The sequence below is a fragment of the Vibrio renipiscarius genome (assembly GCF_000827885.1).
Lineage (GTDB): Bacteria > Pseudomonadota > Gammaproteobacteria > Enterobacterales > Vibrionaceae > Vibrio > Vibrio renipiscarius.
Window position 1 is genome coordinate 1 of the sequence record NZ_JTKH01000018.1, and the last position, 57,671, is coordinate 57,671.

Annotated in this window: 49 protein-coding genes and 1 pseudogene (1 of these 50 running past the window's edge); 10 read left to right on the forward strand and 40 right to left on the reverse strand. The window is 46.4% G+C overall.

The genetic code is table 11. The annotated features are described in order from the left end of the window. The 11 genes and pseudogenes from OJ16_RS20050 to sixA all read right to left on the reverse strand — a co-directional run. Positions 1–263: pseudogene (locus OJ16_RS20050) on the reverse strand (chemotaxis protein CheW); the annotation flags it as partial. A 4-nt stretch (positions 264–267) separates the two neighbouring features. Further along, positions 268–1,044, reverse strand: coding sequence for a ParA family protein (locus OJ16_RS09865; RefSeq protein WP_040989923.1), 777 nt, complete (start codon positions 1,042–1,044; stop codon positions 268–270). 10 nt (positions 1,045–1,054) lie between these two features. Then, positions 1,055–2,212: a protein-glutamate methylesterase/protein-glutamine glutaminase gene (locus OJ16_RS09870; RefSeq protein ID WP_040989925.1), complete on the reverse strand. Its 1,158-nt coding sequence runs from the start codon at positions 2,210–2,212 to the stop codon at positions 1,055–1,057. A 28-nt stretch (positions 2,213–2,240) separates the two neighbouring features. Beyond that, on the reverse strand, positions 2,241–4,418 hold the full coding sequence (locus tag OJ16_RS09875) for a chemotaxis protein CheA (RefSeq protein WP_040989927.1): 2,178 nt from the start codon (positions 4,416–4,418) through the stop codon (positions 2,241–2,243). Positions 4,419–4,427: 9 nt separating this feature from the next. After that, complete coding sequence (locus OJ16_RS09880; protein ID WP_040989929.1) at positions 4,428–5,150, reverse strand: protein phosphatase CheZ; 723 nt, start codon at positions 5,148–5,150, stop codon at positions 4,428–4,430. Positions 5,151–5,196: 46 nt separating this feature from the next. Continuing rightward, positions 5,197–5,565, reverse strand: coding sequence for a chemotaxis response regulator CheY (gene cheY / locus OJ16_RS09885; RefSeq protein ID WP_040989931.1), 369 nt, complete (start codon positions 5,563–5,565; stop codon positions 5,197–5,199). Between the two features lie 45 nt (positions 5,566–5,610). Beyond that, positions 5,611–6,345, reverse strand: coding sequence for an RNA polymerase sigma factor FliA (locus OJ16_RS09890; RefSeq protein ID WP_040989933.1), 735 nt, complete (start codon positions 6,343–6,345; stop codon positions 5,611–5,613). Continuing rightward, positions 6,338–7,225: a MinD/ParA family protein gene (locus OJ16_RS09895; RefSeq protein ID WP_040989935.1), complete on the reverse strand. Its 888-nt coding sequence runs from the start codon at positions 7,223–7,225 to the stop codon at positions 6,338–6,340. Before OJ16_RS09895 ends, OJ16_RS09890 begins: the two co-directional genes overlap by 8 nt. A 12-nt stretch (positions 7,226–7,237) precedes the next feature. After that, the gene (gene flhF, locus OJ16_RS09900; RefSeq protein ID WP_040989937.1) at positions 7,238–8,719 is read right to left on the reverse strand and encodes a flagellar biosynthesis protein FlhF; all 1,482 of its coding nucleotides are present in this window, start codon (positions 8,717–8,719) and stop codon (positions 7,238–7,240) included. Positions 8,720–8,749: 30 nt separating this feature from the next. Further along, positions 8,750–10,846: a flagellar biosynthesis protein FlhA gene (gene flhA, locus OJ16_RS09905; protein WP_040989939.1), complete on the reverse strand. Its 2,097-nt coding sequence runs from the start codon at positions 10,844–10,846 to the stop codon at positions 8,750–8,752. A gap of 124 nt (positions 10,847–10,970) precedes the next feature. Further along, positions 10,971–11,435 carry a phosphohistidine phosphatase SixA gene (sixA, locus tag OJ16_RS09910; RefSeq protein ID WP_040989941.1) on the reverse strand — a complete coding sequence of 155 codons (465 nt, stop codon included), beginning with the start codon at positions 11,433–11,435 and terminating at the stop codon, positions 10,971–10,973. A 264-nt stretch (positions 11,436–11,699) separates the two neighbouring features. On the opposite strand from sixA, the gene OJ16_RS09915 reads away from it, so the two are divergent. Further along, positions 11,700–14,474, forward strand: coding sequence for an insulinase family protein (locus OJ16_RS09915; RefSeq protein ID WP_040990023.1), 2,775 nt, complete (start codon positions 11,700–11,702; stop codon positions 14,472–14,474). Here OJ16_RS09915 and OJ16_RS09920 read toward each other — a convergent pair. Further along, complete coding sequence (locus OJ16_RS09920; protein ID WP_040989943.1) at positions 14,466–15,056, reverse strand: VOC family protein; 591 nt, start codon at positions 15,054–15,056, stop codon at positions 14,466–14,468. The genes OJ16_RS09915 and OJ16_RS09920 overlap by 9 nt on opposite strands. 241 nt (positions 15,057–15,297) lie before the next feature. Between OJ16_RS09920 and argS the strand changes: the two genes are divergently transcribed. Then, positions 15,298–17,031: an arginine--tRNA ligase gene (gene argS, locus OJ16_RS09925; RefSeq protein ID WP_040989945.1), complete on the forward strand. Its 1,734-nt coding sequence runs from the start codon at positions 15,298–15,300 to the stop codon at positions 17,029–17,031. 114 nt (positions 17,032–17,145) lie between these two features. Further along, a complete protein-coding gene (locus OJ16_RS09930; RefSeq protein ID WP_040989947.1) occupies positions 17,146–17,574 on the forward strand; it encodes an HIT domain-containing protein in 429 nt (142 codons plus the stop codon). Positions 17,575–17,647: 73 nt separating this feature from the next. On the opposite strand, the gene OJ16_RS09935 is transcribed toward OJ16_RS09930, so the two are convergent. The 5 genes from OJ16_RS09935 to znuA form a co-directional block, all read right to left on the reverse strand. Further along, complete coding sequence (locus OJ16_RS09935) at positions 17,648–17,878, reverse strand: FeoC-like transcriptional regulator (RefSeq protein WP_040989948.1); 231 nt, start codon at positions 17,876–17,878, stop codon at positions 17,648–17,650. After that, complete coding sequence (feoB, locus tag OJ16_RS09940) at positions 17,875–20,148, reverse strand: Fe(2+) transporter permease subunit FeoB (RefSeq protein ID WP_040989950.1); 2,274 nt, start codon at positions 20,146–20,148, stop codon at positions 17,875–17,877. Before feoB ends, OJ16_RS09935 begins: the two co-directional genes overlap by 4 nt. Continuing rightward, on the reverse strand, positions 20,148–20,375 hold the full coding sequence (locus tag OJ16_RS09945) for a FeoA family protein (RefSeq protein WP_040989952.1): 228 nt from the start codon (positions 20,373–20,375) through the stop codon (positions 20,148–20,150). Before OJ16_RS09945 ends, feoB begins: the two co-directional genes overlap by 1 nt. 999 nt (positions 20,376–21,374) lie before the next feature. Further along, positions 21,375–24,767, reverse strand: a complete 3,393-nt coding sequence (locus tag OJ16_RS09950; protein ID WP_040990025.1) for an AraC family transcriptional regulator — start codon at positions 24,765–24,767, stop codon at positions 21,375–21,377. Between the two features lie 145 nt (positions 24,768–24,912). After that, complete coding sequence (gene znuA / locus OJ16_RS09955) at positions 24,913–25,791, reverse strand: zinc ABC transporter substrate-binding protein ZnuA (RefSeq protein WP_040989954.1); 879 nt, start codon at positions 25,789–25,791, stop codon at positions 24,913–24,915. An 84-nt stretch (positions 25,792–25,875) separates the two neighbouring features. Between znuA and znuC the strand changes: the two genes are divergently transcribed. Next, a complete protein-coding gene (znuC, locus tag OJ16_RS09960) occupies positions 25,876–26,664 on the forward strand; it encodes a zinc ABC transporter ATP-binding protein ZnuC (RefSeq protein ID WP_040989956.1) in 789 nt (262 codons plus the stop codon). After that, the gene (gene znuB / locus OJ16_RS09965) at positions 26,657–27,439 is read left to right on the forward strand and encodes a zinc ABC transporter permease subunit ZnuB (protein WP_040989958.1); all 783 of its coding nucleotides are present in this window, start codon (positions 26,657–26,659) and stop codon (positions 27,437–27,439) included. Before znuC ends, znuB begins: the two co-directional genes overlap by 8 nt. Before the next feature lie 140 nt (positions 27,440–27,579). On the opposite strand, the gene purF is transcribed toward znuB, so the two are convergent. The 10 genes from purF to fabB form a co-directional block, all read right to left on the reverse strand. Beyond that, positions 27,580–29,094, reverse strand: a complete 1,515-nt coding sequence (purF, locus tag OJ16_RS09970; protein ID WP_040989960.1) for an amidophosphoribosyltransferase — start codon at positions 29,092–29,094, stop codon at positions 27,580–27,582. A 35-nt stretch (positions 29,095–29,129) separates the two neighbouring features. Further along, on the reverse strand, positions 29,130–29,621 hold the full coding sequence (locus tag OJ16_RS09975) for a CvpA family protein (protein WP_040989962.1): 492 nt from the start codon (positions 29,619–29,621) through the stop codon (positions 29,130–29,132). Between the two features lie 62 nt (positions 29,622–29,683). After that, the gene (locus OJ16_RS09980) at positions 29,684–30,232 is read right to left on the reverse strand and encodes an SPOR domain-containing protein (protein ID WP_040989964.1); all 549 of its coding nucleotides are present in this window, start codon (positions 30,230–30,232) and stop codon (positions 29,684–29,686) included. Then, positions 30,233–31,498, reverse strand: coding sequence for a bifunctional tetrahydrofolate synthase/dihydrofolate synthase (gene folC / locus OJ16_RS09985; protein WP_040989967.1), 1,266 nt, complete (start codon positions 31,496–31,498; stop codon positions 30,233–30,235). Positions 31,499–31,543: 45 nt separating this feature from the next. Next, the gene (gene accD / locus OJ16_RS09990; protein WP_040989969.1) at positions 31,544–32,470 is read right to left on the reverse strand and encodes an acetyl-CoA carboxylase, carboxyltransferase subunit beta; all 927 of its coding nucleotides are present in this window, start codon (positions 32,468–32,470) and stop codon (positions 31,544–31,546) included. Positions 32,471–32,691: 221 nt separating this feature from the next. Next, a complete protein-coding gene (truA, locus tag OJ16_RS09995; RefSeq protein ID WP_040989970.1) occupies positions 32,692–33,486 on the reverse strand; it encodes a tRNA pseudouridine(38-40) synthase TruA in 795 nt (264 codons plus the stop codon). Between the two features lie 139 nt (positions 33,487–33,625). Then, positions 33,626–37,891, reverse strand: a complete 4,266-nt coding sequence (locus tag OJ16_RS10000) for a FimV/HubP family polar landmark protein (RefSeq protein WP_040989972.1) — start codon at positions 37,889–37,891, stop codon at positions 33,626–33,628. A 202-nt stretch (positions 37,892–38,093) separates the two neighbouring features. Next, positions 38,094–39,107 carry an aspartate-semialdehyde dehydrogenase gene (locus tag OJ16_RS10005; RefSeq protein WP_040989975.1) on the reverse strand — a complete coding sequence of 338 codons (1,014 nt, stop codon included), beginning with the start codon at positions 39,105–39,107 and terminating at the stop codon, positions 38,094–38,096. Continuing rightward, on the reverse strand, positions 39,104–40,237 hold the full coding sequence (locus tag OJ16_RS10010) for a 4-phosphoerythronate dehydrogenase (protein WP_040990027.1): 1,134 nt from the start codon (positions 40,235–40,237) through the stop codon (positions 39,104–39,106). The genes OJ16_RS10005 and OJ16_RS10010 overlap by 4 nt, the downstream gene beginning before the upstream one ends. 359 nt (positions 40,238–40,596) lie before the next feature. Beyond that, positions 40,597–41,808 carry a beta-ketoacyl-ACP synthase I gene (fabB, locus tag OJ16_RS10015; RefSeq protein WP_040989977.1) on the reverse strand — a complete coding sequence of 404 codons (1,212 nt, stop codon included), beginning with the start codon at positions 41,806–41,808 and terminating at the stop codon, positions 40,597–40,599. A 128-nt stretch (positions 41,809–41,936) separates the two neighbouring features. Between fabB and mnmC the strand changes: the two genes are divergently transcribed. Then, a complete protein-coding gene (gene mnmC / locus OJ16_RS10020) occupies positions 41,937–43,949 on the forward strand; it encodes a bifunctional tRNA (5-methylaminomethyl-2-thiouridine)(34)-methyltransferase MnmD/FAD-dependent 5-carboxymethylaminomethyl-2-thiouridine(34) oxidoreductase MnmC (protein WP_040989979.1) in 2,013 nt (670 codons plus the stop codon). A 74-nt stretch (positions 43,950–44,023) separates the two neighbouring features. Here mnmC and OJ16_RS10025 read toward each other — a convergent pair whose 3' ends face one another. Both OJ16_RS10025 and OJ16_RS10030 read right to left on the reverse strand, forming a co-directional pair. Continuing rightward, on the reverse strand, positions 44,024–44,563 hold the full coding sequence (locus OJ16_RS10025; protein WP_040989982.1) for an NADPH-dependent FMN reductase: 540 nt from the start codon (positions 44,561–44,563) through the stop codon (positions 44,024–44,026). A 161-nt stretch (positions 44,564–44,724) separates the two neighbouring features. Beyond that, positions 44,725–44,988 (reverse strand): YfcL family protein, encoded by a 264-nt coding sequence (locus OJ16_RS10030; protein WP_040989984.1) that lies wholly within the window; start codon positions 44,986–44,988, stop codon positions 44,725–44,727. A 397-nt stretch (positions 44,989–45,385) separates the two neighbouring features. Here OJ16_RS10030 and OJ16_RS10035 point away from each other — a divergent pair, with 397 nt between their 5' ends. Beyond that, complete coding sequence (locus OJ16_RS10035) at positions 45,386–47,530, forward strand: LruC domain-containing protein (protein ID WP_040989986.1); 2,145 nt, start codon at positions 45,386–45,388, stop codon at positions 47,528–47,530. 10 nt (positions 47,531–47,540) lie between these two features. Next, positions 47,541–48,071, forward strand: coding sequence for a hypothetical protein (locus OJ16_RS10040; protein WP_040989988.1), 531 nt, complete (start codon positions 47,541–47,543; stop codon positions 48,069–48,071). 69 nt (positions 48,072–48,140) lie between these two features. Here OJ16_RS10040 and OJ16_RS10045 read toward each other — a convergent pair whose 3' ends face one another. Then, entirely contained in the window at positions 48,141–48,671 is a 531-nt protein-coding gene (locus tag OJ16_RS10045) for an elongation factor P hydroxylase (protein ID WP_040989990.1), read from the reverse strand. Positions 48,672–48,906: 235 nt separating this feature from the next. On the opposite strand from OJ16_RS10045, the gene OJ16_RS10050 reads away from it, so the two are divergent. Then, complete coding sequence (locus tag OJ16_RS10050; RefSeq protein ID WP_040989992.1) at positions 48,907–49,530, forward strand: trimeric intracellular cation channel family protein; 624 nt, start codon at positions 48,907–48,909, stop codon at positions 49,528–49,530. A gap of 106 nt (positions 49,531–49,636) precedes the next feature. Here OJ16_RS10050 and aroC read toward each other — a convergent pair whose 3' ends face one another. Together aroC and prmB are read right to left on the reverse strand one after the other, a co-directional pair. Beyond that, the gene (gene aroC, locus OJ16_RS10055) at positions 49,637–50,722 is read right to left on the reverse strand and encodes a chorismate synthase (RefSeq protein ID WP_040989993.1); all 1,086 of its coding nucleotides are present in this window, start codon (positions 50,720–50,722) and stop codon (positions 49,637–49,639) included. Between the two features lie 188 nt (positions 50,723–50,910). Then, positions 50,911–51,843, reverse strand: coding sequence for a 50S ribosomal protein L3 N(5)-glutamine methyltransferase (gene prmB / locus OJ16_RS10060; protein ID WP_040989994.1), 933 nt, complete (start codon positions 51,841–51,843; stop codon positions 50,911–50,913). A gap of 71 nt (positions 51,844–51,914) precedes the next feature. Here prmB and smrB point away from each other — a divergent pair, with 71 nt between their 5' ends. Beyond that, on the forward strand, positions 51,915–52,445 hold the full coding sequence (gene smrB, locus OJ16_RS10065) for an endonuclease SmrB (protein WP_040989995.1): 531 nt from the start codon (positions 51,915–51,917) through the stop codon (positions 52,443–52,445). A gap of 75 nt (positions 52,446–52,520) precedes the next feature. On the opposite strand, the gene flhB is transcribed toward smrB, so the two are convergent. The 8 genes in view from flhB to fliL are tightly spaced (at most 26 nt apart) and all read right to left on the reverse strand, a layout consistent with a single transcriptional unit that may run on beyond the window. After that, the gene (flhB, locus tag OJ16_RS10070; protein ID WP_040989998.1) at positions 52,521–53,651 is read right to left on the reverse strand and encodes a flagellar biosynthesis protein FlhB; all 1,131 of its coding nucleotides are present in this window, start codon (positions 53,649–53,651) and stop codon (positions 52,521–52,523) included. Positions 53,652–53,672: 21 nt separating this feature from the next. After that, positions 53,673–54,455 (reverse strand): flagellar biosynthetic protein FliR, encoded by a 783-nt coding sequence (fliR, locus tag OJ16_RS10075; RefSeq protein ID WP_040990000.1) that lies wholly within the window; start codon positions 54,453–54,455, stop codon positions 53,673–53,675. A gap of 8 nt (positions 54,456–54,463) precedes the next feature. Beyond that, positions 54,464–54,733 carry a flagellar biosynthesis protein FliQ gene (gene fliQ / locus OJ16_RS10080; RefSeq protein WP_040990002.1) on the reverse strand — a complete coding sequence of 90 codons (270 nt, stop codon included), beginning with the start codon at positions 54,731–54,733 and terminating at the stop codon, positions 54,464–54,466. A 12-nt stretch (positions 54,734–54,745) separates the two neighbouring features. Next, entirely contained in the window at positions 54,746–55,621 is an 876-nt protein-coding gene (fliP, locus tag OJ16_RS10085) for a flagellar type III secretion system pore protein FliP (RefSeq protein WP_040990004.1), read from the reverse strand. Then, entirely contained in the window at positions 55,608–56,000 is a 393-nt protein-coding gene (gene fliO / locus OJ16_RS10090; RefSeq protein WP_040990006.1) for a flagellar biosynthetic protein FliO, read from the reverse strand. Before fliO ends, fliP begins: the two co-directional genes overlap by 14 nt. Positions 56,001–56,003: 3 nt before the next feature. Further along, on the reverse strand, positions 56,004–56,414 hold the full coding sequence (gene fliN, locus OJ16_RS10095; RefSeq protein WP_040990008.1) for a flagellar motor switch protein FliN: 411 nt from the start codon (positions 56,412–56,414) through the stop codon (positions 56,004–56,006). 26 nt (positions 56,415–56,440) lie between these two features. After that, positions 56,441–57,487, reverse strand: a complete 1,047-nt coding sequence (gene fliM / locus OJ16_RS10100) for a flagellar motor switch protein FliM (RefSeq protein ID WP_040990010.1) — start codon at positions 57,485–57,487, stop codon at positions 56,441–56,443. An 8-nt stretch (positions 57,488–57,495) separates the two neighbouring features. Then, positions 57,496–57,671, reverse strand: partial view of a flagellar basal body-associated protein FliL gene (fliL, locus tag OJ16_RS10105; protein WP_040990012.1) — the final stretch only. It continues 322 nt past the right edge of the window; 176 of the gene's 498 nt are visible here — the last part of the coding sequence; its start codon lies off the right edge, out of view; the stop codon is at positions 57,496–57,498.

Genomic DNA, 57,671 nt, shown 5'->3' on the forward strand with positions numbered 1-57,671 from the left:
TCTGGCTCTGGATCTGGCTCTGGCTCTGGCTCTGGCTCTGGCTCTGGCTCTGGCTCTGGCTCTGGCTCTGGCTCTGGCTCTGGCTCTGGCTCTGGCTCTGGCTCTGGCTCTGGCTCTGGCTCTGCAGGATGAATATCGTCTAAATCAGACATCATCAAGCCTTGAAGTTCTTCATCTTCAAACAGCAATGCTGAGAAATAATCTTCAATTGCCTTATCGCTCGACAATTTTTCACTGGGTAACGATTCACTCACCAGCGGCATTTCTTCACTCCTCAATTGCTAGCCTCTCTAAATGCAACAGCAATTGTTTGTACGCGAATACGCCGCGGCTACCGGAGGCAAAATGTGAAACTGGCAAATGTTTTAAACTCGCATCTCTAAATTTGGTATCAATTGGAACCGCCGACGACCAAACTTGATTTGGGTAATCTTGTTTGAGTTGCTGTAAGGTTTGTAGCGAAGCACGAGTTCGTTTGTCGTACATCGTGGGTACTATCGTCACTTTAAATACTTTGCTGCGTGATTTCTGCATAATGGCAAGCGTACGAACCATACGCTCTAAGCCCTTCATCGCGAGAAACTCGGTCTGCACTGGGATCAAAATACGATCGCTTGCGGCAAGCGCATTCACCATCATCACACCTAAAATAGGCGGGCAATCAATCAGGACATAATCATAATGAGCTTGTACGGCGGCGAGCGCTCGCTTCAAGATCAAGCCCATCCCACTGCGATTGCCCATCACACGATCCAGTGTCGCTAATGACATGTGTGCGGGGATGATATCGATGCCTTCAATATCGCTCTTCATCACCTGCGGCATGACCGTTTGCTCGGTGAATTCTCTAAGCTGAAACAGGTCAAACAAGCTAGAAGGCACGTGATCAGAATCGTAACCCAAATAGGTGGTAAGCGAGCCATGAGGATCGGTATCCACCAGCAACACTCGTTTACCTTGCTTACTAAGCAAACCCGCTAAAGTGATGGTCGTGGTCGTTTTACCCACCCCGCCTTTTTGGTTTGCGATACTCCAGACGATCATTGCCGTACCTCTAAGCCAAACCGATTTCGACGAGCATACGCTCGGCAATACGATCTAATGGAAGATCTTCCGTTGAGATTCCTGCTTTGGCCACCGCCTGAGGCATGCCATAAACCACACAACTTTCCTCATCTTGCGCCCAGATCGTCGCACCCGCAGCTTTCAACATGCGAGCACCTTCACGGCCATCTGCGCCCATGCCCGTCAGCACAATAGAGAGCACTTTATCGGCATACACTTTTGCTGCGCTGCCGAACGTTACATCCACACAAGGTTTGTAATTCATGCGTTCTCCGCCATCAATGATGCGCAGTTTTGCGCTCGCAGGACGACCGTCGATCATCATCTGCTTACCACCAGGCGCGAGATAAGCCACCCCAGGTTGCAACACATCACCATCCGCAGCTTCTTTCACTTGGATTTTACACAACGAATTTAAGCGATTTGCAAAAGCGGCGGTAAACGTCGCAGGCATGTGTTGAATCAACACAATCGGATGCGGGTAGTTTGCCGGCAATTCTGTCAATATTTTCTGAAGAGCAACAGGCCCACCGGTTGAGGTGCCAATTGCGGTTAACTGATATTTCTTACCACTGGTTTTAAAACGAGCGGCAGCAGATAACGGTCGAGTGACCGGCACTGTACTTGGCGCAGCACTTGCCGCGGTACGCAGTGATGCCGTTTGAAGTGGGCGCGTGGTTGCTGTGACTGGCGTCGTCGATACTGGCGTACGCGCCGCCATCACCGCCACTGGACGACGCATAAAATTGCGACGCGCAGCAATTTGAACCACGCGCTGCTGGAGCAAACTGACGGCTTCATCTCGATTGCGAGCGATGTCCTCAAATTTCTTGGGTAGGAAATCAAGCGCCCCGGCTTCTAATGCATCCAGTGTCGCCCTTGCTCCATCATGGGTTAACGATGAAAACATCAGAATTGGGATGGGATTCGATGCCATAATCTCACGGACGGCGGTAATGCCGTCCATGACTGGCATTTCGATATCCATCGTGATGACGTCAGGTTTTAGCTGTCGAGCTTTCTCTACCGCTTCTTTTCCGTTAGTTGCAACGTCAAGCACTTCCAGACGAGCATCGGCGTTGATAATTTCACTGACTCTACGACGAAAAAAACTTGAATCGTCGACGACTAAAACTCGTATTGCCATGATTTTCCTTTGGGGCTTCTTTGTTCGATTAAATTCGAGATGCTGATGCGTAACGCTTAAGCAAATCAGGCACATCTAAAATCAAAGCAATATGGCCATCGCTCGTAATCGTTGCACCCGCCATGCCTGGCGTACCTTGCAAAAGGTTATCGAGCGGCTTAATCACTACTTCTTCTTGACCGATGAGCGTATCAACAACAAATCCGACTCGCTGACTGCCCAATTGCACAATCACAACATGACCATGACCTGTGCGCTGCTCAATAATGCCAGCACGAGGCGCTAACCAATTTTGTAAATAGAACAAAGGAATCGACTTATCGCGGACAATAATAGTTAACTGGCCATCAACCACGTTTGTACGACTAAGATCAAGATGGAAAATCTCATTCACACTTGCCAATGGCAAGGCAAATGGGTGCCCAGCAACCCCAACCATCAAGGTTGGCAAAATCGCCAAAGTCAGTGGCACTTTGATGGTAATCTGAGTGCCTTTACCCATTTCAGAATCAATATCAATTGAACCATTCAGCGTGTTGATCGCGGTTTTCACCACGTCCATTCCCACGCCACGGCCTGAAATGTCAGAAATCTTTTCTTTGCTTGAGAAGCCCGGCATAAAGATCAAGTTAAAGCATTCTTTGTTGCTCAAACGGGATGCCGCATCTTCGTCCATCATGCCTCGTTTTACCGCGATACCGCGTAATACGTCAGGGTCCATACCGCCGCCATCATCGATGATCGCAAGCTGGATATGATCGCCTTCTTGTGCAGCAGACAGAATCACTTTACCGGTACGAGGTTTGCCCGCTTTGACGCGGTCTTCTGGCATCTCAATGCCATGATCGACCGAGTTGCGCACTAAGTGAATCAAGGGATCCGCGAGCGCTTCAACGAGGTTTTTATCCAAATCTGTTTCTTCACCACGCGTTTCAAGCGTAATGTCTTTATTCAGGCTACGAGCAAGATCGCGTACGACACGCGGAAAGCGGCCAAAGACTTTTTTGATTGGCTGCATGCGGGTTTTCATCACCGCGCCTTGCAAATCAGCCGTCACGACATCGAGATTCGACACCGCTTTCGCCATTTCTTCGTCATTGCTGTTTAAGCCAAGGCTAAGCAATCTATTGCGCACAAGTACCAGCTCACCCACCATGTTCATGATGATATCCAGCGTGGAGGTATCCACACGAACGGTCGCTTCTGCTTGTGTTTTCTTCGCAGCAGGCGCTTCTTTCTTCGCCGCTACCGCCGTTTCAACTTGTGGAGCGGAATGCACAGGCGCTTGGACAGCAGCAAGAGATTCGACGACTGGCGCTTCTTCGGCATAATTTTGCGCAGCCGGTTTGGTGGCAAATGCCAACTCTTCCAAACTCGGGCCTTTGCCCTGACCATGCAGTTGGTCGAGCAGTTTTTCGAACTCGTCATCCGTCATGATGTCATCATGACTATGGCCAGTGGTAGGCTCAGGTGCACTAACGGCAGGAGCCGTACTGACTTCCGGAATCGAATTTTGAGTCGTTTCCTGGCTTGGGCCTTGGCCTATACCATGAAGCTCATCCAACAACCTTTCAAATTCGTCATCGGTAATATCGCCACTGGCTTCCACCACAGGCTGAGCGACTTTCGGTGAAGTCGCCCCAGGCGCAGTGCCGCTACCATGAAGCTCATCCAATAACTTTTCAAATTCGTCTTGCGTGATCTCATCAATAGAACCCGAAGAGACGCGAAGAGGTTCTACGATGGGATCGGGAATGCCCGCGCTAAGCTCTGGCGCTGACAATACAGGCTCAGCCAACATGGCTTCCTCTGCAGGTTCAGGCTTACTTAGACGATGTAATTCATCAAGGAGCGATTGGTCTGCTCGGCGAAGAGGTTCACGATCTTGAACCGCTTGAAACTGTTCATTAACCGTATCAAGCGCTCGTAGCATCGTATCCATCAAACTCGCTGACACTTGACGCTGTCCGTTACGTAGAATATCAAAGACATTCTCAGCACCATGACAAGTATCAACTAACTCGGTCAGCGCCAAAAAGCCAGCGCCGCCTTTTACGGTATGGAACCCACGAAAGATCGCATTAAGCAGATCTTTATCATCAGGATTATTTTCAAGTTCTACTAACTGTTCTGAAAGCAGTTCAAGAATTTCACCCGCTTCAACCAAAAAGTCCTGAAGAATATCTTCGTCTAATTCAAAGCTCATAAGTTACCTCTAAAACCCAAGACTGGAGAGTAAGTCGTCGACTTCGTCTTGTGATGAAACCGCATCAGCCCTCTCATGAGGATTTAATATTGGTCCTTCAGGATCAGTTGATGCTTTTCTCTTGTGAGTAGCGACATTGGGTTCCCAATGATCATCACCGAATGCCGTTAGAATCTCACCAAGGCGCACTTCCACCTCGTTGACTAACTCAATAACACGACGAATGATTTGTCCGGTGAGATCTTGAAAGTCCTGAGCCATTAGAATATCGGTCAACAGGCTATGTAATTCGCTACTATTCCCTTCAACTTGTCCGAGCAACTCGTCAATACGATGGCAGAGAGCTTTGAAATCCGTAAGCTCAATCTTGCCATTCATTAATTCATTCCATTGCGGACGTACTTTGAGCAAACCGTCATGAAGGCTGTCTGCGATCGGCATACAACGATCGACAGCATCCATGGTTTTGTTTGCCGCAACTTCTGTTTTTTCAATAACGTAATGGAGGCGTTCCCGAGCATCGGGAATATCGTCATTGGTCATTTCAATAATTCGGTCATCAAGGCAGAACTGTTTGATCGACTGCTGTAAGTCGTGCGCAAGTTCGCTGATTTCCTGGAGCATTGGGCCGTGTGACGCTTCGTATGCCTTTTTAACGAGGGCGTCCGCATCTTGCTGCTGATCGTTTTCTAACAATTCAACAAGTTGCTTTGCCTGTTCTAGTGAAATCATTACTCATTAAGCCTTTATCACTGAATCGTTATAGCCAAAGTTCTGTCTATAAACGTTCAAAGATTTTCTCTAATTTTTCTCTTAATGTTGCTGCGGTAAATGGTTTAACGATGTATCCGTTCACACCCGCTTGCGCCGCTTCAATGATTTGTTCACGTTTTGCTTCTGCTGTAATCATAAGGACTGGCAGATGTTTCAATGCAGGATCGGCACGAACATGTTTTAGCAAATCGATGCCTTGCATACCTGGCATATTCCAGTCTGTCACGACAAAATCGAAATCGCCTTTCTTGAGCATTGGCAGTGCCGTTAAGCCGTCATCCGCTTCTTGGGTGTTATTGAAACCCAGATCACGAAGAAGGTTTTTAACGATACGTCGCATTGTTGAAAAATCATCAACAATCAAGATTTTCATGTTTTTATTCAAAATTGCCTCCACTGAGTATGATGTCAGTGATGTCTAGTCATTATTTGTCCACGCACTTAACTTAGTGCGTAAACGTTGCATTGATTGGCTTAGTATTTGGCTAACGCGTGATTCGCTCACTCCAATCACTTCACCGATTTCTTTTAGGTTCAACTCTTCATCGTAATAAAGAGAGAGCACTAACGCTTCACGCTCTGGTAAAGACTTTATCGATTCTACCAGAGCTTTACGGAAAAATTCATCCGCAACACCCTGAAAAGGTGTATTTTCTTCTTCATTATCAGAAGAACTAATCGCATCTTCTGATACACCCAGATCTTCGATCCCTACCAAGCGAGAGCAATTGATATCTGCCAAGACACTGTGGTACTGAGCAAGGCTCATTCCAACAAAGTTGGCCACTTCGGCGTCTGTCGGATCTCGATTGAGTTGCCCTTCTAAAGTCGCAATAGCTTGGTTGAACTCACGGCTGTGTTTATGCACAGAGCGAGGGACCCAGTCTCCTCGTCGAATGTCGTCGAGCATCGCGCCACGAATTCGGATCCCAGCGTAAGTTTCAAAACTCGCGCCTTTACTGCCATCGTAATTTTTTTGCGCTTCAAGAAGGCCAATCATTCCCGCTTGGATAAGGTCTTCAACCTGAACACTTGGTGGCAAACGGCCAAGCAAGTGGTGAGCAATACGTTTCACTAGCACAGAGTACTTTTCTAAAAAAGCACGCTGGCTGTTGTGGTTGCCGTATTGGTCGTAGGTCAATGCCTTATTCACCAAATGGTTCCTCTAATGGTTCTGTGCGGTTAAGAAGTCGTTCGACGAAAAATTCCAAATGACCACTTGGCGTTTTAGGAATTGGCCAAGTTATCGCTTTATTCGCCAACGAACTCAATGCCAAAGCGGCAGGTGAGCGAGGGAACGCATCAACAACAATCTTTTGTTTTTTAACGGCTTGTCGAACTTTATCATCGAGTGGAATACACGCGACAAGCTCAAGGCTCACATTTAAGAATCTCTCTGTGACTAAGGTCAACTTTGCAAACAATTCTCGGCCTTCGCGGTAGCTTCTGACCATATTGGCCACAATCTTAAAGCGTTGAACTTGATGGTCTTTGCTCAATAACTTAATCAATGCATACGCATCAGTAATCGACGTCGGTTCATCACACACCACCACAACAACATCTTGAGCGGCACGTGAAAAACTGATCACCATGTCTGAAATGCCCGCTGCTGTATCAATCAGCAACACATCCATCTCATCTTCGAGGCTACCAAAAGCTCGAATCAACCCCACATGCTGCGCATGTGAAAGTTCCGTCATGGACTGAGTCCCTGATGTGGCTGGAATGATTTTAATGCCGTATGGACCCTCTACGATCGCATCAGCAAGCTCACACTCTCCTGCCAGTACATGACCGAGGTTTCGTTTTGAACGAATACCGAGCATCACATCAACATTAGCCAGTCCTAAATCGGCATCCAAAACCGTCACTTTTTTGCCTTGGCGAGCCATGCATATTGCAAGGCCAAGAGTAACATTTGATTTTCCCACGCCACCTTTACCGCCAGTAACCGAAATTACTTTAGTGAGCGATGGTTGGGTTAAACGGCGTAATCCGCTTGCTTGGTCTTGTATCATAATCTCTGTCATAATCGTCGCCGCCTAGAACCGTTCTGCTTCACTATTCCAATAGTGGGGTTCATCGTCCGTCGATTTCTCTAATAAATCATTTGCTTTTGCCACCATATACTTGGGCTGAGCTATGACGATATCTTCTGGTACGCGCTGTCCGTTCGCGATGTAGGCAACAGGCAATGCATTTTGTACAACCACACTCACAAATTCCCCTAAGCTCAATGATTCATCAAGCTTGGTTAAAATACAGCCGGAAAGTGGTATACGTTTAAAGTGATCAATGGTTTCTTGTAATACTTTACGTTGGGCCGTTGCCGGTAATACAAGATAGCTATGAATCACTTCACCACTATTTTGCATCAAAGTATCAAGTTGCTCAGAGAGTCGAACATCTCTTTGCCCCATACCGGCCGTATCGACGAGAACCAAGCGACGATGACGTAATTGGTATATTACATCGGCTAACTCGTCAGAATCTTTAGCCACCTTTACCGGACAACCCATGATTCGGCCATAAATAGCCAATTGTTCATGGGCGCCAATACGATAAGTATCGGTGGTCACCAAGGCAACGTTGTCGGAACCAAATTCCATGGCCGCTCGCGCCGCTAATTTTGCCACCGTGGTGGTTTTACCCACCCCTGTAGGGCCAAGAAGCGCCACAACGCCACCACGTTTTAAAATATCTTGCTTGGAAATCGGCACTTGATCGGCCACCAAGCCAAGCAATGCTTTCCATGCTTTCTTTGGCGGCGTCTCTTCTGGGATATAACACGCCAATTGATCCGCAAGTTCCGATGATAATCCCATGCGCTCAAGACGCTTTATCAGCATCGCACGAAGAGGCTCACGTCGTTCGACTTCTTGCCACATCAAACCAGAGACTTGATGTTCTAACAAACGACGGATTGAGGTCATCTCTTCACGCATGTCCTCAAGCTCTTCTTTCGATACCGCTTGTTCACGCGTTTGTCCGCGTTCGTAACGTGATGGATCCAATTTCGGCGCTGTGCGTTCAATGCGGCGATCATCGGCGATGAGTCGCGCCAATGGGGAATCTTGTTTTAATTGAATATCGCTGGTTTGTTCACGGATCGAAGCCTGACGCTTCAATAACGCTGTTAATGAGTCGTCACCTTGTTGAGGCGCTTCACGTTCATCAGACTCACCCTTGCCATGGCTATATTGTTTCAGCATGCTGGCAAAGCGCTTCGTCATTGAGCGACCATTATCGCCGCCGGCATTTAAGCTGACGCGATCATCATCTAACTGACGCGATGTCTCTTGTCGTGTCAACGTCGGTGACACTTGCGTATGAGCAACGCGCGGTCGAGAATTGTATTGGCTACCCACTTTCGATGCGTTTGCATCGCCATCAACAGCGGCTACAATTTCTACGCCACCAGCGACTTTTTTATTCGACATGATCACTGCATCCGATCCAAGCTCTTCTTTTACTTGGAGTAATGCCGTACGCATGTCTTTGGCAAAAAATCGTTTAATCTTCAAAATTGATGTCCATTATTGGTCGTAATAGCACTAATTACCTACCGCTTGTACGATGCGGATTTGTTTCTCATCTGGAATCTCTTGATAAGAGAGTACGCGCAATGTCGGTATGGTATTCTTGACAAATTTCGCGAGAGTCGAGCGCAACACGCCCGACGTCAACAATACGGCAGCCTCACCTTTCAGCTCTTGCTCTTGCGTTGCTTGACTTAGCGACATTTGCAAGCGCTCAGCGAGGCCAGGCTCAATACCTGCGGATTCACCGCCAGATGCTTGCATTGTTTGATGCAAAATTTGTTCCAGCTCAGGAATTAGGGTAATAACCGGCAACTCTGGCTCTATACCATTGATTTCCTGAACAATTAATCGTTTAAGGGCAATGCGAACTGCGGCAGTCAGAATGTCAGATTCTTGACTCTTTGCCGAGTATTCTGACAAAGTCTGCACAATCGTTCGAATATCTCGGATGGGCACACCTTCATTGAGCAAGTTTTGCAGTACTTTGACCACCACGCCAAGCGGCAGTTGGTCCGGTACGAAGCTCTCTACCAACTTAGGCGTGCTGCGTCCTAACATTTCAAGTAAGTTTTGTACTTCTTCATGCCCCAGCAATTGGGAAGCATTATTCGTCAATAGCTGGCTAAGGTGCGTCGCCAATACGGTGGAAGAATCCACCACGGTATAACCTAGTGCTTGCGCATGCTCACGATAATCTTCTCGAATCCAAGTCGCTTCAAGGCCAAACGCCGGGTCAATCGTCACCTCCCCTTCAATCATGCCATAGACTTGGCCGGGGTTGATGGCGAGCTCTTGATCAGGACGAATTTCGGCTTCACCGACGGCGACCCCCATCAGAGTGATGCGGTAACTGTTTGGCGTCAGCTCTAAGTTATCTCGTATATGGACAGCTGGGATCAAAAAGCCAAAGTCCTGCGACAGTTTTTTGCGCACGCCTTTTACCCGTTCAAGCAACTCGCCACCTTGATCTCTATCGACTAATGGGATTAAACGATAACCCACTTCAAGGCCAATAATATCGACAGGTTGAACATCATCCCAAGAGAGTTCTTTTGGCGTGTTTGGCTCAATTTCTTTTGTCGCGGGAAGATGCGTTTGTTCTTCTGCATTTCGTTTGTGCTTACGCTGAACCCAGTAGGCACCCGCCCCAGAACAGGCTGCAAGCAGTAAGAAAGCAAAGTGAGGCATGCCCGGAACGATACCCATGATAAACATGATGATCGCCGTCACCGTCAGGGCTTTCGGGTTATCAAACAATTGGAAGATCAGCACTTCGCCCATGTCTTCATCGGTATTTTGACGTGTCACCATGATAGCGGCGCCAATAGACAATAGTAGAGATGGGATCTGTGCAACCAAACCATCACCGATGGTCAGTAGCGTGTAAATCTTCATCGCTTCGCCAAAGCCCAATCCATATTGGGCCATACCGATAGCAAGGCCACCGATGATGTTGATGAAGAGGATCAAAATACCCGCAATGGCATCGCCTTTAACAAACTTAGAGGCACCATCCATCGAACCGTAGAAGTCCGCTTCTTTGGTTACTTCTTGGCGACGTGTTCGTGCTTGATCTTGGTCAATCAAGCCAGCATTTAAATCGGCATCGATCGCCATTTGCTTACCTGGCAAGGCATCCAAGGTGAAGCGGGCACTTACTTCCGAAATACGGCCAGCACCTTTGGTCACAACCATAAAGTTGATGATCATCAAGATGATGAACACCACAAGACCGACGGCATAGTTACCACCGATAACAACATTACCAAATGCTTCGATAACGTTACCCGCGGCTCCCGGCCCTTCGTGACCATAGAGTAAAACCACACGCGTTGAAGCAACGTTCAATGCCAAACGCAATAACGTGGCGATCAGCAAAACCGTCGGAAAAGCCGCAAAGTCTAGCGGGCGTCGGGTATAAACCGTCACCAGTAGAACCACCATCGACAAAGCGATGTTGAAGGTGAAGAATAAATCGAGCAAAAACGCAGGGATGGGCAAAATGACCATCGCCAGTGTGGCAAGCACCATAACAGGTGCGCCAATAGCAGGCATCGAGCGCTGAGGGATCGCGGGGAATTTACCCGCAAACGGCAGAGAAAACTTCATAGATTAGTGGCTAATTCAACTAAATTATTTCCTGACACAAACAGCTAGCCACTCGTGTAAGGGGGGATCGGGCAAAGGCCGTCCATCGCAAAGTCAAAAAACTGTCATTGCGATGGCGCTGAGCTTAAGGATTGATATTCCAGACCAATTCACCACGGCGGGCATCAGTATCATAATCAATACAAACCAAACCCGAGGTAGGAAACATCGGCGGCATGATCCCGGTGACAAAGTCTGCGGTTAAATAACCAACCAATGGTAGGTGAGAGACAAGCAATACCGTTTTCAGGTTTTCTAATTCAATCTTGGCCTGAATGTACTCAACAACCGTTTCTGAATCGCCATAAGGTGTAATGTCGTCACACTCTTCAACTTGCTTGGCATGAAACAAAGGGGCAATTTCAAGCCAAGTTTGTTGCGCACGTAAATAAGGGCTCACAAACACTTTATCGAACTGTGATATGCCGTTCGCCACACAGCGTTGAGCAACGGAATAAGACGTTGTTCTTCCGTGGGCCGTTAACGAACGTTCCGCATCACTGGCAGCGAAATGTTCTGCTTCCCCATGGCGCATAATCACAATTTTCATAATCTATCCTGTTGTGTGAGTTCGAGTTTGCCTCACACCCTTATTTTGTCGCGCATAATAAAATTAATTATATCAAGTAACTTGCCAAAGACTCAGACTTTCTTAACAATCTTAAAGGTCAGTACGCAATTTCTTTTGATTCATCAGCATCAATCGATATCGCGCGCAGTCTTGATGCTGAATTTCTTATATACCATGAGATAATTGGCAGTGCCTAAAAATCGGTACATACTTAATAGTGACAATTACGCATGGAGAATGCTTGTGCATGTAAGCCCAAATGATACCAATCAATACCGTTACTGCACATTGAGTAACGGATTAAGAGCGTTATTAATTCACGATGCACAAGCGCAAAAATCCGCGGCCGCACTAGCGATTAATGTCGGTCACTTTGATGACCCCGATGATCGTCAAGGTATGGCGCACTATCTTGAGCATATGCTGTTTCTTGGTACCGAAAAGTACCCAAAAGTCGGCGAATTTCAAAGTTACACCAGTCAACATGGCGGCAGTAACAACGCATGGACGGGAACTGAACATACTTGCTTTTTCTTTGATTGCGACCCCGATGTTTTTGGCCACAGCCTAGATCGCTTTAGTCAGTTTTTTAGCGCCCCGCTTTTCAATGCCGAAGCGCTTGATAAAGAGCGCGAAGCTGTCGATTCTGAATACAAAATGAAGCTCAATGACGACTCCCGTCGCTTGTATCAAGTCAATAAAGAGCTGATTAACCCCAATCACCCCTTTGCAAAATTTTCCGTTGGTAATCATGACACGCTCGGAGATCGCGATGGCGTCTCGATTCGTGATGAAATCATCGCCTTCCATCAGCAGCATTATTCTTCCGATTTAATGACATTGACGTTGGTTGGACCTCAATCGCTTGAGCAACTGAAACAGTGGGCCGATGAGCATTTTTCATCCATCGCCAATCTCAACCTAAATGGTAAGCAAGTCGAGCAACCTTATACCGATTTACGTTCAACGTGTATTTGGGTCAACGTCGAACCGGTTAAAGAAATTCGCAAGCTCATTTTATCGTTTCCAATGCCCAGTATGGAAGGCTATTACCGCACCAAACCGCTTTCCTATTTTGCCCATTTACTCGGTTATGAAGGCGAAGGAAGCTTGATGATCGCTTTAAAAGAAGCCGGATGGATCACATCACTGTCTGCTGGCGGTGGTGTTAGTGGCAGCAATTATCGCGAGTTTACCGTAAGTTGCACGCTCACACAGGATGGGCTCAAGCACACCGATGATATCATTCAAGCCATCTTCAATTACATTGCCATAATCAAAGCTCAAGGGCTGGATGATTGGCGATATAATGAGAAAAAAGCCGTGCTGGAATCCGCGTTTCGTTTCCAAGAGCCGACACGTGCAATGGATCTTGCCAGCCACCTTGCCGTCAATATGCAGCACTACGCTAGCGAAGACACCCTATACGGTGACTTCATGATGCAAGAGTACCAACCCGAGTTACTCAAACAACTGGCGCAGTACTTTAGCGTTGACAACTTACGCGTCACCTTAATCGCTAAAGGTCAGCACTACGATCAAGAAGCAAAGTGGTATTTCACCCCCTACTCTGTTGTCCCGTTAACACCACAGCAGCGCAATTTCTATTCGCAATCTAGCCAAGTTAATATGACATTGCCTGATCGTAACCCATTCATTTGTTACGATTTAACGCCAAAAGACCTGGAAACCGAAGCAAAACAGCCCGTATTGTTGCAAGATCTTCCCGGCTTTAAACTTTGGCATCTACAAGATAATGAGTTTCGGGTGCCGAAGGGGGTGATGTATATCGCCATTGATAGCCCTCACGCCGTCGCCAACCCCGTCAATATTGTAAAAACGCGTTTGTGCGTAGAAATGTTTCTTGATTCACTCGCCACCGACACCTACCAAGCCGAAATCGCGGGCATGGGTTACAACTTGTACGCCCATCAAGGTGGCGTAACCTTAACGATTTCAGGATTCAGCGAAAAGCAGCCTGAGCTACTTAAAATGATCTTAAAGCGTTTCGCTAGCCGCGAATTTAGCGAAAAACGCTTCACGACGATAAAAACTCAATTGTTAAGAAATTGGCGAAATTCAGCGCAAGATCGTCCAATTTCACAGCTGTTTAACGCCATGACTGGCATTTTACAGCCAAACAATCCTCCTTACGCGACACTGATTGAAGCCCTAGAAAGTATTGAGGTCGATTCGTTGTCGAGTTTTGTACAAGCGATTTTGGCGGAGCTGCATGTCGATATGTTTGTGTATGGGGATTGGACACAAAGCGATGCATTGCTTTTAGGCGACACACTGAAAGACGCTTTGCGAGTACAAGACCAACGCTATGAAGAAGCGCTAAGACCGCTGATCATGTCGGGGGAGAATGGCACTTTCCAACGCGAAATATGCTGCAATCAAGAAGACTCAGCGATTGTTGTTTACTACCAGTGCCAAGATACGAATCCGAAAAACATTGCTCTGTATTCACTCGCCAATCACCTAATGTCAGCGACTTTCTTCCATGAAATTCGGACCAAGCAGCAGCTCGGTTATATGGTGGGCACAGGCAATTTACCGCTGAACCGCCATCCTGGTATTGTCTTGTATGTACAATCTCCCAAGGTGGCCCCAACGGAGCTGATCACCGCCATTGATGAGTTCCTCAATGCCTTTTACCTGGTACTGCTAGAACTCAATGAATACCAATGGCACAGTAGTAAACGTGGGCTTTGGAATCAAATTGCCACGCCAGATACCACATTGCGTGGCCGAGCACAGCGTCTATGGGTCGCGATTGGCAACAAAGATGAAAACTTTGACCAGCGCCAACGCGTTCTCGCAGAGCTAAAAGATCTGTCCCGCAGTGATATGATTCGCTTTGTTGTTAATGAACTCAAACCAAGGACAGCCAATCGCTTGATCATGCACACTCAAGGGAATGCACACCAAAGCTCAGCACCGCTCAGCCTTGGCCAAGAAATTGGCTGTATTGAAGAATTTCAGTTACGACCTAAAGACATAGAATTAGGCTAATTCTGACTCCACGATAGCCTTAAGCGAATGCGGGTGCAGCTTAATGCACACGCCATTATGCTTAAAGGCTACCGTTGGGTTGTTTAGTCGCTCCCCTTCGCCTTTCGGGCTCGACAATTTCACTTTGATGCCTTGCTCAATCAGTTGATCCCAGTGTTCTGCTAAGCGTGGGAACAGACGCAAAATATCTTGTAGATACTCATCAGCCGTTTGCGCTTGGGATGGGATCACAAACTCTACATGCTCCCAAGTTTGCTCTGGGTACAATTTTCCAGGCGCAGGGTAAGGCAGCTCCAAACATTCGATGTTCCAGTGACCCGCCTCAAGGGGTTGTTCAAATAACACCACAATAATTGGACGGCCATTAATCATCGCATTAGAAATTTCTAAACCTTCGTTCAGCCATGCCTGATGAGAAGCCAGCGCCAAATCATCTTGGTTAATTCGCAATGCGATATGGTCTGCCTGAAAAGGCGCAAGATCTAGGTGTAAAAGCTGGCTTAATTGCTGAATTTTGCCCATAAAAGCGGGTAATTTAAGACGCAACTGTTGAGGCGATAAACCCGCGCTAACTAAAGACATGGCGATTTTCCTTTCTCTAAATGGTTATTTTTTCCCAATAGTAACAAGATCATCAAGAAAAGTAGAAAAATACTCAAATTACTCCCTATATGAACAAGCATAAAATTGCTATCATGTGCGCCAATTTCTGAACTCAAAAAGTTTCGCATCGTCTTCGAAGGGAAGTGATATTATTTACCTATCACCTTAAACCTCAAGGAATGCGAATCAAACCAAATTCCTAGAATTGAAGGAAACGCGTGTGAATATCCAAGCACTCATTAATGATAAAGTTTCTCAGGCTCTTGAAGCCGCTGGTGCACCTGCAGGCAGCCCTGCAGCGGTTCGACAATCAGCAAAAGCACAATTTGGTGATTACCAAGCAAACGGTGTAATGGGCGTTGCAAAACAGCTCGGCACCAACCCTCGAGAGTTTGCACAGAAAGTATTGTATGTTCTGGACTTAGATGGTATTGCGAGCAAAACAGAAATTGCTGGCCCTGGTTTTATTAACATCTTCCTAAGTGAAGAGTTTTTAGCGAAACAAGCTGAGCTAGCATTAGCCGATGAGCGCCTAGGCGTAGCAAAAGATGAGCAACAAAACATTGTTGCTGACTACTCTGCACCAAACGTAGCAAAAGAAATGCACGTAGGTCACTTACGTTCAACGATCATCGGTGATGCGGTTGTTCGTACTCTTGAGTTTCTTGGTCACAACGTGACGCGTGCAAACCACATCGGTGACTGGGGTACTCAGTTCGGTATGTTGATTGCTAACCTTGAACGCGTACAGCAAGAGTCTGGCGAAGTGTCAATGGAACTGGCTGACCTTGAAGGCTTCTACCGTGAATCGAAAAAGCTTTACGATGAAGACGAAGAGTTTGCTGTAAAAGCTCGCGGTTATGTCGTGAAACTGCAAGGCGGCGACGAATTCTGTGCCGACATGTGGAAAAAACTTGTCGACGTTACGATGATCCAAAACCAACGTAACTATGACCGTCTGAACGTATCACTTTCTCGTGATGACGTGATGGGCGAAAGCATGTACAACGACATGCTACCAAAAATTGTTGCCGATCTTAAAGCGCAAGGTCTTGCGGTTGAAAGTGACGGTGCTCAAGTTGTCTTCTTGGACGAATACAAGAACAAAGATGGCGACCCTATGGGTGTTATCGTGCAAAAGCGTGATGGCGGCTACCTATACACCACGACTGATATTGCATGTGCGAAATACCGCTACGAGCAATTGAATGCTGATCGCGTACTTTACTTTATTGACTCGCGTCAACACCAGCACCTAATGCAAGCGTGGACGATCGTTCGCAAAGCGGGCTACGTTCCTGACACCATGTCTCTTGAGCACCACGCATTCGGTATGATGCTAGGTAAAGATGGCAAACCATTTAAGACTCGTGCCGGTGGTACAGTTCGTCTTGCGGATCTTTTGGATGAAGCAGAAGAGCGTGCAGCTAAGCTAATTGAATCAAAGAATCCGACATTGGATGCTGATGAGAAAGCGAAGATTGCTAACACAGTTGCGATGGCAGCAGTTAAATACGCAGACCTTTCTAAACACCGTACAACCGATTACGTGTTTGATTGGGAAAACATGCTGGCATTTGAAGGTAACACAGCGCCATACATGCAGTATGCCTACACTCGTGTTGCTTCTATCTTTGCTAAAGCAGGCGTATCAATGGATGAACTGCAAGGTGATATCCAGCTGACGGATGAAAAGGAAAAAGCACTGGTTGCGAAACTTCTTCAATTTGAAGAAGCAGTACAGTCTGTCGCTCGTGAAGGTCAACCACACATCATGTGTGCTTACCTATTCGAACTTGCAGGCCAGTTCTCAAGCTTCTACGAAGCTTGTCCAATTTTGGTTGCTGAAGATGAAGCGGTTAAACAAAGCCGTCTTAAGCTTGCAGCGTTGACCGCAAAAACGATCAAACAAGGTCTGTCTTTGTTGGGCATCGATACGCTAGAGCGTATGTAAGCAAGCACTCAACTTCGAGCTTGAAACATAAAAAGGTTGACGTGAAAGCGTCAACCTTTTGTTTTATCTGGGATATACTCAAAAGCATCCCTCCTATTAGAATGGAAAGTTACCATGAGTTTTGAATTGCACCCTCAGTTAGCCAAAGACACCACCGTGCTGGGTCACTTCCCACTTTGTGTTGCCCTGCTGCACAAAGACAATATCGTGCCTTGGGTTATTTTGGTGCCAAAGCGCAACAATCTAAAAGAGTTACATCACCTACCGATGCATGAACAACAACAGTTTTTGCTGGAATCACAAGCGGTCAGCCAAGCATTAGAAGCCACCTGCCAGCCAGATAAACTCAATTTAGGCGCACTGGGCAACATGGTGCCACAACTGCACATTCACCATATTGCGCGCTTCAAAACGGATGCCGCATGGCCTGGCCCAATTTGGGGCAACACCCCAGGTATCTTCCGCAATGACGACGAACAACAAGCACTGCATACACGAATCGCGAATGTGCTTGGTCTTAGCAGCTTGTTTACCAAAGCGTAATCATGCACCGTCGTTTTGATCAAAAAAAACGCCGCTCAATGAGCGGCGTTTCTGATTGTAATAAGCACTGTGGCTACATGGTCACCGTTAAAGACAGGCCATTTTTCTGATTAACTGAATATCGAATGCGCGTGATCTTCTCCGCTTTATTGGTATCAATCATGCGAGAAATAATCCCTTTTTTGATCCAGACAGAAAGCATCGCATCCACACCATCCTCACTTAAAGCAAATTTCTTCGCTAATTCCGTGCGCGATGCACCGCCTTTTGCGTCAATATATTGCTTCAGTTCAGTTAATATCATGCCACTTGCACCTCTAATACTGTTTGTTGCTTTTTACCCGCGGCTTTAAGTCTGGTGTAGACAAATCCGCTGACTGCGAGGATTCCCACAATCCATGCCGCACTGCTCGTTGGATGATCGGCAAAATGCATCGTTTGGTAATACAGCGTCGCGCTGCCATACGCCAAGCCCATGGTCCAAACTGCGATAAAACGAGCAAACTTTTGACCGAACTCGCGAACATACGCACCCATCGCTGCCACACAAGGCGTGTAAATCAAGATGAAAACTAGATAAGCAAACGCGGCATGCCCACTCACAAAGTACCCTTGTAAGTTACCAAAGATAGAGGAGTCCACTTCTTGGTCCTCAGCGACGGCTGAACTATCGGTTAAGTCACCGACTTCCACACCCAGTGGGTCTGAATAATTGAGACCCGCCAAATTATCAGGAATGCTCATGACGGCTTCATGCAAACTGCCCATCAGGTCATATTCCGCATCATCGCTTTCTGATGGCGCGTACAGACTGTTCAGCGTACCAACAACCGCTTCTTTGGCGAAAATACCCGTAATGATACCCACAGTAGCTGGCCAGTTATCTTCTCTTACACCCATAGGTGAAAAGATTGGTGTGATCACTTGAGATGCCTTTGATAAAACAGAGTTTTCACTGTCTTCATTACCAAAACTGCCATCGGAACCTATTGAGTTTAAGAAACTTAGCATCGTCACGACAACCACAATGGTCTTGCCCGCCCCCAAGACAAAACGCTTTAGCTTCTGCCATGTTTTGATTAAGACGTTTTGCATGGTTGGCAATTCATAGTCTGGCATTTCCATCACTAGGCTGTCGCTCGAACCAGGGTATAGGGTTTTCTTTAGTACAAAACCGGTAAACACCGCGGCAACAATACCTAACACATAGAGCGAAAATACAACGTTCTGGCCACTTTCTGGGAAAAAGGCCGCAGCAAACAAAGCATAAACCGGTAAACGAGCACCACATGACATAAACGGCGCCATCGATGCTGCTAATTTACGCTCACGTTCTTGATCAAGCGTACGCGTTGCCATAATAGAAGGTACGTTACAGCCAAACCCCAGCACCAGTGGGACAAATGCTTTGCCTGGCAGACCGATTTTTTGCATCACTTTATCTAACACAAATGCGGCACGAGACATGTAACCTGAACTTTCTAATACCGCTAAGAACAAGTACAAGCAGGCAATAACCGGAATGAATGTGGCGACGGTTTGGATACCACCACCAACACCATCAGCGATCAAAGTAACAAGCCACACCGGTAAATGACCATCGAGTAGATAGTGACCACCATCAACCAACACCGCACCAACACCGATATCAAAGAAATCGATAAACGCGCCGCCGATATTGATTGAAAACATAAACATGAGGTACATAACCACGAAGAAAAATGGCACGCCTACCCACTTATTAAGGATTACGTTGTCCACTTTTTCCGTGAAACTATGGCTGAGCTTACCTTCACTTCTACGCACCAATTGACACTGTTGATGCAGATAGGTGTATTTCACGTCCGCTACGTGTAAATCGATGTCCAAGTCTAGGCTCGTATGCGCTTTTTCAATCGCATCGCGTTGCTCAGACTTTAGAGCGTTTAATACCAATACATCATTTTCTAAAGCGCGAATCGCTAGAGCTCGAGGCGCAACTTCTTGCGTGTCAAAAATAGGGGCAAGCTGAGCGATTTGAGCTTCAAACTCTGAACCGTAATCAAGATGAAGTTCATCAAGTGTTACACCTTGAACAACGACTTTATGCAGGAGCTGTTTAAATTGGATGACCTGTCCTTTGTGGTTCGCTGAAATGGCGAATACCGGACAGCCCAACATTTTTTCTAAGGCTTTAATATCGATGGTTTGACGTTCACGTTTCAGCGCATCCATCTTATTAAGCACAACGATCATTGGGCGACCCAACTCACGTAACTGCAGCGTCATATATAGACTGCGCTCTAGGCAGGTGGCATCGACGACGTTAACAATCAAATCAGCAGGGTGTGTTAACACCGCGCGCGATGCAATTGACTCATCAATACTATTACCATCATTGCCACTATCAAGAGCGTAAATACCAGGAAGGTCGGTCAGGAAAAAGGCGTCACCAGAATGATTGAACCGACCGGTTTTTTTCTCAACAGTCACTCCAGCCCAGTTACCCACTTGCTGCTTAGCGCCTGTCAGACCATTGAATAACGTCGTCTTACCACTGTTTGGGTTACCAACGGTTAGAATTTTATAGTCCATTACTTTACCTCGACCAAAATGGATGCGGCGATATTTGCACGAACCGCAAGTGATACTCCACGAACCTCAACTTGCAATGGGTCTCCCATTGGAGCAAAGCGAACCAGTTTGATCGGCGTGTTTGGCAGTAACCCCATCACCATTAATTTTTTACGAACGTCATTCGACAATTCAGTAAATCCGATGATAGTGGCTTCTTGCCCTTGCTGTAATTTTGATAATTCCATGGAGAGCCCAATAGGTTGAGTTGCATTTAGTAATGAGAGTTATTTCTATTTCCAATTGTAACTAAACAATCTCTGACTATTGTTGTCTGAAATCAAATTTTGCATTTATAAAACAATTCACACCCTGAACTCTCGTTACTTTTGTTAAAAAATAAACGTCAAAAACGTCAAAAAATCCCACCTTATTTTGAAGCGCTCTTAAATTGCGCGTAATTCAAATCTCACAACAGCGTTTAAAACATTAAAAATCAACAACTTAAAATAATGTCGCATTTCTTATGGCATCTTGGCGTTAATTTTATGAGTAAAAAAAGTAGTTTTATCTATAGTAGTTCCTGTCAGGCAATCACTGCTTTTGACAAAGTATTCCAGAGGTGGTGCCTAGCACCACTCCGGCAGCAAGCGAAGGTGTCATTGACACCCGTGGTATAGTCCCCCCGGCTATACCACGATATTTTTTTTCTTTCTTTTCCCTCTCGCTCCCCTTCATTCGTTATCCTAGCAATGCCTTTTTATAAATAATTCATCTAAAAAAATAAGAACATGTGATAGAACGATCAGATCACACAGATAAACGCTATTGCATCCTTCTTTTTATTACTTTTTCTCCATACCAATCCGGATAAGTTCATGACCAGAAGCTTGGTTCAGAAGCTTACGTAACAAATCCCTTCGCATTTCGCGCAGATTATCGTTAACGGAAGATTCTAATGGCAAGACGCTAACCGCGTTCTTTACGATTTTAATCGTAGGCATGACTTAGCATTGAAATGAGTGAATCGATACCGAAAGCATCAGTACGACGCCGTTCACACACACTTCGTCAGAACAATAATGACGTGAAGGATGGCATGAAAAGAGCGCGGTAGACGCGCCACCAGCGTAACGCGATGACACATAGAGTATTGAAGAAAAGGAAGTGGGTAAGAACTCGAGCCATCTCGATAGCTTCAGTTCAATAGGTTGCGCGGCAAACTGGCGTTTGCCGCTCTCGACGAGTTAAATCGTCTCATCTCTTTCAATAGGGACTTCTTTATTATGGGGATACTGGTCTTCAACAAACTGTGTTGGAGACACACCAAAGCGATGCTTAAACCTTTGACTAAAGTACGATGGATCATTGAAACCACAATCAAAAGCCACGTCCGAAACCTTGGCGCCCGCTAATAATCGTCGGCATGCATTATCCAAACGAATTTCACTCAGATAATCGGTAAAGGTACGTTGCGTTGCGGTTTTAAACCGTCGTTGCAAACTTCGCTCTGAAACAAACATCATTTTTGCTGCGGTTGAGGTACTAAACTCTGAGTCTGAATAGTGATCACGAACCAAGTTCTCAAGCTTATCAATCCAAGAATCTTGATTCTTATCTCCCGTTCGAGGCATCGCCACCCCTTCTGAATACGAAAATTCAATCAACGAATGTTCATCAAAGTCAGGGCTACTTTGCCAGCTGATCGCAATAACGTTCTTGCCATCCGCTCTTTGTAACGAAACTTCACCACCACTGGCATCAACCAGACTTTCTATTTCTGGCCAACTGCTCTCTTTTTCAACATCAATTGCTAAGCCGTAATCGGTGATATTGAGGCTTATGCGATCGTCATGATTTAAAATTTGCATCTGAATAGTTTGATGCTTAAAACAACGCTTTATCAACCCTTCAAACAGCAGATTAAACAGAATATCGAGATTAAAATACTCGAGTAGAACATAGTTCTGCCTACTTTCGTGCGCTTCTAGCTCGACCGTCAAACCAGCTTTCGTGAAATCTTTTTTCCAGCCATCAAATATTGATGTGGAAATTAAAGACAAGTTATATGCCGCTAGCGCTTCATTTTTTGACTCTCGGACGTTCAACAATAACCCTAACTCATTGGCGATGTTGTCCGCGATCTTGCTTTGTTCTCTTCCCTCGTCATCCGAAAGGTGGCTTTTCTCGTGGTGTAATCTGTCACGAAACGACTGGATGGCTTGGCTTAAGATCAGTCTTCTCACCTGTAACTGCTTACGCAGTTGATGGTTATTACTGACTAAAATACGACTTTGATGCCTAAGCTGATTCGTTTTTAGAGAAACCTGAGCTTTTAGCTCACGGTTTGACTTAGACATCACTTTAGAACGCCAATAAATAACCACCAAAAACAGTGCGGCAAATGACAGCACATATAACATCATCGCCATCGAGGTGAGATACCAAGGTGCTGTCACCGAAAATTCGATACTTTTTTCTCTTCCGCGCTCAACACCATTCACCACTGGTCGAACATATAATTGGTATTGACCTGGCGTTAATCCATCAATCAGAATTTGATAGCCATCTAATGGTGTCCAATTTGGATCGTCATTAAGGCGGTACTCGAGCGTTGAACTGCTCACACTGGGTAATAACCCCATCTTGACTTCGATAGTCGCGCCATAAGGGGCCACTATCTCATTTTGAGAAATGGAACCAAATGACACCAAACTTTGGTTGATTTTGACCTGCGAAAAAATCGTCTTCGTTTCTGGTAGCGGGTTAACCACCAAATCTTCACTGTTTACTCGAACCAAACTATGCCAAGAGCCAAGCAATAGCCCTTCTGAATTGGTGACATCTTTTAGACAGAATCCATTTTGAAATTCGTTATTAATGAGGCCAAAGGGCTGGCCATAGTGAGAAACAAACTCCCCTTTTAGGCCATAATGCGTGAGTCCAGCGGAAGAGGTTAGCCACATTCCAGACGTGTTTTTGATTAAACACTGTGGGCTAATATGTTCATCAATTAATGTCAGGTTTTTTAGATATGCCGTGCGTAAGTCAACAATATTCAAGCCATAACTGCTTGCAATCCAAACTTGTTCGTCTTCGCCTTCCGTCATGCTGAGAACGACGCCAAATTGAGCGCTATTTTCGACAAAGTTAAGCTGCCCATCACGTAAGAGGTAAACACCACGATCCGTCCCGATCAGTAGATGATTATTTTTTGATGGCATAATCTGTGTAATTCGAAGCGATGCCAGATTAGACGAAATCAAGCTATCACCGAACTCCGTTATCTGCTGAGTTTCAATGTTGTATCGCCAAAGAGAACGCGCATTGATACCCCATAGGTGGCCTTCATTCCCCTCAACCATCAACGAAACTTCCTGCCCAACAAGCAAAGGCGGTAATGACCGACTATCCATTCTCTGTCCCGTGTTCACATCAAATCGGCTAATGCCCTTCGATGTCGCAACCCACAGTACGCCATCAATTTCAGCCAGACCATTGATAATGCCACTTTTAATCAGCTCTTTTTCCGATTCTCGGCCATTTTTTATTTGGTACAACCCAGTATCTGTGACCATCCAAAAGCCACTTTTATTTTCCATGGCGACTAAATCTTTCAAACGCCCATGGTAATTATCACGATCAAAGTGATAGCCATAAAAATCTTGGATAGGAAAACGTTCAAATTTATCGCCAAATAGCGAATAGTATTGAATTCCTTTATTGGTACCAATCCACATCCCACCCGCATTATCATTTATGATGGTATTAATTTTTTGGCCGATAAGCGTGTATCTTGCGTCGTCTGCCCCCGAATATTTGGTTATTTCGCCAGTCAAAAACGAATAAATATACAATCCATTTTCGGTTCCTAACCAATAGGCATCTTTCGTTTCCGCAATCGCCATGACCCCTGGGGCTGGGATAATATATTTGGGTTGTTCTGGGTGGTTTATGTCATAAACGACTGCGCCCGTCGCGGCACCATGCAGCAACTCTCGCCGATTATCAGAAAAGTAAACGCTAGACACATCGCGATTTTTAGAGCGAGGAACGTGAATAAAACTGTCACCTTCTGAAAGGTAGACGCCGCCATTAGTCGCTAAAACCCACTTGGTTTTAATAAACAGAGCATCGTTCACTTGCATCTTGGTTGAGCGATTGTATTGATACATCTCCATTAACGAGTAGGTTTTCAAGGCACCCGTCGAGATTTGATACGTATAAAAACTGCGCTCATCCGTGACCCAAATATAGTCGCTGATGCTGCCCAGTTTATTGATTTCACTGCCTGGCGGTAGACGAAATACGACCTCTCTTTGCTGATGAGAAAGAGATCGATAAACGGCATTATCTTGATAAGTCCAAAAACGATTGGCTTGGAACTGAAAATGTTCTGTGGAATAAGGAAGAGCAGAACCGACTTTAGGCGTGACGTTTTTGCCGTCAAAAAAAAGGACCTTATCACGGACATCATGAATCCAAATGCCGCCACCAGGTGCTAAAAAAAGTTTTTTTGCGGCATAACGCCAACCTTGATCATGAGTTGGCAAAGAATAGAAGACCGACGGCGAGGTATCGAACGCAAGCGCAACATTGGCAAAGAAATAGAGCAACACGCTCCATAAAGCTTTTTTCACCAGCTCAATCCCTAGCAGCATAAAAGCGAGTTATGAGTGCCAATCCAAGGCACTCATAAATAAAATAGTACTCTATTCTATTTCATCGGAATCGCGAAATACACTCAAAGCATTGGATTTAATTAGAAATTTCCTTTGCTGTCGATTATTGCGCCAAGCATGTTGCAAAATTACCCGCCAATTGGTCAATAAACGTGAAGTAACTACCTTTTTTCACTTCAATGTTGGTTCCAATGGGATCGAGCACCCCAACACTGGCTTGGCTACCACGGACAACCGACTCAACCACTGCCGGTGTAAACTGCGGTTCGGTAAAGACGCATTTCGCCTGTTTTTGAGCCAACGATTTGCGGATATGAATCAGAGTTTTGGCACCCGGCTTACGCTCAGGGCTGACGGTAAAGTGCCCCAATTGGTTCAAACCATAATCTTCTTCGAAATAGCCATAAGCATCATGGAATACAAAATACCCAACCTGCTTTACTGGCGCTAAGCGCTGAGTCAATTGATCACGTTGTGTCGCTAATTGTGCTGCGAATTGTTGATAATTCGCATCATATTGCGCCGCATGGTCGCCATCCAATTGCTTGAGTTCTGCCGTGATTGCCTGAGCAACTTTTAAGGTTGGAGCATAACCCAGCCAAAAGTGAGGATCGTGGCTGCCATGATTGTGTCCATCGTGATCGGCGTGACCACCGTTAAATTCACGTAGTGGCAAACCCTCGATTTTTGACAACTCGAGCACATTCGCTTGTTTTGTCACCACATTTGCTAGGAAAGGCTCTAAATCATGACCAAACCAAATCACGAAATCGGCTGAAGCGACTTTTTTAACATCCGAAGGACGTAAAGCATAATCATGTGGTGAGGTATTTGAGCTAAGTAAAACGCTTGGTTCACCAACATCAGCCATCAATTCTTGTACGATCATTTGGATGGGTTTGATACTCGTAAGCACCACCGGTTCTTTTGCCATTGCCGTCATGCTTGATAACGCCAAGGCCAACATTATTAATTTCTTCATTGATTAACCACATAGTGACTTATGGAATTGCTAGGGATTAAATGTTACATTATAACATTATCCAATTGCAAATGAGTTCCATTCATGACCTCGCTCGTCGACCTCTCAAACATTTGTGTTCAGTTCAATGAACGCAAAGTCCTCGATAATGTTAGCGTAAGCTTAAAAAGTGGCGAAATTACCACTTTAATCGGACCAAATGGCGCAGGGAAGTCGACACTGGTAAAGGTTCTACTTGGCTTACAACGTTGTACTGAAGGAAAAATAACCAAACCGAAAGGGCTAAAAATTGGTTATGTTCCACAAAAACTTAAGCTCAACGACTCTTTGCCACTCGATGTGTCACGCTTTTTGCTGTTAGCGGGTAAGTACAGCCAACAAGAAATTCAAGACGCATTAAGTTTAGTCGGGGCTTTACACCTTATCAAAGCGAACATGCACTCGCTTTCAGGTGGTGAAACACAGCGCGTGTTGCTTTCACGTGCCCTATTGCGACGCCCTCAGCTTTTGGTGTTGGATGAGCCCGCTCAAGGTGTGGATGTACAAGGACAAATAGATCTCTATGACCTGATTGATACTATCCGTCACCGTTTTCACTGTGCGGTCTTTATGGTGTCACATGATCTCCATTTGGTTATGGCAAAAACGGATCATGTTATCTGCTTACAGCACCACATCTGTTGCTCAGGTGCGCCTGCCGCTATCGCGCAGCACCCGAAATATTTAGCTTTATTTGGCCAAGCACGACAAGAAAAAATCGCTTTTTATCACCACCAGCACGATCATCATCATCACGATCTTTCTGGACAAGCCGTTAAAGGCGAAGGCTCTAGTTGCGGCCACCATTCACACGGACACCATCACCATGATTGAGTTTTTGCTGCCTTCCATTTTTGCTGGCCTCGGTATTGCGTTGATTGCCGGCCCACTGGGATCGTTTGTTGTCTGGCGCAAAATGGCCTATTTTGGTGACACTCTCGCCCATGCCTCACTGATGGGATTAGCGTTCGGCTTCTTGTTAGATGTGAACCTATACCTAGCCTTGGTCGTGTGTTGTTTGGCACTCGCGGTATTGCTGGTCACGCTACAACGCCAACAGCTTGTTGCGACCGACACCTTACTCGGTATTTTAGCCCACAGTTCGTTGTCTCTCGGGTTGGTGGCCGTCAGCTTTCTCGACAATGTTCGTATCGATCTGATGAGCTACTTATTTGGTGATTTACTTGCGGTTTCACCCAGTGATCTTATTTTCATTTACGCCGGAGTCGTGGTGGTTGGATTGGCTCTGATTGCCTTCTGGCGACCTCTTCTTTCCTCAACGGTGAATGAAGAACTTGCCGCAGTGGAAGGTCACGACATTGATCTCATGCGTCTTATTTTGATGTTGTTGGTCGGTTTGGTCATCGCCGTTGGAATGAAGTTTGTTGGTGCGCTGATCATGACGTCATTGCTCATTATCCCTGCCGCAACCGCTCGCCGCTTTTCACGAACGCCCGAGCAAATGGCGATAATGGCCTCGTTGCTTGGCAGTATTGCCGTTCTATTAGGACTAAGCCTATCTTGGCACTTTGATACTCCAGCCGGTCCTTCGGTTGTGATCAGTGCGAGCGCTTTGTTCTTGCTTAGCCAAATGAAAAAGCCTGTTTAGGCTTCTTCAAAATCTCTCATCGCCACAGACACACATGGCCACAGGCAAAAAGTTGTTACGTCGCGTTTATCATAAAAAATGGCTTCCAGATGGAAGCCATTTTTGTATTTATCGCTTATGACATCGAGCAAGTGTGCCGATTAAGCACCTTCGTTATGCAATTCCAAACTGGCAAGATCTTGTTGGATCTCTGATTGCAATTTCGCGTCATCACTGCGTAACGATTCGAGATATTCCAAATATTGCTGAGTAATATCACCCGTAACGTATTCACCGCTAAAGACCGATGCTTCAAACTTCGTAATATCGGTATTACCCAAACCCACTGCGCCGATTAAATCATCCAACGTTTGGAAGATAAGCTCGTCTGCGCCAATCTGTTTACAAATTTGGTCATTATCACGGCCGTGAGCAATCAATTCGTTCGCACTTGGCATATCAATACCATAAACGTTCGGGAAACGAATCTCAGGTGCCGCAGAGACCATAAACACTTTTTTAGCACCAGAATCACGTGCCATCTCAATGATTTGCTCAGACGTCGTTCCACGAACGATAGAGTCATCCACCAGCAGAACATTTTTATCTTTAAATTCAGAGCGAATCGCGTTCAGTTTACGTCGAACCGATTTTTTACGCTGCTGCTGACCTGGCATGATAAAGGTACGGCCCACATAGCGGTTTTTCACAAAACCTTGACGGTACGGTTTATCAATCAGTTGGGCAATCTGTAAGGCAATATCACAAGAAGTTTCAGGGATAGGAATCACAACATCAATATCTAAGTGGCTGTATTCGTCGCGAATACGCTCACCCAGTTTTTTACCCATTTCAACACGAGCTGAATAGACTGAAATTTTATCGATGAACGAATCTGGGCGCGCAAAATACACAAACTCAAATAGACAAGGGTTGAGTTCCGGGTTATCGGCACATTGCTGAGTAAATAGCTCACCTTCAAATGTCGCGTAGATCGCTTCACCAGGTGATACATCACGAATGAAATCAAAACCCACCGCATCTAAAGCGACAGACTCAGACGCCACCATATACTCTGTGCGTCCTTCGACTTCACGCTTACCAAGGCATAGAGGGCGAATGCCTTTAGGATCACGGAACGCAACAAGACCATGGCCAATAATCATCGCGGTTACCGCGTACGCGCCACGAATGGTGCGATGCACATTAGTCACCGCACGGAAGACGTCTTCTGAGGTGACATTCCCTTTCACCATATCAATTTCATGCGCTAAGACGTTCAGCAGCACTTCAGAATCAGAAGTGGTATTTAAGTGACGACGATCTTTAGCGAACAATTTTTCACGAACGTCGTGTGCGTTAGTAAGATTGCCGTTGTGCGCGAGGGTGATACCAAATGGAGAGTTAACGTAGAATGGTTGAGCTTCTGAGACACTTGAACTGCCTGCGGTTGGGTAACGTACATGGCCAATACCCACGTCCCCTTGCAGTCTTTGCATATGTTTAGCTTCGAATACATCTTTGACTAAACCGTTCGCCTTACGCAGACGGAAACGATTGCTTTCTATGGTACAAATACCCGCGGCATCCTGGCCACGATGCTGCAATACAGTCAGTGCGTCATAAATAGACTGATTTACAGGCGAAGTGCCTACGATTCCAACAATACCACACATGTCTTTACCCTCGATTTGCGATAATGGCTGGCGCGCTATGACGCGCCAGATAAGAAACTCGATGATGCTTGTAAGTGTTCGAAAAACGGCTCGATGATTAGTCTAAAGTGCGGGACAAGCTCTGAACTCACCCACCATTCACTATCATTAAATGTTGTGAATGTATCGACAAAGAACAAGACGGCTGAAACAATCAACACCCCTCGCAATCCACCGAACACAATACCTAACACACGGTCGGTTCCCGACAACCCCGTTTTTTGGATCAACTGCCCTAATACATAGTTAACCAACGCACCTACAATCAGCGTGGCCACAAATAAAGCAGCGATGGCTGCGCCGTCACGAAACATCTCATCGTCAATCTTGGTAAAGTAAACCGCCAAGCGACTGTAGTACTGGCTGGCAATAAAAAATGCACCAAACCAAATCACCAGAGACAATGCTTCTTTAGCGAAGCCACGAACTAAGCTGATTAAAGCCGATAGGCCAATCACACTCAAAATAACAATATCTAACCAATTCATGCGTATTCACATCTTCAGTTGGCGCGCATTTTAACAGAAAAAACGGCGACGCAAACGTTTTCTTAAGGATTTAACGGTTTAAATTTAAGCAATCGGCCTTTTGAGCCTGTGATTTTTTCAAGTTCCTGGATTTGGCGCTCGAGCTTATTTTTGGATATATCAGGACCAATAATCACACGTGTGAAGCCATTATCTAGCTTGGTGTGCGCTTGATAGCCGCGTTTTTGCAAATCTTTGACTACATTTTTAGCATTATCCGCATTCTTTAATGCCATCAATTGAATGATCCAAGCACTCTCTTGGTACTCATTACGCTCCGGCACTTCTTTAATAACAACTGGTTGAGGTTGCGCATCAAGTTGAGGATCTTGTTGATCTTCAGCCTGCACGATCACTTCAACCGGCGTAGGGGGCAAAGCACTGCTGTCGTCTTCTGGTTCCAATATTTCGAAGGTTTCAACATCACTCTCTAATTCCGGTTTAATTGGAATACTCGCGATTTCTTCTTTGTAATGTGTTTTTTTGCCATCCAATACATCAGGCAACACAATGACGCCGATCGAAACTAAAATAATGGTACCAACAAGACGATTTTGAAATTTACTTGCCATTTACTCTCCTTTGCTTTGCCAATACTCAAGTACCTCACCGACGGTATGGAATGAACCCACTACGATAATAAGGTCTTGTTGGCTCGCGTTTTTCATTGCGGCTTCAAAGGCTGTCACAGGCGTCGAAAACGACGTTTGTTCAGCACCTAGATAGCCACATAATTCTTCTGCTTTAGCCGCTCGAGGGCCACTTAGAGACGCTGGATACCAATGCGTGGCAACTGGCGATAAAATTTCTAACGTCGATTTTATGTCTTTGTCATGCAGCATCGCCACCACGATATGAATGGTGTGCTCTGGATAACGCTGCTGGATACGATCAACCAAGTACTGCGCTGAGTGCGGATTGTGCGCAACATCAAGCAGAACCGTTGGTGATTGATGAATACACTGCATACGACCAGGCAGAGAAGCGTTGCGTAAGCCATTGACGATATTCACATCCGATATATCAAGGTGTGCGTTGGCTAACGCCATCAAAGCCGTTGCCGCGTTCGGCAGAGGCAGGCTCGGGACTGGGAGATCATCGAGTTGATAACGGCCACTGGTCCAGCACCACGTGTCATCACCCGTTAAGTTATAATCATACTGAATGCCTACTTGATGCAGTTCAGCACCAGTATCATCCGCGTGAGCTGCGACTGTCGCCGGTGCTTTCGGCTGGCCGCAAATCGCCGGCTTGTTGCTGCGGAAAATACCCGCCTTTTCAAAGCCAATGACGTTGATATCATCACCCAACCAATCGACATGGTCGATCGCGAGGCTGGTGATGACACAAACATCATGATCAACCACATTGGTCGCATCAAGTCGACCACCTAACCCAACTTCAAGCAAGACTACGTCTACGTTTTCACTTTGGAATAAGCGTAACGCAGCTAGAGTACCGAACTCGAATAGGCTTAGGCTGATGTCACCACGCTGCTGCTCAACAAAGTCGAACGCTTGCGTATGCTTTTCATCGCTAAGATCAACGCCATTAACACGAACGCGTTCGTTATAACGTATCAGGTGTGGGGAACTGTAAACACCAACGGAATAACCCGCATCGAGTAGAATCGCTTCCATCAACGCACAGGTTGAACCTTTACCATTCGTACCCGCAACAGTAATAACTGTCGGAGCTGGTTTGGTTAATTGGGCTTTATTTGCGACGGCTTGTACTCGGTCTAAACCGAGATCGATCGCTGAGGTATGTAGCTCTGCTAAATAATCAAGCCACATCGTAAGTGGTGATGTGGCTTGAGGAATTTGGGATTGAATCATCTAACTTTAACCAATAAATCCGTAGCGGTTTGTTAGTGAGATACTTTACCCTTTTTCGTCGGCTTCTGGTACAGAATACTCAGCTTCTTGCGGAGAATCATCAACAGAAACAACCAATGGTGATGCCGTATTCGTCAATTTGGCTAAAAGGCCACTCACACGTTGGCGCATTTCACGACGGTCAACGATCATATCAATCGCACCGTGATCAAGTAAGAACTCACTGCGCTGGAAACCTTCTGGTAGATCTTCACGTACCGTTTGCTCGATAACACGACGGCCAGCAAAGCCAATCAGCGCTTTCGGCTCACCGATATTGATATCACCAAGCATCGCCAAACTGGCAGATACGCCACCCATTGTTGGGTCGGTCATTACCGAGATAAAAGGAAGACCTTTCTTTGATAGACGCTCAAGTGCTGCACTGGTTTTGGCCATTTGCATTAGAGACATGAGAGCCTCTTGCATGCGCGCACCACCAGAAGCAGAGAAACACACTAGGCCGCAGTTGTTTTCCATTGCCGCTTCAACCGCACGAACAAAACGAGCGCCAACGACAGAACCCATTGACCCGCCCATGAATGAAAATTCAAACGCACAAGCAACAACAGGAATACCGATCACTTCGCCTTGCATCACCACAAGCGCGTCTTTCTCTCCGCTGGCTTTTTGCGCAGCAGAAATACGATCTTTATAGCGCTTAGAGTCTTTAAACTTCAGCTTATCTTGTGGCTCTAATTCGTTCGCAAGCTCAACACGGTTGGTCTCATCGAGGAATGTTTCCAAACGACGACGTGCCTTCATACGCATGTGATGGTCACATTTCGGACATACTTCTAGGTTACGCTCTAACTCGGCGTGATAAAGCACTTGTTCACATGACGTACATTTAGTCCACACCCCTTCCGGGATTGATGCTTTACGTGAAGTAACGATATTGCTTTTTTCTAAAATCTTTTCAAGCCAACTCATGGAAGACCTTTTCTCTATGATTCTTCCGCGCAATGCGAAAGATATAAAAACTGAATTAATGCGTGAGGATTAAAGCATATAAAATGCCAAGTGTAGACAAAAAACTGGTTGTACCTATTTTTTGGTCTTTGACTCAGCGTGGACTTTATCCCCTCAGGCAACGTCTTTTTCTGAATTATTACACTGATAATTTATATTGTTTACGAACGTATTTTTACGTTTTAGTTCAAATTATCGGGTAAAAACAGCGGGCCAATTGGCATTCTTGGCAACTCAAATTCGGCAGGATAATCCACATCCACAAGATACAAACCTTCAGCTTTTGCCGTTGCCCCTGCCAGTTTTCTGTCTTTCGCTTTCAACAGCCAATCAATCCATTCTGGTGCTTGTTCACCACGACCAACACACAACAAACTGCCCGTGATATTACGTACCATATGATGAACAAAAGCATTCGCTTTAATATCAATCACCACATATTGGCCATGACGCGTTACGTTTAAGTGCGCCAGATTACGCCAAGGGCTGCGTGATTGACAATGAATAGCACGGAAAGACGTAAAGTCGTGTTCACCCAATAAGTACTGCCCAGCTTGATGCATTTTAACTTCATCCAGTTCGCCATGGTAATGGCTTACACCAGATTGAAGGATGCCCGGGCGTAACTTGCTGTTAAATATAATATAGCGGTAACGGCGCGCAGTCGCAGAAAAACGAGCATGAAATTCATCAGGCACTTCTTTTGCCCAGCGAACAGCGATGTCTTTTGGTAAGTTAGCGTTTGCACCCATAGTCCAAGCGACCATTTTTCGACTTGCTGTTGTCTCAAAATGCACCACTTGACCCGTACCATGCACACCCGCATCAGTACGACCAGCACACAGCACTTCGATTGGATGATTGGCGACCAAACTTAGTGCACGTTCAAGTTTCTCTTGGACGCTTTGAACTTCTCTTTGGCGTTGCCAGCCAAAGTAGTGAGTACCATCATACTCAATACCTAAAGCGATTCTCATCTTGGACTCTCTTAGAATATGGGGCGGGCAGTATATCGAAACTGACCATGGCTTCAAGTAGCCACCCTTTAAAGTTCCGTTAAAATTATCGTTTAAAAAGAAAGGGGCTACCGCCCCTTTCCATTATTTCCGTTCTGTTTTAGCGACCATTAATTGTATCAATCAAGCCTTTCGCTTCACGGCGGATAGCATCATCACCATCGACAATGGCTTCCTCAAGTAACTTTACCGCGCCTGCAGCATCGTTCATTTCCATGTAAATCTTCGCTAAATCTAATTTACCTGACGCTTCTGCGTTGGCATCCACGTCCACATCGGACATTTGGCCAATCACATCTGGGAAATCGCTCAAGCCAACGTCGAGTTTTAATGCCTCTTCATCAGGATTAAACACGCCTTCTTCGAGGTCAACTTCTGCCATCAACTCATCGATTGTGCGATAGTGGTTATCACGCGGGTTAAAATCTTCAAGATTATCTTGATTTCCCCAGTCTTCATTCAGCACTTCGGCTTTCGATGGCTGGTTATCAGAACTCCAAATTTGACGCTCTTCTTCTGGAATATCATCCGAAATGGATTGTTGTAATTCAGGCGTTAAACTAAATCCATTCCAATCTTCACCGCCCATTTCCAGCATCGCTTCAATATCTAAACCGGCTGAATCGCTCGCTTGCTGATCAATCGGTTTGTTGATTGGCGTAAAGTGATCGCCGCCCTCGGCTAAAAGCTCATCAAAGGTGCTTTCATCATAATGCTGATTGGACGCAAGTGATTGAGCTAACGCTTGCTCTGCATGATTCTCGGCTGATGCAAATGACGAAGAATCGCCAAACAAACCAGACAGCACATCTTGCTCATCTAATCGCTCGTTGAGATCCGCTTCATCAATATCCAACAATTCAAAATCATCAATGTCATCAAAATTGAATCGAGGACTACTACCACTTTCCGCGGTAGCGCGATGTTCCACTTCTGGTGACGGCGCCTCCGCCAAAGCGGTATCCATGGATGAAAATGATTGAGCTTCTGGACTCAAGACTTCTGAAGTCGGTGCGATGGCATCCGCTAATGCGTCTTGCTCCCCATATTCTGGCAATTCAAAATCATCGAAACTAAAACGCTCTTCACTCTCGAATGCATTCGCCTGCTCCGATCGTTCCTCAACATCGAAAGAAGACATGGAGGCATCCGCCAACGCTTCTTCTTCACCATATTCTGGTAAGTCTAAACCATCAAAATCAAACGCACTTTCTGCCTGTTCATCCATCCCATCCTTTTCAGAAGACGATGGTGAGGAAACCGGTTCTGCAACGACTGAATCAGAGGGCGGTAACGCGTCATTCTCAACCGCTGAAGGCGCTAACTCGCGTACCTCCGCTTCGTCCGCCATCAATTCATCGGATTCGACGCTTTGCGCAGTCGCATTGACGGCAGCACTCAAAGGCTCAGGTTCAAATCCACTGACATCATCGATTAACCAATCATCATCACTTGGCGTGCCAAATTCATTATCAATAACCGGCAAGACTGATTTAACTGGCTCTGGCTCTGGCTCTGGCTCTGGCTCTGGCTCTGGCTCTGGCTCTGGCTCTGGCTCTGGCTCTGGCTCTGGCTCTGGCTCTGGCTCTGGCTCTGGCTCTGGCTCTGGCTCTGGCTCTGGCAAAGCAGCCTCAAGGTTAAGGTCGCTCTCGTCAAGTTCGCGGTTGTTTTCCGCTTCCTCGTGCGCGCCATCATCGATAGGCTCGGCATCAAATGCGTTCGGCTGAGACTCAGAAAACGAATCAAGCATGTCATCAATGACATCAATGACATCAATGACATCATCACTTAATCGTTCACTATCCGCTGGCGACTCAACCGACGGTTCAGGAACAATGTTCTCTTCATCCGTGTGTTCATCAACCGCTGACACGGCTGGATCATTGCCTTCACTATCGAGTGACGGTGGCAATTCAGCCCTTTCTAATTCATTGTCATGATTTGAAGTGCTTTGATCTGTCGCTTCTAACGTCGCTAAGCTGTCTTCCGCTGTAACCACATCACTTTGATCACTTGGTTGACCATTTTCAATTTCAAGGAGTTCTTCAAAAAGAGCCAGGCTATCGTCACCGAAATCATCTTCGATCGAATCAAGACCATTCTCGTCCGTCGCGCTATTTTCGTTCAATAACTCATCAAGTAGATCCGTGCTGTCAGCATCAACCGTTTGCTCATTTGATGGCGAGGCCAATGCCTCTTCATCCAGTAACTCATCTAACATTGAGGTGGAATCTTGATCCAAGACATCAGCATCATCGGTGATATCGTCATCAATGAGATCCGGCATCTCCCAAGCGCTGTGTTCTGCTGCTGGCTCAACGACCGTGGTATTGTCATCCGCATTATCCGCATCAGAAGCATGCTCACTTTCATCGAGCAATTCATCCAATGTTGCCGTCGAACCTTCCGGCAATTGAAGAACATCGTCCTCTTCTTCGGCATCCAGCCAGTCATCAAGGAGATCGACACTCTCAGTATCAGAACTTAAGTCAAAATCATCGATACCCGCATCAAGCATTTCATCTAACGTTCGAGAATCCGCGGTATTGGTTAAGGTCTTTTCGTCTGTTTCAGCAAAAAGCTCATCAAACAATGCGTGGCTTTCCACGTCGAATTGGCTCGCTACATCATCGACCTTTTGCTCGTTCGATGGAATCTCACGTGCTAATGCCGCTTCTTCTTGCTCTTTCTCAGCGGATACCTGGTCAAATAAGGCGTCAATATCGAAGTCGGAAAGATCTTCGCCGGAAGCGGCACTGTCTAAATCTTCCTTCTTCGACGGCATATCGGGTTCATCGTCGCTCAGATCAAATGCTTCCGGATCATCCAACAGATTATCGAAGGAGAATGCGACATCTCCCGCCGCTGAATCGCTCAACAACTCATCCAGCATGGCTTGTTCACTGCTGTCTTCATCGTCGTCCATGTTATCCAACACAGAATTAAACAGGTCATCAAGGTCGCTTTGACTTACGGTGGCATCGGAAAGATCAAAGTCACTTTCTTCTTCCGACGATGCTTCTAAATTGACATCATCTAGCGCGCGCTCCATTTCTTCCAAGCCCAGCGCTTTTTCATTGCTATCAACGCTAATGCCATTAGAGCTCACATCAAATGAAGTGAGAGACTCATCAAGATCGCCATCGTCGCCTATGGCTGCAAATGGGTCGTTGTCATCGCCATCACCTAAATTGAAATCAAGGTCATGCTCATTAAGATCCGCAAAAATATCCGCATCATCGTTCGATGAATCAAGCGCATCGAGTTCATCCGCGAACAAGGTATCATCGTCACTCGATTCACCAAATAGGTCATCATCAAGGTCGAGCTCATCTTCTACATCATCATTCAGAGCTTCGGCAGCTAACGGCGCCATTGCACCGGCTGACATCATCGCCGCCTGATCCGCATCGAACGGATGTTGTTGCTCTTCTGGTTTTTTACGGCCCAGCAGCAACATGACAATCAGGCCAATCAATAGACCTGGGATTACGGCAAGAGCTGCCACTAACCAACCATTACTCAGAATGTTGTCTAATGCGCTCGGCGCATTGCTTTGCTGTAAGGCAAGACGTTGGCGTTCGGCTTCGAGCAGTTTTTCCACTTCTGTTCGAATACGGTTCTCATCGCCCAACTCTTCTTTTAAGCCATCAACCTCTGTTTGAACTTCCGCCAACATCAAGCGTAAACGATGATTTTTTTCTTCTAAAGCGCTGAGTTCGCTTTCTGAGCTTTGTAATTCTTGCTCTAACTTCTCAACTTGTTGCGGCTTTTGGGGCGTCAGTGGTTTGGATACGGGGACCACTTTTTCAGCCGCTTCTGGGGCTGCCACCTTAGTTGGTGTCGATATGGTTGGGGTTGAGATCGGCGTGGAGGCCAATTTTACCGCTGGCTTTTCAATCTGCGCTTTTTTGCTGACCGGGGCGGCTTCACCGGCATCAAGACGGGCTTGATGCAAGTTCATAATACGTACGGCTTCATCCGTTGAGACACTGTTCACCTGTGCTAGGGACGGCACACGTATCGTGCTGCCTGGGAGCATGGTATGAATATTTTGATTGTCGAACGCTTGTGGATTGAGCTGATAGATCGCTAAAAGGGTTTGTTGCACTGAGACTTGCTTAGACGGCTTAAGACGCGAGGCCACTCCCCACAGCGTTTCTTTCTTCGTCGTTGGGCCATAGAAGCGCGAAGGTTCGCTCGCAACTGATGATGAAGGGCGCGTAATCTGTTCAGAGTATTGGGATGAGCTTTGAATCTCACCATTCGGCCCTGTGAGGCGAATACTTTCTGCACTTACGATGTTTGTCTGAGTCACGGCTACTAAAGCGATAGGCAAGAGTAGACGCTGGAGAATTCGACGCATATAAGGCTCAGCTAGGTGTTCTTGAAAAACAAATTGAATGATCTGCTAAATATATCGGATCATGGGGGCAAAACTATAGCCGTAGTGGCAAAAAATGTGTTCCTAGCTTCATAATCGCATTAATCTCACACATTTCTTTGGCGATTGATTAAAAAAGCCCCGCGTAAACGCAGGGCTTGTCTAATTTCACACTAAGGCAATATTAGTAGTAATCGCGGATCAGCAGTTCAGCGATTTGCACCGCATTCGTTGCGGCGCCTTTACGTACGTTATCAGCAACAACCCAAAGGTTAACACCGCTGTGGTGGCTAATATCGTTACGAATACGGCCAACCATTACATGGTCTTTACCGCCTGAATCGCGCACTTGTGTCGGGAATTCTTCACCTTGGAAGACTTCAACACCTTCTGCGTTTTCCAGTAATTGAATGACATCTTGAGCATCGATAGGCGCACAAGTTTCAACATGAACGGATTCTGCATGGCCATAAAAAACCGGCACTCGCACACACGTTGGGTTAACGGTAATGCCTGGATCATTAAAGATTTTTTGCGTTTCCCACACCATTTTCATTTCTTCTCTGGTGTAGCCGTTTTCCATCATTTGATCGATTTGAGGAATACAGTTAAACGCGATCTGCTGAGGGAAGTGCTCGCTTTCTGCTGGCACGCCGTTCAATAGTCGAGCGGTTTGACCCGCTAATTCATCAATGCCCGCTTTGCCCGCACCCGATACCGATTGGTAAGTCGACACATTAATGCGCTCGATACCCACCGCATCTTGAATTGGTTTTAGTGCGACAACCATTTGAATGGTTGAGCAGTTTGGGTTAGCAATGATATTACGATTGCGGAATTCAGCGATCGCTTCTGGGTTCACTTCAGGCACAACCAGAGGAACATCAAATTCGTAGCGGAACTGTGAGGTATTATCGATCACCACAACCCCTTCATCGGCTGCGATAGGTGCCCATTTTGCAGATTGCTCAGCGCCTGCTGAGAAAAAGGCAATATGTACTTGAGACCAATCAAACTCTTCGACGCTTTGTACGCGGATCGTTTTGCCATTGAAGCGGCTGGATTTGCCTTCACTGCGTTCGCTCGCGAGCAGGTACAATTCACCGATAGGGAACTTACGCTCTTGCAATACTTCTAAAATGGTTTCACCTACAGCGCCTGTCGCACCAAAAACGGCCACGTTATATTGTTGGCTCATTTAATTACCTCAACTTGAAAACCTAATTTCGCTAGCGGGGTCAAATTACACTCTGAATTGCCCACTAACTTTACTGCGCCATACTCTCGACGATCCCAATATGCTTTGCGCATTTGATCAAATGCGCCTGGCTGTTGGATTTGACGGCGGAATAACGCATCGTCTTTGCGCACATCATAGATGATTTGCGTTAAATTGTGCAGCATCGCTTCATCCCAACGCTGATTTAACATCAATTGCGGGATTGGTGCAGTTGGCAACAGCGCTTGTGCTGTCACATTCAATGGTTTACCCAAAAATTCGCAATAACGATTAAAAATCATCGTCGTACCGCGAGCTTTACCTTCTAAACCATAGCCTGCAACGTGCGGGGTGGCGAATGCTAACAGAGGAAGAAGTCCCATATCAACTTCTGGTTCAAATTCAAATACGTCAAGCGCAGCGCAAAAACCGTCTTTTTCTTCAAGACGCTGTTTAAGCGCTTGGTTATCCACCACCGGCCCACGCGCGGCGTTGATTAATATTTGATCCGAACGTAACTTATCGAGCGTCTCTTGGCCAATCAGGTGATGCGTTGCATCTTCGCCTTCTCGAGTAATAGGCGTGTGCAACGTAATAATATCAGCGCGCTCTAGCAGATCATCTAATGCCGTAAAAACGCGTGGGTCACCCTCACGCTGTTTCGGTGGATCGTTAATCAATACATTGATTCCGATGCCTTCTAAACATTGCTGTAAATAACTGCCCACTTGGCCTGCGCCAACAATACCCACGGTTTTGTCAAAAATAGAAAAACCATTTTGTTGCGCCAATACCATCATGACACTAAAGACGTATTCCGCGACACCAACCTTGTTACAGCCTGGCGCTGCCGTAAACTCAATGCCTTTTTCTTTCATCAACGCTTGGTCAACATGATCCATACCCGCGGTGGCGGTCCCGACAAATTTCAGCTTATTCGCTTTGGCGATAAGATCCGCGTTCACTTTCGTCACCGAACGAATCATTAAGGCATCCACATCAATGAGGTCGTGTGCGGTTAGGTTGCGACCAGGCTTTAAAATCACTTCGCCTAGCTGACTAAATAGCGCCTCAGCGTAAGGCATGTTTTCATCAATTAAAATTTTCATCATGTGCGTAAGCTCGTTGAGTGAAAGTAAAGGGCAATTTTCCTAATAGAATCATGTTATCACAGCTCTGTACTGTGTATGAACACCCGTGACGGAGAGAACACTCACCACTTTCACGGCTTTGATTAACGTGACGATTGACGTGACGGTGAGGAATTAATGCGTTCTTCCATGAGTTTTCTTTCAGGCACAAAAAACCGGCCTCAAATGAGGCCGGTAACATCCAGAACAAAAGGAATTTGACTCGCTCTCCGTGAGCCAAAATCTGCGTCTGTTCGATCTAAGTCATGCCTAGATCACGCTCTGGAAACTGCTGCCATACCAACAAGGTTGATTGGCTCATTCAGTTAATTTTGCAGTTAAGCTTGGTACTTTTTAATCACAAGCGTGGCGTTTGTGCCACCAAAACCAAAGCTGTTTGACATAACGGTCGTCAGCTCTGCTTCGCGCATCTCTGTTACGATATCAAGGCCTGCTGCCGCTTCATCAAGATTGTCAACGTTAATGCTTGGCGCAATAAAGTTGTTGTGTAGCATAAGCGTTGAGTAAATCGCTTCGTGTACACCTGCCGCGCCCAATGCGTGACCCGTCATTGCTTTGGTTGCAGAAATTGCTGGGCTGTTGCCACCAAAGACTTGCTGGATAGCGCCTAGCTCTTTCACATCACCAACAGGAGTCGATGTGCCGTGCGTGTTCACGTAATCAACACCATCAACCGCTGCCATCGCCATATTCATACAGCGTACTGCGCCTTCGCCTGATGGTGCAACCATGTCGTAGCCATCTGATGTCGCGCCGTAACCCACGATTTCACCGTAGATTTTTGCGCCACGAGCCAATGCGTGCTCAAGCTCTTCGATCACCATCATGCCGCCGCCGCCAGAGATAACGAAACCGTCACGGTCTGCATCGTATGTACGTGACGCTTTTTCTGGTGTTTCGTTGTATTTCGTTGATAGTGCGCCCATCGCATCGAACATCATTGTTAATGTCCAATCCAACTCTTCACCACCACCGGCAAATACGATGTCTTGCTTACCTAATTGAATCAACTCCATTGCGTGACCAATACAGTGTGCCGATGTTGCACATGCAGAACTCATTGAGTAGTTCACGCCACGAATTTTAAATGGTGTTGCTAGACACGCTGAAACCGTTGAAGACATGGTACGGGGAACCATGTAAGGACCCACGCGCTTAACGCCTTTTTCACGAAGAATATCCACCGCTGCCGCTTGGTTTAGTGACGATGCACCACCAGAGCCCGCAACGATACCAGTACGGTCGTTAGAGACTTGATCTTCGCTTAAGCCTGCGTCTTCAATTGCTTGTTGCATTGATAGGTATGCATACGCTGCCGCATCACCCATAAAGCGCATCTGTTTACGGTCAATCAGTTCAGCTGGATTGATTTTCAGATCACCCCAAACTTGTGAACGTAGACCTTTTTCTTTGAACTGCTCTGAAGCAGTGATGCCAGATTTACCCGCTTTTAGAGACGATAAAACTTCTTCGACGTTGTTACCGATACTTGAAACAATACCCATACCGGTGATTACGACTCGTTTCATTATGACATTCCTATAATTCAAGATACCGCTAGATGATAACTAAGTTAACGAGGAAAAGTGGTCAGCTTTCCCTTAAATACGTACAATCAACCTATCTTTATGGTCGATATTCACAAAAATCAGACACTATGACTTCTATTACCAATGCCCAACTCGGCTGGAATGAGGCAGGCACGCCCGTTTCAGATCAATTCGATGACGTCTATTTCTCTAACGTAAATGGTTTGGAAGAAACGCGGTATGTGTTCCTTAAACAAAATCATCTACCAGAAAGATGGCAAGAATATGACCAGCGTCGTTTTGTGATCGCTGAAACTGGCTTTGGCACCGGTCTAAACTTTCTTGCCGTTTGGCAATGGTTTGAGCAGTTTAGACAGCAATACCCCAATGCCCCACTTAAAGAGCTGCACTTTGTCAGCTTTGAAAAATACCCACTCAGTAAAGCAGACTTAATCAAAGCGCATCAGTCATGGCCAGAACTGGCGAGCTATGCAAACCAATTGCAGCAACACTACCCTATTGCAGTGCCTGAGTGCCAGCGTATTGTACTCGCTGATGGGGCGATCACTCTAGACTTATGGTTTGGTGATATCAAAGATTGCATGCCATTAGTCCCTGTTGCTGAACAAGGTTTGGTCGATGCTTGGTTTTTAGATGGTTTTGCACCCAGCAAAAACCCTGAGATGTGGAATCAAACGCTGTTTGATGGCATGGCGCGACTAGCCAAACAAGATTGTAGCTGCGCAACCTTTACCGCCGCGGGTTTTGTTCGTCGAGGCCTAATCGACGCCGGCTTCGATATGAAAAAAGTAAAGGGCTTTGGCACTAAACGAGAAATGATTGCAGGCCGCCTTACTGAGCGCCAGCCCGTCACCAATTTTAAACCTTGGTTTCATCGCTCACTAGACAACCAGCATGAGCACATTGCCATTATTGGTGGCGGCGTCGCAAGTGCAACTCTCGCCACGACCTTGTTGCGCCGTGGGCAGAGAGTCACCTTATATTGTCAAGATGAACAAGCCGCACAACGCGCTTCAGGCAACCGCCAAGGCGCCGTCTACCCATTACTAAACGGTGAACACACGGGCGTTTCTCGTATGTTTGCTCCTGGCTTTTTGTTTGCTCGCCAGTTCGTTGAACAAGCCGCTGAGCGTATTCGTTTTGACCATGATTGGTGTGGCATCACTCAGTTAATGTGGGATGAAAAATCCACCACTAAACTAAGCAAAATGCTCGAGGGAAAATTTGACCCTATGCTGATTCATCGTTTAGACGCCAAGCAAACCAGCGCCGCGATTGGTTTGCCGATTACGATGGAGAGTATTCAATACCCAATGGGAGGCTGGCTGTGTCCTGCGCAATTGACCCAAGGTTTAATTGATGAATTGGCAAAAGATCCGCGCTTTACGGTCAAATACAATCACAAAATTGACGCGATTACGCGCATTGATGAACAATGGTCACTGAACTGCCACGCTGGGGATTTCAAACACGACTGTGTCGTGATTGCCAATGGTAATGAATTTGCAAGTTTCGAGCAGAGCGCCCATGTACCGCTAGGTCAAGTAAAGGGCCAAGTCAGCCATATTCCAACCACGCCGGAGCTAAGCCAACTCAATACGGTATTGTGTTACGACGGTTACATGACGCCAGTGAACCCAAATAATGCGCAGCATTGCATCGGCGCAAGCTATGATCGCAGCCATCTTGATTATGAATTTGATGCCGTTGCACAGCAGGAAAACGGTGACAAGCTACGTCACTGCGTGCCTGACGAATCTTGGCCTCTCACCGTCGATACTTCGGCGAATGAGTCACGACAAGGTATCCGCTGTGTTAGCCGCGACCACTTACCGTTTGTCGGCAACTTGGCCGACTACCAACAAGTTAAAGTGCAATACGGCGATTTAGCTCAACAAGATGTTGAGCAAGTGCAACCGACACCGCATTACCCAAATCTCTTTTGTTTATTAGGATTAGGCTCTCGCGGATTAAGCTCTGCGCCATTAATGGCAGAATTGCTTGCCTCACAGATTTGCGGTGACCCTTTACCCCTACCTATCGATGTGCTTGAAACGCTCGAGCCAAGTCGTATGTGGGTGCGTAAGTTGCTTAAAGGAAAGGCAATTACTGAGTTGTAATGATAAAGGCGCCTGTGCTCATCGGCGCAGGCGCATTGGTATACAGAGAAACCTGATACGAATAAGTTGAAGGGTTATTCAGTGAGTTTGTCTAGCGCCAAGTTGATCTGCTCAGCCAGTTCGGCGTCTTTGAATTCACCGGTCGCGAAATCGAAGTGTTCATAGAAACTAGGAATAGAAAGCGACGCTTTTACCTCTGCACCAAAATACCCAGCCGAAGCCGTGGCGGTCGCTAAGACATTTTTGCCACCACCTGGGCCTGGTGACGTAGCAAAATAGACCGCGGATTTGCCTTGGAAGACTTGAGGATTAATGCGCGACGCCCAATCAAAGAGATTTTTGTAGGCGGCTGTATAGGATCCATTATGCTCTGCAAATGAAATGATAAGCACATCCGCTTGAGCAATTTGTTCTAGAAAAGCCTTCGCAGCTTCCGCTTGGCCAATCTCTTTTTCAACATCTTCACTAAAGAGTGGAACGGGAAACTGGTTGAGATCAATTAAGGTAATCTCAGCATCATTGACCTTTTGAGCCAACTGGTGAGCGGCATAATTGGCGAGCGTTTTATTAATGGATGTTGAGCTTGTCGAAGCTCCAAAAGCAAGAATGTTCACTGTGGCGTTCCTTCTATTGATTTTATTCCCCATGCTTAGCATAGGAACAGAACAAAAAAGCAACAACCACAATTTACTTAACCATTCCCATTCGCTAATAACCCATTAGCTCGTGAACCAATGAGTAAAATAATCAACGCGAAATCAGTTACGCAGATCAATTACGCGAGGTTACTCAACTCTAACCATAAATCATTCACTACAATTCGGTCTGCCGGGCTAAGCTCTGCACGCGCTTGATCTAAGCTGTCTACGATGCGTTTTTTAAGCTCGTCAACACTGCCGATCCCCTCTTCTTCACAAGAGGCTGCGGACAAAGAAATATGGCCACGCAAATAACCACCAGCAAAAAGTTCATCATCCGAAGCGGTTGAAATTCGCTCATCAATTAACGCCAATAACTTTTCTTCAAATTCAATAATCATGATGTCTGTTCAATCCACTCGCTTGGACCTAAAAAATAGAACCGAAGCTTCTCACATCAACAAATTGAACGCAAACTCTAGATATTGCGGGCGACTCAGCAGGCTGATTCGTTGTCATCCCCCTCCGCGTCTGTTTCAAACAATCCCTTAATCGCGCGCTTTAGAGGGCTGCATTTTATGGCGATCTTATTGACACCCTCTCAATGGCCTATTTTGACGTGAAGACGGGCGCGCCATTGCGATTATGATGATTGGCCCAGTTTGACTAGCAAAAAGACAAGACTTGTTTTTCATATTGAGAATATAACGCCCAGAGGCCCATAAATACGGGATCGGACATTTTGGCACACGCTATGCAACCTACCCTGGACGAACTTAATTCCATAGAGGGAATGTCATGTCAGGAATGCCACTAAAATTACATTTACCCATATTGTGCGCAGCAATCTCCATCAGCACTGCCAGTTATGCATCCATACCGTTTTCATCTTGCCCAACCCAGGCCTTCTTGATTCAAAATCCTTCCGGCACGCCTATCGCTTATGGCGTAAGTTTGGACGTCGGTAGCTATTCGACACTTTCTTGGAGCTTAGGTAGCGCCAAAATAAACGGCGTCGGATTCAGTGTGCATGATGACTATATTTATGGTTGGGATTATGGGGCGAAATCTTTAACTCGCATCGGTTCTGATCTCACCTCTGCGCCAATGGAAATTTCCAACCTTGGCATCGCCCCCACCTCTTTTTATGTTGGGGATGTCTCCGTTGAAGAAAACGCCTGGTATGGCTATCGAATTAATTACGGCTTATTTCGTATCGATCTCGTCTCCAATGCAATGACGCAAGTCGCGACCTCTAGCGAGATTGGCACGCTCAAGTTGCTCGACATGGCATTCCACCCTGACAACGGCTTTATCTATAGCGTCGACAATTCCGGTTATCTCTATCAAATCGATTCAAGCGATGGCAGCAGTATTCGCCTTAACCAAGTGCTTAATAGCAATGTTCTTGGCCATAGTCTTGCATTTGGTGCGCAATATTTTGATGTGGATGGCAATCTGTACTTGAGTAATAACGGTAATGGCCACGTGTTCAAAGTGACGCTTGATGGCAATAACTCCAGCGCTGAGTTTTTTGCTTATGGTCCCTCAAGTAACTCGAATGATGGGGCACGATGTGCGCTCGCATCCGTGATTCCTGGCGACGCCACCGACTTTGGGGATGCGCCTGACAGCTATGGCACCACCTACGATTCTTCAGGGGCTCGTCATGGCATCACTGGCCTAAAACTCGGCGAGTTGGTAGATGGTGAGAATGAGGCCTATGCCTACCCGCTTTCTGATGATGCCGCCGATAGCAACGATGACGAGGACGGAATCGCCTTTCCAATCCCCTTGGAAATTGGCGAAACAAGTTTTATCTATGCCACCGTGAATGGCGCAGATGGGAAAGGCGTTCTTAGCGCTTGGATAGACTGGGACCAAGATGGTCAATTTAACGATGATGAATTGGTGATCAGCAGTGAGTCGGTGGACGATGGTCAAAACCAGCTGTTTATCGAGGTGCCAAGTTGGGCGCTGGCTGGTGAAACGTGGGCCCGCTTCCGTATCAGTAACACCAATGATGTCGGGCCAACCGGTGGCGTGGGGGCGGGTGAAGTCGAAGATCACTTAGTCACCGTTACTGACCAAGGCGTCAGTGTCGAAACCTACCCATCAGGAAGCGCATACACAACCTTCGCCTATGAAGACCAATTCCCGCAAATGGGTGACTACGACATGAACGATGTGCTGATGAACGTGAAATTCACCGAATTTAGCCTTAACAACCAAGTCATTCAATTGAACATCCAAGGCCAAATCGCGGCGTTAGGCGGCACTTATCGCTCAGGATTTGCAATTCGATTACCAGGAGTTGCCCCCAGCGCAGTCAAAACGGATTCCGCTAAATTGTACATCGGGGGAGAGTTGCAAGCTGTCGATATCGTCGAATCCGGCACCACTGATACCGTACTTATTGTTCATGAAAACTTATGGTCAATCACCGAGTCTGGCGAAGAAGACGGTTGTAATATGTTTCGGACCGAAATAGGTTGTGGCACCTCGTATCGACCAAGTTGGCAGCTAATCATTCCGTTTAGCACGCCCGTCGACAGCGCACAAATGCCTGAACTGCCATACGACCCATTCATTTTTGCTACACCGGGTTATTACCATGGTGAAACCGGCCTTCAAGTCAGCGGTGGATTCCCAGGGCGTGGGCTAGAGGTTCACCTGAAAAACAAAGCGCCGACATCGAAATTCAATTACGCCTATATCGGCAAAAAAGACGATGCGACGAACACCAGTGCGGGAACCTATTTCCACACCAGTAACGGACTGCCTTGGGCCATTGAATTACCGATGGATTGGAAGCACCCAATCGAAACCATCAGTATTCTCGATACTTATCCAAAATTTGCAGATTTCTCTCAAGACCCTTCAGGTTTGACTGAGCAAAGCTGGTACCTCACACCAATCATCAACCAAGCCTACACGGACTAAGGGGAAACTTATGACGCATTTAAATGACTATGTTAGAGCCTTAGTGATCAGCCTCGGTACCGCCATTGTCATCGGTTGTGGCGGAGGCGGCGGCGGCGATGGAGGCAGCAGCGGCAGTTCAACCCCGCAAGCAGCACCGAGCCAAACGCCGGCCCCCACGCCAGAACCAGAAGCGACCCCAGTGGTCACCGCCGAGCCCCGTTTAACCGTGAATGATCTGAATATTGCGGCAGAGAATACTCTCGAATCGGTCTATGACGTCGATGTGGACATCGACATCTCGGCACTTTCAACTCAAAAGGCGTTTATCTCAATCTGTGATAATACCGCCGCTGAGGGGGACCTCACACAACTTGACTTTGATAAGTGTTTAATTAAATCGAGTTTAGATGAAGGGAAAGGACGCTTTGATCTTCGCGTTGCCAACCATTGTGATGAACTCATTGCGGTGATTTGGATTATGGAGAAAGACCGGGCACCACTGAGTTACACCTTGAGCCACAATAATCAAAAACAAACCTACTGGGTGATTAGTGAATAAAAATACACTCAGTAAAGACAACAAAGCCGACATCACGTCGGCTTTTTCATTCAAACGGTAATGCGAACATTACTTGACGATAAAGTCATTCGGATTAAGCGGCGCAATACCATAAAAAGCACGCATCGCTTCAGAAAGCATCAACACACGAGGTGGAATACCTTGCTCAAGAATCGCCATCACTTCAGTGTGCACTTTACTCATAAACAACAAACGATCCGGTTCAAAATCGCCATTAAGGTTGTCACAACTAACGCCAAATGAAAATCCTGCGCTCAAGGCTAGAATCCACTCATACGCTTGCGGGCGAATTTCAACCTTTTCAAATTCCGCTTGCACTTGGGCCGTTCGGCCATCCGGCTCATACCAATAACCAAAATCTTCAAGTAATCGGCGCTCTGGGCCTGCCACACACCAATGGGCAATTTCATGCAATGCAGAGGCATAGAAGCCACGAGCAAAAATAATACGGTGTTGAGGGTGTTGCTCATCCGCAGGAAGATAGATCGGCTCATCGCCACCGAGCTCTAACACGGTGTTATAGTGAGCAGAAAAAGTGTCATTAAAGATTGTAATCAAATCTTGGTAATCGTGATTCATAATGTCTGGCTAGTGGAATGATATAAAGCGCCCGCATTCTCGCATTTTCCCACGGTTTTGCACACTGCTGTCGCGACTCTTGTCATTAGAAATAATTATCTGATATGTGTTTTCGTAACCACAAAAACTCATTCGTTTTTTGCCGCTATAACCACTACACTTTCGCCTTCGTTTTATCAGGGTGTGCCATCGCTATTCGCCCTACTCTCTCATTTTATTTCTTTGAGTAATCGCTATGTTGTTAAGTGTATTGTACATCATTGGTATCACAGCCGAAGCCATGACTGGTGCTCTCAGTGCGGGTCGTCGAAAAATGGACTGGTTTGGGGTTATGTTAGTCGCCAGTGCAACCGCAATTGGTGGCGGAACCGTACGTGATATTCTATTGGGGCACTACCCTTTAGGCTGGGTTAAAAATCCAGAATACCTGGCGATTACCTGTATTGCTGGCGTATTGACAACCGGTTTAGCCAAGTGGGTGATCAAATTCAAAGGCTTGTTTATTCGCCTGGATGCGCTGGGCTTAATTGTATTTAGCATTATCGGTACCAAAGTCGCATTAAGCATGGGGCTACATCCTGGTATTTGTATGGTTGCAGCGCTGGTCACGGGGGTTTTTGGTGGCTTGTTACGTGATTTGATCTGTCGCCAAACTCCGCTTGTTTTGCATGAAGAGTTGTACGCCTCAGTATCGCTCATTGCCTCTGGACTCTACTTGGCCTTATTAGAATTTGCGATTGATGATGTGACCGCAACCATTGTGACACTGATTGTCGGCTACCTCATTCGTATGGCCGCGGTGCGTTTCAAATGGCGCTTGCCGTCTTTCCATTTGGATCATGACGAGCCTCTGCATTAATGAGCGCCCATCAACGTGGCGTTACCCCCTTATAAAAAAAATGCCCATCTATTCGATGGGCATTTTTTTAAGGTAAACATATCTCTATGTTGCGCTTAACGGTGCGTTAAATCTGTGGCGTCTGCGTTACAACACCGTGATTTTGTCCTCGATGGCGTAATAAATGGTCCATCACAACAATCGCAAGCATTGATTCCGCAATCGGCACCGCCCGAATTCCCACACAAGGATCATGACGGCCTTTGGTGATTAATTCTGTTGGCTCACCAAACTTATCAATCGTTTGGCCCGGCACGGTAATGCTCGACGTCGGTTTTAACGCGATATTCGCCACGATATCTTGCCCAGTCGAAATGCCACCCAAGATGCCACCAGCATGATTGCTGCCAAAGCCCTGAGGTGATAACGCATCGCGATGCTCACTGCCCTTTTGTTTGACGACATCAAAACCATCGCCAATCTCAACTCCTTTGACGGCATTAATGCTCATCAGTGCGTGAGCAATATCAGCGTCTAGACGATCAAAGACTGGCTCCCCTAACCCAACAGGCACATTGGTTGCGACCACTTGAATTTTCGCTCCAACGGAATCACCCTGCTTTTTCAGATCGCGAATCAATTGATCAAAGGCATCGACTTTTGCGGCATCGGGACTAAAAAATGGATTATTTTCAATCTCATTCCAATCAACCGTATCAATCGCCACATCGCCCATCTGCGCTAAGTACGCACGCACTTCAACGCCAAATTCTTGCTTTAGGTATTGCTTAGCAATCGCACCTGCCGCCACACGCATAGCGGTTTCACGCGCTGACGAACGGCCGCCACCACGATAATCACGAATGCCGTATTTTTGATGGTAGGTATAGTCGGCATGACCCGGACGGAATTTGTCTTGAATGTCTGAGTAATCTTTTGAACGCTGATCGGTATTCTCAATTAACAGACCGATAGAAGTACCTGTGGTTTTACCTTCAAAGACACCTGAGAGAATTTTAACTTGGTCCGGTTCGCGTCGTGCTGTGGTGTAGCGTGATGTGCCAGGGCGGCGACGATCAAGATCAACTTGAATCATCTCTTCTGAAATTTCTAACCCCGGAGGGCAGCCGTCAACGATACATCCTAGTGCGATACCGTGACTTTCTCCGAATGTTGTTACTCGGAAGTGTTGTCCGATACTATTTCCTGCCATTGCGTCCTCAACTTTTAAGCTGTGATTGACCTGTTCACAGCGTTTCTTCCTGATGTTGGTAGATTCATAGTCGCTTGATTATTCATTGATGTAAACCCCCAGAAGGCAACAAAATCCGCGACACAAATAAAAAAAACGCCATGCACTAACAAGCACATGGCGTTTTAAATTCACTCTAACCGCTGAACTTAATCTTTGTAGATAGAGAACTCAGCTGCGTGCTCAAGCATTTGATCGCGAGTTAACAAGAAGACGCCGTGACCGCCGTTTTCGAACTCTAACCAAGTAAATGGGATATGTGGGTATTGCTCCATCATATGCACCATTGAGTTGCCCACTTCACAGATCAAGAAGCCTTTTTCAGTCAAGTAATCAGGCGCGTTCGCCAAAATACGGCGAACCAATTTTAGGCCATCAGTACCGGCTGCTAGACCAAGAGCTGGCTCATGCGTAAACTCTTCAGGCAAGCTGTTCATGTCTTCTTCATCCACGTAAGGTGGGTTTGAGACAATCACGTTATACTTCTCTTTTGGCAAATCACGGAAGAGATCAGAACGGATAGGGAAAACTTGTTGCTCTAAACCGTGATCTTGAACGTTAAGTTCTGCCACTTGCAGTGCGTCGGTTGAAATATCAATCGCGTCCACTTCCGCTTCAGGGAATGCGTTCGCACACGCAATCGCAATACAGCCACTGCCAGTACAAAGATCCATAATGCGAGTCGGCTCTTCAATCAGCCAAGGTTGGAATTCTGCTTGGATAAGCTCACCGATTGGAGAGCGTGGCACAAGCACTCGCTCATCAACGAAAAACTCAAGGCCACAGAACCATGCCTTATTAGTCAGGTATGCGGTTGGCGTGCGATCGTTAATACGCTTAACAACACGCTCAACGATGCGCATACGCTCACTCGTGGTAAGACGAGAGTTTAGTACGTGTGGAGGCACGTCAATTGGAAGGTAAAGGGTTGGCAAAATAAGCTGAACCGCTTCATCCCACGCGTTATCGGTACCGTGACCATAAAAAATATTAGCAGCATTAAAGCGGCTAACGGTCCAACGAACCATATCTTGAAGCGTGTGTAATTCTGATACTGCTTCTTCTACAAAAATCTTATCCAAAATTGCCTCCGAAAAGAGCTACAATACTGCCTTATGAAATTAACCCAGTCGTGTTAACCCACTTTATACCTATGAGCAAAGAAGACATCAACGCTGATGACGATTTCGCCCTTTTTAGGGATGCAGTACAAGGCGTAAAAAAGTTGCCACAGGATACCATAGTCCAGCAACCAACAAAAAACACTAAGCAAAAAGAAATCAAGCGAACCGCTCGAGAAAGCAGCGATGCAGAATTTTATTTCTCCGATGAGTTTGTTCCTCGGTTAAATGAAGACGGCCCCACCCGATATTCGCGTGATGATGTCTCAACTTACGAGGTGAAGCGATTACGACGTGGTGTCTACGTGCCTGACGTTTTCTTGGATATGCACGGCATGACGCAAGTGGAAGCCAAGCGAGAATTGGGCGCGATGCTTGCGTATTGCATTAAGAATGATGTGCACTGTGCCTGCGTTCTGCATGGGATTGGCAAACACATACTCAAGCAGAAAGCCCCACTTTGGCTGGCTCAGCATCCTGATGTGATGGCCTTTCACCAAGCGCCTCTTGAGTTTGGCGGGGATGGCGCCCTGTTGGTGCTATTGTCTATTCCTGAAAAGTAATGGCCGCATGAATAAAAAAGGGAGTCTCGCACTCCCTTATTTATGTGCCCAATGTTGAATTGAACTGGTGATCGATTAATGACGCAAATCAGGTGGGATCGGTAAATCGGCCGTTTTGAGATTTGGTCTTTGCCCGCCGCGCTTACGATATTGCTTAAGTTGAAAAACATACGCCAGAATTTGTGCCACCGCCGTAAACAGGCCATCCGGAATTTGCTGTTCAAGCTCCGTCGAGTGATACAGTGCACGAGCTAAAGGTGGAGCCGGAACAATATAGATATTGTGCTCACGTGCCACTTCACGGATTTTCATCGCCATGTGATCAACCCCTTTCGCGACCACTATGGGCGCTCGGTCGTTTTTCTGATCATAACGCAATGCAACAGAAAAGTGCTCTGGGTTGGTGATGATGACATCCGCTTGAGGCACTTCCGCCATCATTCTTCGCTGCGCCGCCTCGCGCTGCAACATCCGAATACGGCCTTTTACTTCCGGTTTACCTTCGGTTTCCTTGTATTCGTCTTTGACCTCTTGTTTGGTCATTTTAAGCTGATTGGCGTGCTGCCAAATTTGGAACGGAATATCAATCGCGACCACGATCAAGAGTGAGCAACTGATCAACAAAACAAAGTTCAGCAGGATATCTAAAGCATGGAAGATATTTTGAGGGTAAACATCCAAACTCAGCTGAAACAAGTCTTCTTTGGCGGCATTGATCAAATAAAACGCCATTCCGGACACCAAGCCAACCTTCAAAATCGACTTAATCAACTCAACCCAGCTTTGCATGCCCACCATGCGCTTCAAGCCACTCAGAGGGTTCATTTTTGATGCTTTTGGCATGGCTGCTTCGATCGAGAAATTGACACCGCCAACCCCAGCCGCGCCCACCAATGCCGCCACAAACAACACAGCAAGAATAATAAACAGTGGCAACATCAACGCACTGGCCGAACCAAGAACGATATCAAACAGCTTAGGAAGGTCATAAATCTCTTCACGAGAAAGCGTAAAGAAACGCCCCATGATGTCGTACAACGCGCGCGCCAACCCCTCGCCAAACCACATTAGGGAGACTGCACCAATCACCAATACTGACACCGACGCCAACTCTTTTGACCTTGCAACCTGCCCTTTTTCTCGGGCCTGTTGCAAGCGTTTGGGCGTGGCGTCTTCGGTGCGTTCTTGACCGTCTGACTCTGCCAACTCAGTCTCCTAAGACTTTGATTAACAATCTAAACGAATAAAGCGGCAAATCTGCTGCTCACCTTGTAGCCATATCAGCTCATAGTGAGTAAATAAGCCGCCAATGATGTACCAACACAAAAGTAGACCGACGATCAGCGCGAACGTGAAACCCAATGCAAAAATGTTCAACTGAGGTGCTGCTCGGGTCATCACACCAAATGAAAGGTTGATCGTTAGCAATGCAATGATACCGGAGAGCGACATACTCAGCGCCAATTTAAACATGGTACCAAGCCAGGTGGCTAACTCGTAAAAATCGACCGCCGTTAACGATCCCACGCCAATCGGCAAAGACTTAAAGCTCATCACGACGAGCAATAGCATTTTTAAATGGCCATCGGTCGCGAGGAAAAACATCGTCGCCAAAAACATAAATAGCTGACCAAGCAAGGGGGTATTTTGACCATTGGCCGGATCGACCATGGAGGCAAAACCCAAGCTCGATTGCATCCCCAAGATTTGACCCAAAATCACGAAGATCTGAATCATAAATTGAGTCACCGTGCCCATCGCAATACCAATCACGATTTGCTCGAACGTCACCACAAAACCCTCAAACGAGAGTAACGCGATCGTATCGGGTACTTTTGGTACGGCTGGCATAACGGCAAACGTAATGGCGAGACCAAGATAGAGCCGCACGCGCGTTGGTACAAAGCGTGCGCCCGTGACCGTCATCACCATCAGCATTGCGGCGATACGGGTGTAGGGCCAAAAGTAATTGGCGATCCAATCGAGAATGACATTAGCTGGGTATTCCATTGCGCCTCTTAGTACAGCACGAGAGGCAGACGCTCAATGATCGAATAAAAATACTCGGTCATCATTTGCGTCATCATATGAGCAAAGAACATCAAGGCCAGTAAGGTAATCACCAGACGCGGTAAAAAACTCAGTGTCTGTTCATTGATCGAGGTCGCGGCTTGGAAAATCGCCACCACTAAGCCCACCAATAAACTTGGGATTACAATGGCGCACACCATAATCAAGACCATCCACAGAGCATCTCGAAACAGTTCGACAAACATTTCAGGTGTCATGCGTCTCTCCCGTCACAAAGCAAAGCTGCCGGCTAAGGTTGAGAGAATTAAATTCCACCCATCCACCAGCACAAACAGCATCAATTTAAACGGTAACGAGACAATCATCGGCGAGAGCATCATCATACCCATCGCCATTAACACCGATGCCACCACCAAGTCGATAATCAAGAACGGCAGAAACAGCATAAAGCCGATTTGGAACGCCGTTTTCAGCTCTGATGTGATAAAAGCAGGGATCAACACCGCCATTGAAACCTCTTCTGGCGCGGTTGCACTTGAGCCAGAAATATTAACGAACGTCTCTAAATCTTTTACTCGTGTTTGCTTAAGCATGAAATCTTTCATTGGCGCTTGCGCCAAATCAAACGCTTGGCGAGCGGAGACTTGTTCGTTGATGTAGGGCTGAATTGCCGTGTCATTAATTTTATTCAACACCGGCGACATGATAAAAAAGGTCAGAAACATCGCGATACCAATAATCACTTGGTTAGACGGTGTTTGCTGCAAACCCATCGCCTGTCGCAAGATGGACATCACGACCACAATTCGGGTGAAGGAGGTCATCAAGATAACCATGGCTGGCAAAAAGCCAAGCATGGTCATCAAAGCTAGAATCTGCAAATTGACGGAGTAGTCTTCGGTGCCATTGGCGTTGGTCGTCACGGTAAACGCGGGGATCCCTCCGGTGCCAGAACCGGAAATCATGCTGCTCGATAATGTACGCGCTGCACCTTGCTCTTGTTCCATTGCGGAAACCGTGACCGACGGCCCAGCCACTGCGCCATTCATTGACGAGTCTGATTCTTGTGAGGCGTTAGCAAAGGTCGAAACAAACGCCAGCACAATCATGCATATCCATAAGGATAAACGATTATTTTTTATCATTCTTTTTTAACAGCTGAGTCAGTTGATTTGCAAACGGACTGGAAGCCAATTCCTCTTGAGACAACGGTTTTTCCAGCTTAGAGATCAATTGGATTGATTGTGGCGTCACCCCAACCAGAAATTGCTCTTCTCCCGCTTGGACAATCAAAATACGCTCACGCGTCCCCACCGCAACCTGACGAACCACATTTAAGCCTTTTTGATTCGTCATGGATGGTACGCGCAGGCGTTTTAGCATCCAAGCCATCAAAAGAATCAGGGCAATAACGAACAAAAGCGACCCAAACGTGGTCGCCCAATCAACTTGGCTAGACGGCGCGAAACTCGCGCCAAATGCCGATGGTGAAAGCAGTAATAGCCAGTATAAATTCGGCTTCATACGCTACCTTAGCTTCTTAATTCGCTCGGTTTGGCTAATCACATCCGTTAATCGAATACCAAACTTATCGTTCACGACGACCACTTCGCCGTGGGCAATCAGCGTACCGTTCACCAATACATCCAGCGATTCGCCCGCTAAACGCTCTAATTCAACCACAGAACCTTGATTCAATTGCAGTAGGTTACGAATGCTAATTTGCGATCGGCCAACTTCCATTGAGATGGTCACCGGAATATCTAAAATGGTATCAAGCTTACGGCGCTCATCATCCGAGATCGGGGATGACGTATCTTTCAGTTCGTCGAACTGCGCAGACATCACTTCATTCACATCAATATTGGGGGCGCTAGGATCTTCACCTAATGCCGCCGCCCATTCATCAGCTAGTCTTTGGTCGTCACTGATTTCCATAACTAAATACCTATTTATGTTTCGTTTTAATCTTCAATATCGCCATCATCACGTTCTAAATCGGAAATGACATCTTTTCCAAGAAACGCGATATCGGTTTTCACCACATCGGGACGCTTAATTTTTTCTGATACTTGGACGGCCAGTTTTTCACCGGAGCGGCCCATTTTCACGCGATAAGTCGGTAAATCTTCGACAAACATAACCGCATGTTCCGGCATATTAATCGGAATGATATCGCCAACTTGTAGCTCCATCAGATCGCGTAATGAAATGTCTTTTTCAAGCAAATCAACACGGAAGTTCACCGGGACATCCATGATCTCTTCACGCAAAGCGCTACTCCAGCGCACATCGGTTTCCATTTTATCCGATTGAACACCCGCATCGAGCAATTCACGGATAGGTTCTACCATGGAATATGGCATCACCATATGGAAGTCACCGCCACCACCGTCCACTTCAATGTGGAAGGAGCTCACAACGATCACCTCTGTTGGGCTCACAATGTTCGCCATGCTCGGGTTAACTTCGGAATCGAGGTATTCAAACTCAACCCCCATCACGGGAGACCACGCTTCTTTATAATCTTCAAATACAATTTTGAGCAATAGCTGAATAATGCGTCGCTCAGTGGGCGTAAATTCACGCCCTTCTATGCGCGCATGGAAACGGCCATCACCACCGAAGAAGTTTTCCACCAAAATAAACACCAAACGCGCTTCCATGGTGATCAGCGATGTCCCTTTTAAAGGTCTAAAGCGCACCATGTTCAAACTGGTTGGAACGTACAAGGTATTTTGGTATTCACCAAACTTCATCATCTGCACACCGTTGATCGAAACCTCAGCGGTTTTTCGCAACATGTTGAACAGACTGATTCGCATATGGCGGGCAAAACGCTCGTTAATCAATTCAAGCGTTGGCATTCGTCCACGAACGATACGGTCTTGTGACGAGAAATCGAAGTCTACCGCATCACTGTCAATAATGATGTCATCATCGACATCATCGACATCATCGACACCGTGTAAGAGCGCATCAATTTCGTCTTGGCTTAATAGATCGGTCACACTAATTCCTACTGGATAACAAAATCAGTAAACAATACCCGCTCAATGACGGGGTCGCCTACCGCACGAGTTAAACTCGCTTTAATATCATTGGTTGCTTTTTTACGCAGCTCCACTCGACCGGTCGCACTGCGTAATTGCTCAACCGTTGCCGAAGCAAAGGTACTGAGTAAGGTGCTTTCAA

Coding starts and splice junctions, on each gene's coding strand:
- OJ16_RS09865 (WP_040989923.1), bottom strand. CDS start 1,044: ATGATCGTCTGGAGTATCGCAAACCAAAAAGGCGGGGTGGGTAAAACG.
- OJ16_RS09870 (WP_040989925.1), bottom strand. CDS start 2,212: ATGGCAATACGAGTTTTAGTCGTCGACGATTCAAGTTTTTTTCGTCGT.
- OJ16_RS09875 (WP_040989927.1), bottom strand. CDS start 4,418: ATGAGCTTTGAATTAGACGAAGATATTCTTCAGGACTTTTTGGTTGAA.
- OJ16_RS09880 (WP_040989929.1), bottom strand. CDS start 5,150: ATGATTTCACTAGAACAGGCAAAGCAACTTGTTGAATTGTTAGAAAAC.
- cheY (WP_040989931.1), bottom strand. CDS start 5,565: ATGAAAATCTTGATTGTTGATGATTTTTCAACAATGCGACGTATCGTT.
- OJ16_RS09895 (WP_040989935.1), bottom strand. CDS start 7,225: ATGACAGAGATTATGATACAAGACCAAGCAAGCGGATTACGCCGTTTA.
- flhA (WP_040989939.1), bottom strand. CDS start 10,846: ATGAAGTTTTCTCTGCCGTTTGCGGGTAAATTCCCCGCGATCCCTCAG.
- sixA (WP_040989941.1), bottom strand. CDS start 11,435: ATGAAAATTGTGATTATGCGCCATGGGGAAGCAGAACATTTCGCTGCC.
- OJ16_RS09920 (WP_040989943.1), bottom strand. CDS start 15,056: ATGTCTTTAGTTAGCGCGGGTTTATCGCCTCAACAGTTGCGTCTTAAA.
- OJ16_RS09930 (WP_040989947.1), top strand. CDS start 17,146: ATGAGTTTTGAATTGCACCCTCAGTTAGCCAAAGACACCACCGTGCTG.
- OJ16_RS09935 (WP_040989948.1), bottom strand. CDS start 17,878: ATGATATTAACTGAACTGAAGCAATATATTGACGCAAAAGGCGGTGCA.
- feoB (WP_040989950.1), bottom strand. CDS start 20,148: ATGGACTATAAAATTCTAACCGTTGGTAACCCAAACAGTGGTAAGACG.
- OJ16_RS09945 (WP_040989952.1), bottom strand. CDS start 20,375: ATGGAATTATCAAAATTACAGCAAGGGCAAGAAGCCACTATCATCGGA.
- znuA (WP_040989954.1), bottom strand. CDS start 25,791: ATGAAGAAATTAATAATGTTGGCCTTGGCGTTATCAAGCATGACGGCA.
- znuC (WP_040989956.1), top strand. CDS start 25,876: ATGACCTCGCTCGTCGACCTCTCAAACATTTGTGTTCAGTTCAATGAA.
- znuB (WP_040989958.1), top strand. CDS start 26,657: ATGATTGAGTTTTTGCTGCCTTCCATTTTTGCTGGCCTCGGTATTGCG.
- purF (WP_040989960.1), bottom strand. CDS start 29,094: ATGTGTGGTATTGTTGGAATCGTAGGCACTTCGCCTGTAAATCAGTCT.
- OJ16_RS09975 (WP_040989962.1), bottom strand. CDS start 29,621: ATGAATTGGTTAGATATTGTTATTTTGAGTGTGATTGGCCTATCGGCT.
- OJ16_RS09980 (WP_040989964.1), bottom strand. CDS start 30,232: ATGGCAAGTAAATTTCAAAATCGTCTTGTTGGTACCATTATTTTAGTT.
- folC (WP_040989967.1), bottom strand. CDS start 31,498: ATGATTCAATCCCAAATTCCTCAAGCCACATCACCACTTACGATGTGG.
- accD (WP_040989969.1), bottom strand. CDS start 32,470: ATGAGTTGGCTTGAAAAGATTTTAGAAAAAAGCAATATCGTTACTTCA.
- truA (WP_040989970.1), bottom strand. CDS start 33,486: ATGAGAATCGCTTTAGGTATTGAGTATGATGGTACTCACTACTTTGGC.
- OJ16_RS10000 (WP_040989972.1), bottom strand. CDS start 37,891: ATGCGTCGAATTCTCCAGCGTCTACTCTTGCCTATCGCTTTAGTAGCC.
- OJ16_RS10005 (WP_040989975.1), bottom strand. CDS start 39,107: ATGAGCCAACAATATAACGTGGCCGTTTTTGGTGCGACAGGCGCTGTA.
- OJ16_RS10010 (WP_040990027.1), bottom strand. CDS start 40,237: ATGAAAATTTTAATTGATGAAAACATGCCTTACGCTGAGGCGCTATTT.
- fabB (WP_040989977.1), bottom strand. CDS start 41,808: ATGAAACGAGTCGTAATCACCGGTATGGGTATTGTTTCAAGTATCGGT.
- mnmC (WP_040989979.1), top strand. CDS start 41,937: ATGACTTCTATTACCAATGCCCAACTCGGCTGGAATGAGGCAGGCACG.
- OJ16_RS10030 (WP_040989984.1), bottom strand. CDS start 44,988: ATGATTATTGAATTTGAAGAAAAGTTATTGGCGTTAATTGATGAGCGA.
- OJ16_RS10035 (WP_040989986.1), top strand. CDS start 45,386: ATGTCAGGAATGCCACTAAAATTACATTTACCCATATTGTGCGCAGCA.
- OJ16_RS10040 (WP_040989988.1), top strand. CDS start 47,541: ATGACGCATTTAAATGACTATGTTAGAGCCTTAGTGATCAGCCTCGGT.
- OJ16_RS10045 (WP_040989990.1), bottom strand. CDS start 48,671: ATGAATCACGATTACCAAGATTTGATTACAATCTTTAATGACACTTTT.
- OJ16_RS10050 (WP_040989992.1), top strand. CDS start 48,907: ATGTTGTTAAGTGTATTGTACATCATTGGTATCACAGCCGAAGCCATG.
- aroC (WP_040989993.1), bottom strand. CDS start 50,722: ATGGCAGGAAATAGTATCGGACAACACTTCCGAGTAACAACATTCGGA.
- smrB (WP_040989995.1), top strand. CDS start 51,915: ATGAGCAAAGAAGACATCAACGCTGATGACGATTTCGCCCTTTTTAGG.
- fliR (WP_040990000.1), bottom strand. CDS start 54,455: ATGGAATACCCAGCTAATGTCATTCTCGATTGGATCGCCAATTACTTT.
- fliQ (WP_040990002.1), bottom strand. CDS start 54,733: ATGACACCTGAAATGTTTGTCGAACTGTTTCGAGATGCTCTGTGGATG.
- fliP (WP_040990004.1), bottom strand. CDS start 55,621: ATGATAAAAAATAATCGTTTATCCTTATGGATATGCATGATTGTGCTG.
- fliO (WP_040990006.1), bottom strand. CDS start 56,000: ATGAAGCCGAATTTATACTGGCTATTACTGCTTTCACCATCGGCATTT.
- fliN (WP_040990008.1), bottom strand. CDS start 56,414: ATGGAAATCAGTGACGACCAAAGACTAGCTGATGAATGGGCGGCGGCA.